The organism is Methanolobus halotolerans (assembly GCF_004745425.1).
Classification (GTDB): Archaea; Halobacteriota; Methanosarcinia; order Methanosarcinales; family Methanosarcinaceae; genus Methanolobus; species Methanolobus halotolerans.
The window spans coordinates 57,672-115,342 of sequence record NZ_PGGK01000005.1 but is presented as its reverse complement, the minus strand read 5'-3'; the positions used below and the strand labels follow the sequence as shown (position 1 = coordinate 115,342).

Annotated in this window: 49 protein-coding genes, 2 tRNA genes, 1 rRNA gene and 1 pseudogene (2 of these 53 cut by a window edge); 31 read left to right on the top strand and 22 right to left on the bottom strand. The window is 38.6% G+C overall.

Annotated elements, in window-relative coordinates; all coding sequences use genetic code 11:
• Nucleotides 1-295: the 5' portion of a helix-turn-helix transcriptional regulator gene (locus CUN85_RS06290; RefSeq protein WP_135389476.1), read on the bottom strand. It extends 32 nt beyond the left edge of the window; the window shows 295 of its 327 coding nt (coding positions 1-295); it begins with the start codon at nucleotides 293-295; its stop codon lies beyond the left edge, outside the window.
• A gap of 562 nt (nucleotides 296-857) precedes the next feature.
• On the opposite strand from CUN85_RS06290, the gene CUN85_RS06285 reads away from it, so the two are divergent.
• Nucleotides 858-1,142: a hypothetical protein gene (locus CUN85_RS06285; RefSeq protein WP_449288765.1), complete on the top strand. Its 285-nt coding sequence runs from the start codon at nucleotides 858-860 to the stop codon at nucleotides 1,140-1,142.
• Here CUN85_RS06285 and CUN85_RS06280 read toward each other — a convergent pair.
• Both CUN85_RS06280 and CUN85_RS06275 read right to left on the bottom strand, forming a co-directional pair.
• Complete coding sequence (locus CUN85_RS06280) at nucleotides 1,139-1,924, bottom strand: helix-turn-helix transcriptional regulator (RefSeq protein WP_135389474.1); 786 nt, start codon at nucleotides 1,922-1,924, stop codon at nucleotides 1,139-1,141. The two genes, CUN85_RS06285 and CUN85_RS06280, sit on opposite strands and share 4 nt — an antisense overlap.
• Nucleotides 1,925-2,539: 615 nt before the next feature.
• Nucleotides 2,540-3,325, bottom strand: coding sequence for a helix-turn-helix transcriptional regulator (locus CUN85_RS06275; RefSeq protein WP_135389473.1), 786 nt, complete (start codon nucleotides 3,323-3,325; stop codon nucleotides 2,540-2,542).
• Nucleotides 3,326-3,774: 449 nt separating this feature from the next.
• Between CUN85_RS06275 and CUN85_RS06270 the strand changes: the two genes are divergently transcribed.
• Nucleotides 3,775-4,563 (top strand): helix-turn-helix transcriptional regulator, encoded by a 789-nt coding sequence (locus CUN85_RS06270; RefSeq protein ID WP_135389472.1) that lies wholly within the window; start codon nucleotides 3,775-3,777, stop codon nucleotides 4,561-4,563.
• Nucleotides 4,564-4,611: 48 nt separating this feature from the next.
• On the opposite strand, the gene CUN85_RS06265 is transcribed toward CUN85_RS06270, so the two are convergent.
• From CUN85_RS06265 to CUN85_RS06245, 6 genes are all read right to left on the bottom strand, one after another.
• On the bottom strand, nucleotides 4,612-5,403 hold the full coding sequence (locus CUN85_RS06265) for a helix-turn-helix transcriptional regulator (protein ID WP_235856227.1): 792 nt from the start codon (nucleotides 5,401-5,403) through the stop codon (nucleotides 4,612-4,614).
• Nucleotides 5,404-6,161: 758 nt separating this feature from the next.
• A complete protein-coding gene (locus tag CUN85_RS06260) occupies nucleotides 6,162-6,950 on the bottom strand; it encodes a helix-turn-helix transcriptional regulator (protein WP_135389471.1) in 789 nt (262 codons plus the stop codon).
• A gap of 632 nt (nucleotides 6,951-7,582) precedes the next feature.
• Nucleotides 7,583-7,777: a hypothetical protein gene (locus CUN85_RS06255; RefSeq protein WP_135389470.1), complete on the bottom strand. Its 195-nt coding sequence runs from the start codon at nucleotides 7,775-7,777 to the stop codon at nucleotides 7,583-7,585.
• Nucleotides 7,778-7,790: 13 nt separating this feature from the next.
• Nucleotides 7,791-7,928: a hypothetical protein gene (locus CUN85_RS12980; RefSeq protein ID WP_167848814.1), complete on the bottom strand. Its 138-nt coding sequence runs from the start codon at nucleotides 7,926-7,928 to the stop codon at nucleotides 7,791-7,793.
• A gap of 278 nt (nucleotides 7,929-8,206) precedes the next feature.
• Nucleotides 8,207-8,995 (bottom strand): helix-turn-helix transcriptional regulator, encoded by a 789-nt coding sequence (locus CUN85_RS06250; RefSeq protein WP_135389469.1) that lies wholly within the window; start codon nucleotides 8,993-8,995, stop codon nucleotides 8,207-8,209.
• A 257-nt stretch (nucleotides 8,996-9,252) separates the two neighbouring features.
• Nucleotides 9,253-9,480: a hypothetical protein gene (locus CUN85_RS06245; protein ID WP_135389468.1), complete on the bottom strand. Its 228-nt coding sequence runs from the start codon at nucleotides 9,478-9,480 to the stop codon at nucleotides 9,253-9,255.
• A 424-nt stretch (nucleotides 9,481-9,904) separates the two neighbouring features.
• Here CUN85_RS06245 and CUN85_RS06240 point away from each other — a divergent pair, with 424 nt between their 5' ends.
• From CUN85_RS06240 to CUN85_RS06220, 5 genes are all read left to right on the top strand, one after another.
• Complete coding sequence (locus tag CUN85_RS06240; protein ID WP_167848813.1) at nucleotides 9,905-10,552, top strand: tyrosine-type recombinase/integrase; 648 nt, start codon at nucleotides 9,905-9,907, stop codon at nucleotides 10,550-10,552.
• A gap of 21 nt (nucleotides 10,553-10,573) precedes the next feature.
• Nucleotides 10,574-10,891 (top strand): hypothetical protein, encoded by a 318-nt coding sequence (locus CUN85_RS06235; protein ID WP_135389466.1) that lies wholly within the window; start codon nucleotides 10,574-10,576, stop codon nucleotides 10,889-10,891.
• A 648-nt stretch (nucleotides 10,892-11,539) separates the two neighbouring features.
• Nucleotides 11,540-11,758 carry a hypothetical protein gene (locus CUN85_RS06230; RefSeq protein ID WP_135389465.1) on the top strand — a complete coding sequence of 73 codons (219 nt, stop codon included), beginning with the start codon at nucleotides 11,540-11,542 and terminating at the stop codon, nucleotides 11,756-11,758.
• Nucleotides 11,755-12,210, top strand: a complete 456-nt coding sequence (locus CUN85_RS06225; RefSeq protein ID WP_135389464.1) for a hypothetical protein — start codon at nucleotides 11,755-11,757, stop codon at nucleotides 12,208-12,210. Before CUN85_RS06230 ends, CUN85_RS06225 begins: the two co-directional genes overlap by 4 nt.
• A 124-nt stretch (nucleotides 12,211-12,334) precedes the next feature.
• Nucleotides 12,335-14,992 (top strand): hypothetical protein, encoded by a 2,658-nt coding sequence (locus CUN85_RS06220; protein ID WP_135389463.1) that lies wholly within the window; start codon nucleotides 12,335-12,337, stop codon nucleotides 14,990-14,992.
• 403 nt (nucleotides 14,993-15,395) lie between these two features.
• Here CUN85_RS06220 and CUN85_RS06215 read toward each other — a convergent pair whose 3' ends face one another.
• Together CUN85_RS06215 and CUN85_RS06210 are read right to left on the bottom strand one after the other, a co-directional pair.
• Nucleotides 15,396-19,091, bottom strand: a complete 3,696-nt coding sequence (locus CUN85_RS06215; protein WP_135389462.1) for a GLUG motif-containing protein — start codon at nucleotides 19,089-19,091, stop codon at nucleotides 15,396-15,398.
• 548 nt (nucleotides 19,092-19,639) lie between these two features.
• Nucleotides 19,640-21,223 carry a tyrosine-type recombinase/integrase gene (locus tag CUN85_RS06210; RefSeq protein WP_167848812.1) on the bottom strand — a complete coding sequence of 528 codons (1,584 nt, stop codon included), beginning with the start codon at nucleotides 21,221-21,223 and terminating at the stop codon, nucleotides 19,640-19,642.
• 99 nt (nucleotides 21,224-21,322) lie between these two features.
• Here CUN85_RS06210 and dph5 point away from each other — a divergent pair, with 99 nt between their 5' ends.
• The 11 genes from dph5 to CUN85_RS06155 all read left to right on the top strand — a co-directional run bounded on the left by dph5 (nucleotide 21,323) and on the right by CUN85_RS06155 (nucleotide 31,925).
• Nucleotides 21,323-22,126: a diphthine synthase gene (dph5, locus tag CUN85_RS06205; RefSeq protein ID WP_135389460.1), complete on the top strand. Its 804-nt coding sequence runs from the start codon at nucleotides 21,323-21,325 to the stop codon at nucleotides 22,124-22,126.
• Between the two features lie 79 nt (nucleotides 22,127-22,205).
• The gene (locus CUN85_RS06200) at nucleotides 22,206-23,894 is read left to right on the top strand and encodes an ATP-binding protein (protein ID WP_135389459.1); all 1,689 of its coding nucleotides are present in this window, start codon (nucleotides 22,206-22,208) and stop codon (nucleotides 23,892-23,894) included.
• A gap of 20 nt (nucleotides 23,895-23,914) precedes the next feature.
• A complete protein-coding gene (locus CUN85_RS06195) occupies nucleotides 23,915-24,196 on the top strand; it encodes a DUF357 domain-containing protein (protein ID WP_135389458.1) in 282 nt (93 codons plus the stop codon).
• 44 nt (nucleotides 24,197-24,240) lie between these two features.
• Nucleotides 24,241-24,585, top strand: coding sequence for a DUF555 domain-containing protein (locus CUN85_RS06190; protein WP_135389457.1), 345 nt, complete (start codon nucleotides 24,241-24,243; stop codon nucleotides 24,583-24,585).
• 18 nt (nucleotides 24,586-24,603) lie between these two features.
• Entirely contained in the window at nucleotides 24,604-25,503 is a 900-nt protein-coding gene (locus CUN85_RS06185) for a carbohydrate kinase family protein (RefSeq protein ID WP_135389456.1), read from the top strand.
• A 204-nt stretch (nucleotides 25,504-25,707) separates the two neighbouring features.
• A complete protein-coding gene (locus CUN85_RS06180) occupies nucleotides 25,708-27,420 on the top strand; it encodes a type II/IV secretion system ATPase subunit (protein WP_135389455.1) in 1,713 nt (570 codons plus the stop codon).
• Nucleotides 27,421-29,367 carry a type II secretion system F family protein gene (locus CUN85_RS06175; protein ID WP_135389454.1) on the top strand — a complete coding sequence of 649 codons (1,947 nt, stop codon included), beginning with the start codon at nucleotides 27,421-27,423 and terminating at the stop codon, nucleotides 29,365-29,367.
• Between the two features lie 128 nt (nucleotides 29,368-29,495).
• A complete protein-coding gene (locus CUN85_RS06170) occupies nucleotides 29,496-30,389 on the top strand; it encodes a DUF7289 family protein (RefSeq protein WP_135389453.1) in 894 nt (297 codons plus the stop codon).
• 108 nt (nucleotides 30,390-30,497) lie between these two features.
• Nucleotides 30,498-31,511 (top strand): AmmeMemoRadiSam system radical SAM enzyme, encoded by a 1,014-nt coding sequence (amrS, locus tag CUN85_RS06165; RefSeq protein WP_135389452.1) that lies wholly within the window; start codon nucleotides 30,498-30,500, stop codon nucleotides 31,509-31,511.
• A 244-nt stretch (nucleotides 31,512-31,755) separates the two neighbouring features.
• Nucleotides 31,756-31,828 (top strand) — tRNA-Asn (locus CUN85_RS06160).
• 22 nt (nucleotides 31,829-31,850) lie between these two features.
• Nucleotides 31,851-31,925, top strand: a tRNA-Ile gene (locus CUN85_RS06155).
• A 407-nt stretch (nucleotides 31,926-32,332) separates the two neighbouring features.
• Here the strand turns inward: CUN85_RS06155 and CUN85_RS06150 are convergent.
• Entirely contained in the window at nucleotides 32,333-35,716 is a 3,384-nt protein-coding gene (locus tag CUN85_RS06150; protein WP_167848811.1) for a GLUG motif-containing protein, read from the bottom strand.
• Between the two features lie 285 nt (nucleotides 35,717-36,001).
• Between CUN85_RS06150 and CUN85_RS13315 the strand changes: the two are divergent.
• Nucleotides 36,002-36,130, top strand: a pseudogene (locus CUN85_RS13315) (IS5/IS1182 family transposase); the annotation flags it as partial.
• A 118-nt stretch (nucleotides 36,131-36,248) separates the two neighbouring features.
• A 5S ribosomal RNA gene (rrf, locus tag CUN85_RS06140) occupies nucleotides 36,249-36,370 on the top strand.
• 123 nt (nucleotides 36,371-36,493) lie between these two features.
• Here rrf and CUN85_RS06135 read toward each other — a convergent pair.
• A complete protein-coding gene (locus CUN85_RS06135) occupies nucleotides 36,494-37,153 on the bottom strand; it encodes a LysE family transporter (protein WP_135389450.1) in 660 nt (219 codons plus the stop codon).
• A gap of 95 nt (nucleotides 37,154-37,248) precedes the next feature.
• Nucleotides 37,249-38,301: a polysaccharide deacetylase family protein gene (locus CUN85_RS06130; RefSeq protein WP_135389449.1), complete on the bottom strand. Its 1,053-nt coding sequence runs from the start codon at nucleotides 38,299-38,301 to the stop codon at nucleotides 37,249-37,251.
• Between the two features lie 679 nt (nucleotides 38,302-38,980).
• Here CUN85_RS06130 and CUN85_RS06125 point away from each other — a divergent pair.
• The 3 genes from CUN85_RS06125 (at nucleotide 38,981) to CUN85_RS12975 (ending at nucleotide 41,623) form a co-directional block, all read left to right on the top strand.
• Nucleotides 38,981-40,018 carry a GNAT family N-acetyltransferase gene (locus tag CUN85_RS06125; protein WP_167848810.1) on the top strand — a complete coding sequence of 346 codons (1,038 nt, stop codon included), beginning with the start codon at nucleotides 38,981-38,983 and terminating at the stop codon, nucleotides 40,016-40,018.
• A gap of 201 nt (nucleotides 40,019-40,219) precedes the next feature.
• Nucleotides 40,220-41,020, top strand: coding sequence for a helix-turn-helix transcriptional regulator (locus tag CUN85_RS06120; protein WP_235856226.1), 801 nt, complete (start codon nucleotides 40,220-40,222; stop codon nucleotides 41,018-41,020).
• Nucleotides 41,021-41,473: 453 nt separating this feature from the next.
• Nucleotides 41,474-41,623 carry a hypothetical protein gene (locus CUN85_RS12975; protein ID WP_167848809.1) on the top strand — a complete coding sequence of 50 codons (150 nt, stop codon included), beginning with the start codon at nucleotides 41,474-41,476 and terminating at the stop codon, nucleotides 41,621-41,623.
• An 85-nt stretch (nucleotides 41,624-41,708) separates the two neighbouring features.
• Here the strand turns inward: CUN85_RS12975 and CUN85_RS06115 are convergent, their stop codons facing one another.
• On the bottom strand, nucleotides 41,709-42,302 hold the full coding sequence (locus CUN85_RS06115) for a GNAT family N-acetyltransferase (protein ID WP_135389447.1): 594 nt from the start codon (nucleotides 42,300-42,302) through the stop codon (nucleotides 41,709-41,711).
• Nucleotides 42,303-42,575: 273 nt separating this feature from the next.
• Here CUN85_RS06115 and CUN85_RS06110 point away from each other — a divergent pair, with 273 nt between their 5' ends.
• The gene (locus CUN85_RS06110; protein ID WP_135389446.1) at nucleotides 42,576-42,839 is read left to right on the top strand and encodes a hypothetical protein; all 264 of its coding nucleotides are present in this window, start codon (nucleotides 42,576-42,578) and stop codon (nucleotides 42,837-42,839) included.
• 84 nt (nucleotides 42,840-42,923) lie between these two features.
• Here CUN85_RS06110 and CUN85_RS06105 read toward each other — a convergent pair whose 3' ends face one another.
• The 4 genes from CUN85_RS06105 to CUN85_RS06090 all read right to left on the bottom strand — a co-directional run bounded on the left by CUN85_RS06105 (nucleotide 42,924) and on the right by CUN85_RS06090 (nucleotide 48,173).
• Complete coding sequence (locus tag CUN85_RS06105) at nucleotides 42,924-43,313, bottom strand: sensor histidine kinase (RefSeq protein WP_135389445.1); 390 nt, start codon at nucleotides 43,311-43,313, stop codon at nucleotides 42,924-42,926.
• Complete coding sequence (locus CUN85_RS06100) at nucleotides 43,285-44,886, bottom strand: PAS domain-containing protein (protein ID WP_135389444.1); 1,602 nt, start codon at nucleotides 44,884-44,886, stop codon at nucleotides 43,285-43,287. Before CUN85_RS06100 ends, CUN85_RS06105 begins: the two co-directional genes overlap by 29 nt.
• 343 nt (nucleotides 44,887-45,229) lie before the next feature.
• Entirely contained in the window at nucleotides 45,230-46,627 is a 1,398-nt protein-coding gene (locus tag CUN85_RS06095) for a PAS domain-containing sensor histidine kinase (protein WP_167848808.1), read from the bottom strand.
• Nucleotides 46,628-46,874: 247 nt separating this feature from the next.
• The gene (locus CUN85_RS06090; RefSeq protein WP_135389442.1) at nucleotides 46,875-48,173 is read right to left on the bottom strand and encodes a M1 family aminopeptidase; all 1,299 of its coding nucleotides are present in this window, start codon (nucleotides 48,171-48,173) and stop codon (nucleotides 46,875-46,877) included.
• Between the two features lie 263 nt (nucleotides 48,174-48,436).
• On the opposite strand from CUN85_RS06090, the gene CUN85_RS06085 reads away from it, so the two are divergent.
• The 3 genes from CUN85_RS06085 to CUN85_RS06075 all read left to right on the top strand — a co-directional run bounded on the left by CUN85_RS06085 (nucleotide 48,437) and on the right by CUN85_RS06075 (nucleotide 51,372).
• Nucleotides 48,437-49,738 (top strand): phenylacetate--CoA ligase family protein, encoded by a 1,302-nt coding sequence (locus CUN85_RS06085; RefSeq protein WP_135389441.1) that lies wholly within the window; start codon nucleotides 48,437-48,439, stop codon nucleotides 49,736-49,738.
• A 52-nt stretch (nucleotides 49,739-49,790) separates the two neighbouring features.
• Nucleotides 49,791-50,639 carry a methanogenesis marker 8 protein gene (locus tag CUN85_RS06080; protein ID WP_135389440.1) on the top strand — a complete coding sequence of 283 codons (849 nt, stop codon included), beginning with the start codon at nucleotides 49,791-49,793 and terminating at the stop codon, nucleotides 50,637-50,639.
• Nucleotides 50,640-50,892: 253 nt separating this feature from the next.
• Complete coding sequence (locus tag CUN85_RS06075) at nucleotides 50,893-51,372, top strand: DUF421 domain-containing protein (RefSeq protein ID WP_235856225.1); 480 nt, start codon at nucleotides 50,893-50,895, stop codon at nucleotides 51,370-51,372.
• A 342-nt stretch (nucleotides 51,373-51,714) separates the two neighbouring features.
• Here the strand turns inward: CUN85_RS06075 and CUN85_RS06070 are convergent, their stop codons facing one another.
• On the bottom strand, nucleotides 51,715-52,119 hold the full coding sequence (locus CUN85_RS06070; protein WP_135389438.1) for a PaaI family thioesterase: 405 nt from the start codon (nucleotides 52,117-52,119) through the stop codon (nucleotides 51,715-51,717).
• Between the two features lie 231 nt (nucleotides 52,120-52,350).
• Between CUN85_RS06070 and CUN85_RS06065 the strand changes: the two genes are divergently transcribed.
• Nucleotides 52,351-52,584: a transposase gene (locus tag CUN85_RS06065; RefSeq protein ID WP_135389579.1), complete on the top strand. Its 234-nt coding sequence runs from the start codon at nucleotides 52,351-52,353 to the stop codon at nucleotides 52,582-52,584.
• A gap of 190 nt (nucleotides 52,585-52,774) precedes the next feature.
• On the opposite strand, the gene CUN85_RS06060 is transcribed toward CUN85_RS06065, so the two are convergent.
• Nucleotides 52,775-53,701, bottom strand: coding sequence for a S16 family serine protease (locus CUN85_RS06060; RefSeq protein ID WP_135389437.1), 927 nt, complete (start codon nucleotides 53,699-53,701; stop codon nucleotides 52,775-52,777).
• Between the two features lie 611 nt (nucleotides 53,702-54,312).
• Between CUN85_RS06060 and CUN85_RS06055 the strand changes: the two genes are divergently transcribed.
• Both CUN85_RS06055 and eif1A read left to right on the top strand, forming a co-directional pair.
• A complete protein-coding gene (locus CUN85_RS06055; protein WP_135389436.1) occupies nucleotides 54,313-55,608 on the top strand; it encodes a DEAD/DEAH box helicase in 1,296 nt (431 codons plus the stop codon).
• Nucleotides 55,609-55,886: 278 nt separating this feature from the next.
• Nucleotides 55,887-56,225, top strand: coding sequence for a translation initiation factor eIF-1A (gene eif1A / locus CUN85_RS06050; RefSeq protein ID WP_135389435.1), 339 nt, complete (start codon nucleotides 55,887-55,889; stop codon nucleotides 56,223-56,225).
• Nucleotides 56,226-56,505: 280 nt separating this feature from the next.
• On the opposite strand, the gene CUN85_RS06045 is transcribed toward eif1A, so the two are convergent.
• Nucleotides 56,506-56,712, bottom strand: a complete 207-nt coding sequence (locus tag CUN85_RS06045; protein ID WP_205804376.1) for a TRAM domain-containing protein — start codon at nucleotides 56,710-56,712, stop codon at nucleotides 56,506-56,508.
• Between the two features lie 264 nt (nucleotides 56,713-56,976).
• Here CUN85_RS06045 and CUN85_RS06040 point away from each other — a divergent pair, with 264 nt between their 5' ends.
• Nucleotides 56,977-57,671, top strand: partial view of an ATP-binding protein gene (locus CUN85_RS06040; protein WP_135389433.1) — the beginning only. It continues 1,726 nt past the right edge of the window; 695 of the gene's 2,421 nt are visible here — the first part of the coding sequence; the start codon lies at nucleotides 56,977-56,979; its stop codon lies off the right edge, out of view.

Sequence of the window (57,671 nt, the reverse complement as noted above, 5' to 3'; positions counted from 1 at the left end):
CAAGGTTACGTGTTCCCCAGTAATCAACGTCTACATCAAAAACATTAAGAATACTTAAAACAGAAACCATATCATTAACTATCAGCTTTCCGATAGTTGTTAGTTCATAGGTATCATCAGAATCAGTAACCAGATGATGTTCCTCCAGAATCCTTATCTGAGGAAGAAGTGCTTGTCTGGTTGTATTAAGAGTTTCGAGAATAACTTTCATTTCCTTTGTTCCATCCTGTAGTAACAGCAGAACGTCCTTTCTCTTCTCTGACATGAACACAACATCAATCAATGACTTCATCATTTGTATCACTCTGCTAACAGGAAATTCTAATTTCAGACAGAACTACATTTTATGATGCAGTCTTAATATTTATAGTAAATTAAATATCGTTATCTATATATATGTATACATATATATATATATATATATATATATATATTTAGTATAAGATTAGTCTAATGGTATAATTGCAAACCAGCATTACAAATATACTAAATTCAATATATTTAACAATGATGTGGGGAAGGGTACTAGATTACAAATAATTCCTTGAGAATTTCATTGTTCTCTCCCAAAGCACTTCTCAAAGTTCAAAACGTGTCAGGACAAACTTCTGCGTTATAGCATTTTCTGGTAAAGATATGTGAATTTTGGGAGGGCTTTATGAATATGTAGCAATAATAGCATTATAATATAATGCCGCATCAAAATTTTATTTGATTAAATAAATTCATTTGAGTTATATTTTAATAAATCTTATTTTACTAAGCTAACGTGTATTTGTATTTTGCAGAGGTAAATGAGCAATACCTATGATGCAATTACATATTAGGAGGGGAAAACCATAAAACAGAAATCCTTGATGGAAGTCCTTTTCGAGTCTGAAGTAAGGACAGAATCGTTAATCCTCTTGAAAGAAGAAAACAAAGACCTGAGTACCCTGCGTACCCAATTGGGAGTACAAGCACAGACACTAAGTCCTCATCTGAAATTGCTAAAGGATTATCACTTAATCAGAAGTCACAGTGATACATATGAGTTAACGACAATAGGTAGATTACTGGCGGAGAAACTGGTATCTTTAATAGATGCACTTGATAAAGCAGAAAGCATGGAAGACCATGCAATTACTTCAGGTAGCAGCTAAATGTGAGTTACAGGAATAGAGTTTTGAATATAATATTGGAAAAACTCTTTTCCCCATTCAAGACATTCTTCACTGCTACAGAGGACGTAAGTGTTATCGTATTCACCATTCTTTTTTAGTGGTCGCATAAGTACATGGTAATCGTTAAGTACAGCAGCCATGAGGTTTAATTGTTCGGGATATACGAACAAATTGAACAACTCACTCTTCATAACCTCATCGAACAGTGCAGAGTGGTCAGTTCTTAATTTATCAATGACAGGTTGGGATAGTATCATATAAACATTGACGTTGTTTGCTATCATTTTTGAGAATAAATCAGGGAATAAAGGATGGAAAAACGTTGCAATCTTATAATGCACTGAAGAACTTGGAGATGTTTCCAGAATTTCATCATTTAATTTATATAAATCTGGAAAAGAAGGAGTTCTTATCTTACAATCCTTAAGTTGACCTATTTTACTTAATAGGTGAGGTGGAATAAAGTCAAGTTGATGAGTTCCCCAGTAATGAATATCAGTATCCAAGGTTTCTATTGTACTCATTAGGGAAAACATCTCATCAACTATAAGATTCCCTATAGTCGTCAGCTCATAGGTGTTATCATAGTGGTTAATAAGATGATGTTCTTCCAGTATGCGTATCTGTGGAAGCAAAGATGGTCTTGTTGTATCCAGCGATTTGAGAAGGGGTTCCATTTCTTGAGGACCGCCATGTAACAGCAATAATACGTTTTTTCTTTTTTCAGAAGCAAATATCACATCGAGTAATGCTCTCTTCATTTTAACACGCCCAGTATTAATGTTGTTCAAAGGAACAACCAAAGCAGAATTAGAAAAAGTTAGAAGTTATAACATATAAATCTTGTTAACAAGTATACTTGAGTAGAAGTCGCTAATGATTGATTATACCCTTTTATGGAAAAAAGTTAGGTTGAATATATATTGTCATTCACCCATTTTAGTATACAGGTTTAATTTTTAACGCCGTTAAAATATTGTTCGCAAACAAAAGATAACAGCATTACTTAGATTAAAATCCGGTTTGGTTATATGCAAAAACAACCTATTAGAAGTTGTGAGCATGGGGTTGCTCACAAGCTATTGGGAGTGGAGTTTAAGAGAGATATTGGGAAATATCTCGGACGTATAAGGAAAGAGACGCCTTAAATTATGGTGGTTTATCAGGCGTCTCATCCTGCCTTCTCAGCCATGCGGGTTGAGTGAGTGGGGGTTGAAGGGATGTGGGGACATCCCGGATTCGCAAGGAGAGAGGCACCATAAGCATGGTGGTTTATCGTGTGCCTCATTCTACCTTCTTAATGTAAGTCCAAGACTGCTTTTCTCGTATAAAACTGTCTCGTAAATTAATAATTTCTCACAGCAAGAACATTATTGTTATAGTTCTGTGATTTGTGTTGAGTTTTTAAGATAGTGTTTAAAAATATCTTCCCCCCATTGAAGTGCATCTGTACCTGAACATACCATATGGTCTATGTCGATGTCTCCATCATTTGTTAATAAGCGTAGCAGCAGAAGGTAATCGTTAAATGCAATAACTTGAAAACCCATTTCTTCGGGATATACATACAAGTTCAGAGAATGATTTTGAATAAGCCCTGCAAATATTTTATTATGTCCTGTCTGAATTATATCTAGCACATGCTTTGTGACAATTATATTCAGTTTAACGCCTTTCTGAGCCATTTCAGTAAATACCTGCGGATAATTTGGATGGAAGAATGAAGTAATTACAAAGAATGAATCTGATTCAAAGCTTGTTTTTACAGTATCTTGATTGAGTTGGTATGATTCTGGGAGAGATAGTTTTACAAGTTTACATTCTTTTAGCAATTTTAGATTTTTCAGTAATTGAGTAGGAAGGAACTCAATATTATGTGTTCCCCAATAATCTATTTCTTCATCAAAGAGTTCAACAGTATTCAGCAAAGGAATTATTTCATTAATTATTAATTCTCCAATACCTGTTAACTCATAAGCATTATCTGTTTGTTTAACAAGATAATGCTCTTCCAGAATCCTGATTTGTGGAAGCAGAGCTGCTCTTGTCGTACTTAAATGATTAAGCAGTGTTTCTATTTCTGTGGGTCCGTTCTTCAATGAAAGAAGTGCACCCTTTCTCTTTTCAGATGCGAATATAACATCAAGTAATGGTTTCTTCATATAATGCTCCTTTAGTGTATATTACCCACAATTACACTATCAGGTAGATAACAGCGTTAACTAAGCAACTTGAATAAGAACTAATATTATTTATTGCTATCGTCAGTCACTTTTAACTGATACGACCCTGAAGTTAATCCCTTTGAAAAATCAATTACTAATAAACTATAACTTAGTTAGCGAAATTAAGAACGGTTTTGGTTAAGTAATAATAAAATCTATTAAAGATTGAGGGCAGGGGTCTACTTACAAAGCTTAACACCATATACCAGTACCGAATAGCACCAAACCCTTAGCTCTCCTCGGTCGAGGCACTAAAATTGGTAACATCACTTCTTAGTGCCTCGCCATTCCTTCGTTAGTTCTAAATCAAACTTTAAAAGTAGCTGGTGCATTACTAGTTTTATAAATTAGATTGGGATTGATAGTTCAATTAAAGGGGTGAGGTTTTGGTAAAGAAACCATTACTTGATGTGATGTTTGCATCTGATAAACGAAAGAATGTGCTTAAGTTATTGAATAATGGACCTCAAAGTGCGGATGTAATTCTCGATACGTTGGGGACAAGCCGACCAGCTTTAATTCCTCAAATGAAAATATTAGAAGATAACCATTTAATCATTTCACAAAACGGCACTTATACATTAACAACCATCGGAAAACTGTTGGTTGATAATATGACACCTTTACTTAGTAGTATCGATGTTCTTGATACAAATATAGATTATTGGGGGACCCGTGAACTGGATTTTATTCCATCATCTCTACTCAAAAGATTGAGTGACCTTAAATCCTGTGCTATTTTAGAACCCAGTTTCTCTGAAATTTATGAAGTAAACATGAAGTTTCATGAAAAAACCAAAGCATCAAATTATATGAATCGTATAGCAACATTTCTTTATCCCAATTTCTTCTCCTTGTATTCCGAATATATAGAGAACGGTGTGGAAATATCTCTGATTTTCAGCAAGGAGGTAATTGATAAAATAAAAAGTGATTACACAGAAGAATTCAAGGAATTGATGCAAACAGGTAAAATCAAGATTTTTTTATCACAAGCAGAGATGCCTTTTCTATCAATTGCGTATAACGAATATAGTGTATTCCTGAGACTTTTAAAAAGGAATCTCGAATTTGACAGCAAACAGTTGATATGTTGCAGCCCATCTTCGATTGAGTGGTGTAAGGCTCTTTTTGAGTTTTACCTGAATCGGTCTATATCAGTCACCGACATATAAAAATAAACTAAATTTAGCATGAATTCCATTAAATTCCATTATATAGAGTCAGTCAAGACTAGTTATCAGTGTTGAATCCTTCAAGTAATGTTCAAACAGGTCTTTTCCCCATTTATGTACACTTTCGCTTTCACATAGTAACCTTTTATTATCATACATTCCTTGGTTTGTTAAAAGTCTCATCATGATGGCATGATGTGAGAGTGAAAAAGACAACATATCAAAAGTATCTTTGTGTTGGTATATTTCAATAGCGGTTTCCTGTATAAAGTACTTGAAATCTTCAAAATTATCTAATAGAAGTTTTTCATATAACCCTCTTGAAATAACAATTCTAATATCAACGCCCTTTGAAAGCAAATATGTTAACGTTGTTTTGTAATCAGGATATAGAAATGAAGTAACCATCCAGAGAGATTTTGTTCGATTTACTTCTTGCATAAAATACTTGTCTTCCTCAAATGCTTCATGTATTGGAGTTTCAATTGTAGTACATCCACCAAGTTCAGCAATTCTAGCAAAAAGATAGTCTGGAATGAAATCTTTATTATGTGTTCCCCAGTAGTCAATTGCATCGTCAAATACATTGATAGTTCTTAGCAAAGGAATCATATCATCAACAATTACTTCTCCAATTGTTGTTAATTCACACTTATCCTTGACGTTAGCTATCAGATAGTGCTCTTCTAATATCTTAATCTGTGGAAGCAATGCATGTCTGGTTGTTTCTAATGAATCAAGGAGATATTCCATTTCTTTAGGACCGTCATTTAATAGTAGAAGTACATTTTTTCTCTTTTCAGAAGCAAATATAACCTCGAGTAATAGTTTCTTCAACATGTTCACTCTCTAATTTTCATATGTTGGCGATAATATTTAATACTATTCAAAATAAGCACAAAAGTTTATGAGTGCAGAATTTCCTTATTCTGTATTGAGTATCTGACTTGTAATTCCTAAGCAATATCCTTAAAGTTACAATTCAATACGCATTCCATCGTCGGGGGAAAAATAAGACCCACAACTTAAACACTGGTAGATTATGTCTGTTCCCAACAGAATCTCCTTGAATGCCTCTTTACACTTTGAACAGAATTTCCGTTCCTGATTTGGCATATTACCACCCTTATGCAAATACCATTAAAGAATCCATTCTGGCTGTTCCCTTACGGGTCCAGTATCCACATATTGCACAATGCTGTATATTCTGGTAAAGGTCACGCAGACATGTTTTACACTCAGGACATTCATTTAATTGCTTCAAGTATTCCCTCCACTTGTATCAGGAATTCTTTCTCAACACGATTGCTGAGACCCCCATTCTGACTCTTCCTAGAAACTACATGTTTTTACTTAACCTAAACCGTGTTTAAATTCAAAAGCCTATCTTAAATCACAAGCTATCAAATTATTTGACAACCATACATTATCTTATTTGGAAATCAATGAGGAGTAAATGCTTCTCAAGTTATAATTAAGTTCAATAAAGAAATTCAATGGAATTATTGTTCCATATCAGTAATTCCAATTGTAATTGAAAACATAACTTAAATATAAAAATCTCATGTTCAATTAGCCAAAAAAGGGAACAAAGATGTTTAAGCTTGGGTTATTTCTATAGAATTATTTAGATAATACTCGAATAGGTCATTTCCCCACTTAAGTGCTTGGTCACTCGCACAAATAACCCTCTTATGGTCATAGTCGCCTTCCAGTGTTAACAGCCTTAGTAAGAAATTATGGTCAGTGAGTGTAAATGACATTATTTTGAAGTTTTGATTGTACACATAGATTTTAAGTTTCGGTAGTTGCAGGATGTACTCAAGGTCTTCCTTGAAATCAGATAAGATTTTTTGATAAAGCTCATTTGAAATGATTATTAATATATCGGTATCATTTGCAGCCAAATCAATCAATATTTCTTTGAAGTTTGGAAACACAAACGAAGTAATAAAAGAATACAACTTTGTATCCTTCGCTTGTTCAATGAAAATATCCTCTGCTTCATATACCTTTGACAAGGGTACTTCTATTCGAGCGCATGACCCAAATTCATTTATTCTTTTCACAAGATGTGGCGGGATAAAATCAAGGTCATGAGTTCCCCAGTACTCAATGTCTTTTTCAAAGAAATCAATCATGTCTAACAGAGGAATAACCTCATTAACAATTGCTCTTCCCATGGATGTTAGTGTATAGATATCTTCTGTTTTGATAACCAAGTAGTTATCTTCTAGCGTATTCATATGTGGTACTAAAGTTTGTATAGTTACATCCAAGTTATTTCTTATGGCTTCCCTGTCTGCAGGTCCGTCATTCAATAAAAGGAGTATGTTTTTTCTTACTTCCGAGGAACATATAGAGTTGAGGATATCTTTCTTTACCATATTATCACATCCTTAATAGGGTCTACTTTTTAGGAATAATGCAGAACATACTCTTTAGCAACAATTAAATAAAAAAGGTAAAGCAACATGGTTCTTGAAAGTTTTTACTGAACATAAAGTAGAATAAAAGGGAGAACCGGTCTTTTATAAAATATAGAATGTAGGTATAGAAAATATCAATGTTATGATTGCATCGCTTTGAAGTATGTTTGGAATCACTTTCTGCATTTGGGTACAGAAATGTGCTAAATCCAAAGTTATATTAAAATTTTATTGAAGGTTCGTTGAATTTCTATTACACCACGTACATAAGAAATTGTGCGGTGAAGACTGGGTACATTTAGGGCATCGTTTGCCAGTGTACGATGCTCATTACTTTTAACCTATTCGTAAGTACTTCAGGGTCGCATCAGTTCAAAGTGAGTGATTTTTGGGAATTCATGCCTGAACAGAAACATAGCTTCACTTTCTGTATCTGCGTGTACGGGAACTTCTCTAAACACCTTTTTCTTCTCATCTTCCAAGAATTTAATCCAGTAGCACATGATGTAGCTCCTTTCTTATCTTATTGATTTACTAGGTCACTTTTTTATGTCAACTAATCTTTATTATCGAGTATTGCCAGCATCAAGCTAGCCTTCATCCCACAGCTTATTGAACTTTCTCATTATGTTTTTGGATTCTTTGTCCCTGAACATATCCCGTCCCTTGTAAGAATCACCGGATAGAGGAGGCCTGCAAGGAGAATGGGAATAAAGTATTTCCATTCCAAGTCTTTGTTTCTTGAACCTTATCTTGTGTTCAAGACATGGCCCTGTTTCTCGCATCTAGTGACCCCCCTTATGCAAATACCATAACTGAATCAAGTCTGGCAGTTCCGACTTCGGTCCAATATCCGCATGTTTGACAGTACTGTTTATTTTCATCCGCTTCGTGCATTTGTGCATTGCATTCTGGACATTCTGTTAGCTGATTCATTTATCCACCCCACCTGTATCAGGAGTTATAATTACTCCATCTATGTTTAAGTGCCAAGAACCCCATCCTGACAGCAAACTCTATCACTACTTGTTTTTACTTAACCTAAACCGCCCTTACATTCATCAGCTTCACTATAATACTATGGTCTGGAATTTTCAAACATCATATATTGCAGAGAACTACCATTATCTGCAATGAAAGACAAGCATCAAATAATTATTTCAATTTCCTGAGAAATTCTTTAGTTTTTGCTTGTGTTGTGTATTTGCACTCCATTATAATTCTGTTATCAGTGTTGAGTTCTCCCGAAAATTCTCGAATAGTTCTTTTCCCCACTTAAGCGCACTGGAACTGGTACACGCCGTGAATCTGCTATCATTCTCGCCGGTATTGGTAAATAAACGCAAGAACAAACACTTGTCGTTTAATCCAAATGATAAGAAGTTCATATCATCGCCAGTATGAACAAATAAGTTTAGTAAGTCATTTTGAAGAAGCTTTTCAAATTCGGGATTAACCTCGTATCTCAATCGACCAAGCACATCGGGAGAGATGATGAAATGTATGTTTACGCCATTTTCAAGCAATTCTTTGAATAACTGAACATGGTTCGGGAAAAGGAACGTAGTGACCACGAATACTGATTCAGAGTTTTTTGAAGCTTCATGGAAATTAGCCTGAATGGAATGCATTTCAACAAGTGAAGGTTGTCTGGTTATACATTTCCCAAGTTCATTAATCCTTTTTAAGAGATGAGGTGGGATAAAATCAAGATTACGTGTTCCCCAGTAATCTATAGATGTGTTCAGTACATTGACCGTACTGATTAAAGGAACCATTTTCTCAACAATTTGCCGACCCATAATTGTCAGTTCATAAATGTCACTTTCATGGGTTACAATGTGGTGTTCTTCCAGTATGCGTACTTGTGGAAGTAGAGACTGCCTGTTTGTTCGGAGATGAGAAAGTATCTCTTCCATCTCTTTTGTTTCATCCTTTAAGAACAGGAGTAGATTCTTCCGTTTATCGGATGCAAATAAAACGTCCAGTAGTGGTTTCTTCATTGACTACTCCTCTAAACTTTCTCCCCAGTTAAAATAATATGTGAAAGTATTATTTAAAGTATACGAAACTTTAGTATTTTCTGCAATGAAGATGTGGAAGAAGTTAATTGGTTACTTTGTTCTTTATATGCGAGCATGGGTCGCTCACACATTTTACACCGAAATTTTCGGGATATGGGGATATCTCGGATTTCTAAGGAAAGAGGTATCTTAAAGCCGAAATGGATTGGGAGTAGGAATTATTCTCATTTGTAAGGTCAACTTTTCATCTCTATTGTTACAGTATCAAACTGGTCTTCAGCCAATAAATTATTTAACTTTCGCATTATGTTCTTAGATTTCTTGTCTCTTACCATACTTCGTTCATTACAAGAAGAGACAGATAGATAAGGTCTGCAGTGCAAATGGGAACAGGTCATTTTCATTCCAAGTACCTGTTTTTTGAGTTTTTTGAAGTTATAAATCGGATATATTTCATGTGTCATTTCGAACCCCTCATATTTCAAAATATCATTACTAAGCAAATTTTTGCTATGAATCTGATATTAATTTTGAACCATTTTAATTGTTAATCGAATGTAAGCCAAAATATATATACTCTTCTAGTTTTTTGTCAACAGTGTGGAAGAAAGTTTTAGCACCCTTGAAATAGGAAAAATCGATTTTGTGAATACAGAAGGTGAGAGCATTCAATAATTAATTATATACTGTCATAATGACAAATGAAACTAAAATAAATATATGATGCTTTAAAATAATCCTTTACAAAATTTACTATTTTGTCAACATTAGGCGTCTATAGATTCTATTTCGGCGTCCATTGTCGCCACACAACTTAACGCAAATGTATATATAGTTTACATTATTTTTACTTGTAAAGAATAATAATAAGTGATAACTATGAATTATATGGTTCCATACGAAAAAAATGCTTTACTTTTAAAAGAAGAAACTGACTACCTGACTCTATATGAGTTCAGACAACTGCTTGATGCACTTGAAACAAGATATACTAATCTTCAACGGAAATCGATTCGAAACCTCTTCATAAAAGAAAGAAACAAGCTCTTGCTGGAAATGATGTGGATAACAGCTGGGCGCATTTCAGATGTGTTGAGTATCAGAGCTGAAGATATCGATTTTAATGCAAGGACAATCAAATTCTACGTACAGAAACGTAAGAAATGGCATAGATTAAGTATCGATTCCGATATTGCATTGCGGATATCGAATTATATCCGTATATACCGAGTTACGGGATTCATTTTCAAAGGATTTGGCCAAGATAAAAACAAAGTCATTACTAGACAGTATGTTCACCAAATGTTGCAGGAATTGGCGGAAATTGCAGGAATACGACCTATTCATGCTCACCTGTTCCGCCACGGTCTTGCTACATTTTTATTATCGAAAGGAGTTCCACTGGAAGTGATTTCTTATCGTCTGGCTCACAGTAGTACAAAGGTAACAGCTGATTATTATGCGAGAATTACTCCTGATATTGAAAGAGATTTGCTAAAGTCATATGTGCCGAACTTGCTGGGCCATGAGGTTTAGCATTCGATGGGTGGTGCTTTCATGATAAAAAGCTCTCCATTATCAAAGAAAGAATTCATGGATGAAATCAACGCTCTGGTAGCTGATTCGGTTGAATCGCTGTGGAATTGTGATTCGGCTAGTTTCATTCAGGAGCTATTCTTTTTTCGGAGAAACCTTAGATTGATGAAGAATGATAAATTCATTGAGAACTTTACAGAAACCAAAAATGAATTAATCGATTTAAAAAGGAAATATAAAAAATTGAAGCGTAGTTGTAAACAGCAACGAGAGAAAGAGAAAAATGAAATAATCAGTATTTCCGATGTGGAAATTAAGTACAACTATTTGGTTCGCTAAAATTAACTTTCATAAATTTATTTCTTTAAATAATTACATAAATACTATATTATTTTCATAGGTATTCGGACTGCTATTTGTAACCGAACAACGTTTGACGTGTCAGAATGACACTTAAGACGGAAGGTTGAGAGCCGATTTCAGCGGGAGAGTGCGACAGGCTTATTCTCATTTTGGTGCATCCTTGTTATTCAATTATTACTTTGGTTAGAAAAAATGAGTAGAACCTGAGTTGAAATCAGGTACGGCAGCAAAATTAGTGGTGATGCATCCTAATGTTACTCGGATGCTGCTGTTAATATATCTATACGGAATTGATGGATATTCAGTTGAAATTATTCATCAACTTACAAAATAATTCACTGAACAATTAGAAAGAGGTCTTCTACATATATAAGTTTTTATGTTGCAATGTAATTAATTTTTATTTATATTTTTGATTACAGATTTAGTTTATTCCATAATGTTGCTGTGTTATTCAAGTTTTAACTTTATAAAACTAAAATATTGCCATGTTATTAAAAAACGCAATCAATGCAATGTTTATCACAAAAAATCATTCGTAATGTTTATATATATTGCCGGTTTAGTATATTATTATATTCTTAATTTAATAAAAAAATAAATTACTAAATTTGGTGAAAATTAATGACAGAAAACAAAACAGTAAAATCAATCTTCCTGCGTAACGAAATTATCCGTGCAATTAATAAAGAACGTGTAAATCAACCATTTTCTTCATTTGTCTGTAACTTACTTGAAGACTGGTACGCTAAAAGAAATACTTCTAGAGATATTACAGAAAACAGTCAAGATTTCATAGTTTCTCGCCTTGAAAATGCTGGAAGAAATACGAGGTTGAAATGATGAAAGCTTTAATTACTAATTCAGATTCTGCAAAAATAGAAGTGGAACTTCCAGCTGAGTCTTTCAAAAAATTGCTTGCGATTGTTCAACCATCTGACGTTAACACATTTTTTGAAAATTGTATTACTGATTTTATTGATAAATTGTATAAGGATAAACATGCCTCCAACATCGAGTTAGCCAAGGAAATGATATCAAATGAAGATGAAGATATTGAATTTGGTAAGCACTCTGAGCTTCAAATGCAGTGGGAGGAACTTATGGAGTCATTGACTGAGTATGATAGATTTGTAATCGCTGAGAAAGAAATTGAAGAAACAAATGACCTCCGTGAACAATGGCGGTCGATTTCAAGTCGTCCAACAAGCGCATATGAAGTCGAACTTCTTCACAGGAAGATGAGAAAAGTACTTGCCGAATATAGGAAAAACAATTCAAAATTTTCAAAGTAAATAACTATCAATTTGAGATGTGCGGGTGATTGGTAGAGCCGCACATCAGGAGTTAATACATGAATAATTATAAATTTAATTTAATTATATATAAATATTTCTTAACTTACGTATGGTGGTACAGATGAGTTCCACTGATGATATAAGAACACAGCTTGCACTCTATATTCTCAACTATGCAAATGGTGTCTACAAAATTCATAAAACAACACGAGCTGGTGCAACTACGTCTTTAGTATTGGCATGCCTTATTCTTGGGATTCCAGTGCTTATTTTGGAACCAACTAACAGAATAATTACTCAAACCGTTATTGCAGATGTAAAAGCAATTTCTGAAAAAAAAGATGCAATAATTATTCATGTTCCAAGCAATTTCAAATGCAAGCTCAACAAAAAAATGATAAAAGACAATCCCGATTATGGAGATTTCGATTTTCTTCCATTGCCTACGAAATGTGCAGGTGACGATGAGCATCCACCATGTGAGTATTATGAAGAGTGCCCTGTAACAGAAATCCAAAGAGCCGAAGAATTTGATGTACTCTGTATAACATATGACAAGCTGGTAGCAATCATAAAGACAGCAGAAATGTTCCCTTACTCACATTATACGGATATTTTAGAGAAAATAGATAAACAAGTTGGTGTTGTCATACTCGATGAAGTTCACGGATTGCAATATGATAAGACATCAGAAATCAATCTATTTGAAAACGACGATAAATTTGCATCTAAATTCTTGGACAAAATAAAAAAAGCAAACAAATCAGATGTAAATAAATTTGTCATTCTTGAAAATGTGATTTCAAATTATCAAGAAACAATAAATACTAATGCTATTAATGCTGCTGCTCAACAATTAAAAAATCAATTCCTATTTAGAAATCTGGAAAATGGCAATTGGTTCAATTATAAACACACTCGGAAAGCTGAAAATACAGAATTTAAAGATTTTTTCTGCCAAAAAGAAAAGTACAATCCATATAAACATGAGTTTGAAACAATAAGCATTGACCAAGATAATGTAACTATTGAATCGGTAGCTGAATTAATGGACTTAACCGCCATTCGTCATGAATATAATATCTCAATGGATGAAATCACCGCTGTTTTCAGAATCCTCAACACAGTAACAAACAAAGAACTGATAGTTAAAGCACGTAAAATCAGTGAAGAAAATAAAGATGATACATTGGATTTCAATATTGTAGCAATTAATAATGACTTCAAGAAGCATATAAGTAAATTTCTTCAAGGAATGCAATACAATAAATTAAACATATCAGGGTGCGACAAAAAAGTCACCACTACTAAAATAATATTCTTAACAACTGCAACCTTTGGTAGCTATGATTACAGCCAGTTATTCCATCCTAATACAGAAATTGAAGATATTATTTTTGGTGAAAATGGCGACCCACTGCGAACGAATAATAATCATTATTTATTCTACGATACCAAGTCATTCACATCTAGGGGTAAATATTCTGTATACAATCAGCGATATGAAATAAGGGAATCATGCATTGACATAATGAATATATTTGGTCCAGAAAAATGTATCATATTTTGCAGAAACAAAGATGAATACATTCTCTTCAAAGATTTATTCGATGAACATTACAAGGATGTAGAACAGAAACCATTTGTGACTTATTACAGGTCATCAGAATCAATTGGTGTGAAATCACACTATCGAGTAGGAATTCATATTGGACTCGCTCACATTCCATCAGATTCACATGACCTTTCATGTGATACAGTTGAAGAATCAAGAATTCTGGCTGAAGAACAGATGCATGGTGATACATGGCAAGCTGCCTCAAGACCGAAAGACCCAAGTGGCAAAGAACCTTCAATAAGTATCTTTTTGGGTGTAACGGAAAGAGATGTGAGAAACCTTAGTTCTTGGGGTGTTGGCAGAAAACCCGAAATAATACCACCCGAAAAGAAGGGCATGAAAAAGGGAGTTAATGTTCATATTGAAGGCGAAAAAATATCCGCTCCAATCATAATTGATACAAGAGATTGGGAAGAAACTCTCATAATGAGTGTGGTATGCAAATATGGCTTGTATTCCAGTCCGCAAACAATCGAATACTATGAATGCAATAATCTTATGAATAATTCAGTCAAGGATGAATTGTCAGTTAACTCAAAGGCAGATTTATTAACCAATTTCTTTTCCGATGTCAAAACTCAAGTCAAACGCAAGAATAGAACATTTTCCAAGAAAGATAAAATCCTTGATGAAAAGATAATGCACCAACATTTATCTGGTGATAAAAATGTATATTACCATTCTTCCTCAAGAATGACAGAATATATCATGTTTGAATCTGAGTCTGAAATCCATATAGGTAAGCTGAAATTATTCTTTGATACAAACAATCTACCTTATGCCATCGAAAAATTGAATAATAAATATCGTGTGTGGATTTTCAGCAGAAAGGTTAATTCATTACAGGCTCAACTGTTTGGATATAACATCCTTAAAGCTGTCAAATTTAAAACAAATGGTAAGAATATGGAATGTACCATGTATCCTAATACTGTGAAACCAAAAAAGAAAGGTTCTACAGAAGATTTAATTCAATTGCCTTTCGGTAAACATTCTCAAATATTGCATTATGGTCAGTTTATCGATGATTTTGAAATGGATATTGGAATCGTCGATATTATGGAAAATGACATCTATAATACATTCAAAGTTCAGGGTCTTGGAAAGGTTCTATCGATGTTTAGAGCAACCAACCAACAAAATGAAAAAGTTGAAGCATGAAAACTTGCTAACTTTTATCCTTTTTATATTTAAACAACACATATTCTATTGAAAAATATTTTGCCGACAACCGCTCGAAAGTACCAATATTATAATTATGGTACTTTGTGATGTTGCTCGATAAACATTTTTTATACTGTACTGACTTTCTTCAAAAAAGTTTCGGAAAAAAGTGAGCAAACCTATGTTATTGAAATATTTAAATCTCTTTGTCCGTAATATCATTAAATATAAACTTTGGTTGCAGCGTAGTTGTACAATTATCTATTAATTCAGATACGAGCCCACCTATCTTTGCTAAAAATAAATATCTCTACAATCCCCCTGTACTTCTCTTTCGACTGCTTCACTTTACTCAAATTAATGAAAAGTAAAAATAGTAAAAAAGGATTGAATTGTTACTTCAATCCTGTACTTTTCTCTTATATATTACAAATCCAATTGCCATAATAGCTACAATCAATATACCAACTATCATGTACAAATTTGATTTATTTTCATCTTCAACATTATCGATTGGTTGTTCCTCAAAGCTTGCAACGATATTGGTTTCTTCTGTCACAGTTCTTTCATCACCTGCAATGGAGAATATAGAAAATCCTGAAGTCTGTGCAAGGAAATAGAAGAACTCTTCATCTTCATCCAGTTGTTCAGTTGGTAATCTTTCCCAAACACCATTATTCAGTCTCTCCATCCGAATGGATTCCGGAATAATAGTGTTCTCTTCTACCCATTTTTTATCTACTTTGAAATAGATGAAAATATTATCGGCATTATGACTGCCAATAGTTCCAGTTCTACCAACATTAATCTCCATGAACTTATAAACCGGAGCAGTTTGTGAAGGAGTACCTTCTGGAACGTTGTTCAAAAGGTTAATTCTATTTTCAACTATTCCTTCATTGGTGTTGGAATCGAAACTTATCAGAGTTACAGGTATATCATCAGCAGTTACATGATATTCAACTTTACTTCCAACACCAACATTCTGCCTGTTACTGAAAAGTGTATCTATATTTTCAGATGGAGATTTTGAATCTGCAATATTCTGTTGCCTTGAACTACGTGAAGGCTGTGCCACATCATCATCTTCAACTATTGTATATGAATCATATAAACTTTGTAAATATGGATATCCGTCATTTACAGCTGGGTGGATGTTCCATTTGTTGATAAAATCCCAATCATTATATGTGGTTTGATTTTTCATTTCTGATGTGGTTTTGCTTTCACCACCAGCCGAGTTAGTTAGTCCAGATGTTTCAATATCCCAATATGAATTGCTTATGGTTCCACCATTATTCCAACCAATCAACCCCCCAATATTAGATTCACCAGTCACAGCACCTGTGGAATAAGAATCCATGATAGTACCTTCATTATAACCAACAAGGCCACCGGCACGTTCAATGTAACTGGTCACATCACCCATGGAATATGAATCTGTGATAGTCCCTCCCATAGCATTAATACCAACAAGGCCACCTATATGAAGAAAACCTATCACATCACCTGTGGAATATGAATTCTCAATAGTACCTTTATTTCGACCAACAAGGCCACCGGCAATAGTATTACCGGTCACATCACCCATGGAATATGAATCTATGATAGTACCTCCATTGCTATAACCAACAAGGCCACCTACATGAACACGACCGGTAATATTAATATCAACCAACCCAACATTCTTGATTGTTGCACCAGCATCAGTGCGTCCAAAGAGACCTATATTATCTTCAGTGGGTCTGTTAATAAACAATCCGGTTATCGTATAATTTTGACCATCGAAAGTACCATTGAATTTATTACTTAAATCACCAATTGGTTCCCAACCTTCACCACCATTCCAGTTCTTTGTATCTGATATATCAATATCGTTTATCAAAATATAATGTGCTGATAAATCAAAATTCATGGCTTGTAATTGGCATATTGTAGATACCTCATATGGATTGTTTTCACTACCATCACCATTTTCAAATATAGGATACGATGTGATTAAATTCTGCAAATATGGATAACCATTGTTCACAGCACAATGAATTTCCCATTTATGTGTGAAATCCCAATCTATAAAAGTAGATTGTTGTTTCATTTGTGAAGTTGTTCTAGCTACTCCACCAGCACTTTCTGATTGAGAAGATGTTTCACTATCCCAGTACGATTCGGTTATTGTTCCTGTATTCGTACCAACCAATCCACCAACATCGGTGTTACCTTCTACATCCCCCACGGAATATGAATTATCAATAGTACCACCAGCATTTGAACCAACAAGGCCACCGACCTCAGAATCACCGGTCACTTTAGCTGTGGAATATGAGTTTTCAATAGTACCCGTATTTGTAGCAACTAGTCCTCCTACATCTGAAATACCTGTAACTTCACCGATTGAATAGGAATCTGTGATAAAACCTTGTGTATTACCAACAAGTCCGCCTACCCAATTAGTTCCATTCACATTACCTGTGGAATAGGAGTTCACAATATTTCCAATGTTGTGACCTACAAGACCACCGACTCTATCGTTACCACTCACTTCACCTGTGGAATATGAATTCGTAATAATACCACTAAAAGAATTAAAACCAACAAGGCCACTGACAAACTCATCACCTGTTACCTTGCATGTGGAATATGAGTTCTCGACCTTACCATCACCCTCAATAGTCCCAACAAGGCCACCTACGTAGTTTTCTCCGGTCACTTCACCTGTGGAATGTGAATCTGTGATAATCCCCACATTATTAAAACCAACAAGGCCACCTACGTAGTTTTCTCCGGTAATATTGACATCAACCAACTCAACATTCTTGATTGTTGCACCAGTATCAGTGTATCCAAAAAGGCCTACCCCCAACATGGTTCTGTTAATGAACAGGCCAGTTATCGTATTGTTTTGACCATCGAAAGTGCCAGTGAATTTTACACTATTGTTCCCTATTGGCTGGAATCCTTTGAAAATTCCGGATTCACTATTCCAATTTTCAGTTTCAGATGCATCAATATCATTTACCAGAGTGTAATTTGAATACAAATCAATAGTCATTGCCTGTAATTGAATGACATTTGATATCTGATATGGATTATCAGAGCTACCATCCCCGCCTTCAAATATTTCGTAGGAATCGAAAAGTGATACTAAATATGGATATCCATCATTAACTGATGGATGGATTTTCCACGTATTTGTGAAGTCCCAACCAACATAGGTTCCCAAGTTTTTCATTTCTGATGTGGTTTTGCTTTCACCACCAGCCGAGTTAGTTAGTCCAGATGTTTCAATATCCCAATACGAATTATTAATAGTCCCACCACTCTGATTCTTACCAATCAACCCCCCAATATCAGATTCACCAGTCACAGCACCAGTGGAATATGAATTTTCAATAGTTCCTCCATTAGTACCAATCAATCCCCCAACACCATTACCATTGCTTTTTACATCACCCGTAGCATATGAATTTTTAATGGTCTTTCCATTGAAGCCAACCAAGCCACCAACATGAGAACCAATATCAAATCTACCAGTCACATCACATGTGGAATATGAGTTTTCAATAGTTGAATCTCCCGAACCCCATTGTTCGCCAACCAATCCACCTACATACTGTTCACCTGTTATATATCCTGTGGAATATGAATTTTCAATAGCTCCCCACCATTTCTCACCAATTAATCCACCCACCGGTGCATTACCCGATATATTTACATTTTCCAATCCAATGTTTTTTATAAGTGCGTTGTTTGTCCCACCAAACATACCTACTGGCTCACTTGTATCTGGTCTATTGATATATAATCCGGTTATCGTATAGTTTTGACCATCTAAAGAACCTGTAAAAGGACTACTACCGTTACCTATCGGTTCAAAGTTTCCAAATCCTGTCATATCTATATCTTGTGTTAAGACGTAATCCCTGTTTAAATATTGAGTCATATTTTGTAATTCTTCTGGCGTAGATATCTCAATAAAAGTAGGTACTGCAGAAGCAGTTGATATGAGAAGAGTTAATGAGAAAAGAATTAAAGAATATTTAACATACGATACATACAATGGTTTTTTGTTTATAAATTGATTTGTATTAAGCCACATATATTTTATGTTAATATTCTAATGCTATTTATATATATATATATAGAAATTCAAACAAAAATCAAATTTAATAACAATCCAAAATGTACTGCCAGCTATTGAACGATGTTACAGATTTTGCTTTGATGATAGCGATTCTTATAGGTTTTCTGCAGAGCCATTTTCAATGCCTATTAATTACAAATTTTCAATCCCTAAAAGTATCCGAAACTGACATTCACATAGACAGCCAGACAGACACTTTTCCGGCTAGCCAATGAATGATATGAATAATGGATTTTCCTTTGCGATTCGGGCGGATTTCGGTCTTTTCGGGTGGGTTTTGGGGATAGTTAAGGGTGGGATAGAGATGTATGAATGATTTTTGAATTTATATCATTGATTTTTGAAATATGAATGTAATTAATAAAATCATTGAAATTATTATAGAAGTTTAGATTGATGATTTCAGTGAAATTATCATAATTCGATTGAATTAAATGGAAAGAAAAAGAAGGATAGATGAAATAATACATCTATCTATTTTATGGGTGAAAATAGGGTTGACTTCAGGATGTGTGGAGTGATTCGTCTTCATCTTCCTCAACCAATCTGAAAACACCTTTGTACTTGCTGTTATTAATAAAGTCATCAATATTTTTTCTTTCTTCAGTTTTTTGCTGCTGATATAATTCTTGTTGTTCTTCCAATGTTAAATCTGAATCTGCATCAATTGATTCAAGTTTATTTTCAAGTTTATGTTTTTTGAGACTATTTTCCATGCAGATAGTGGCATCTTTTCCACTGTATTTTTTTGCATTTTTCAATCCATTATAATGTTCAAGTTCAACATCTGCATCATCCTCAAATTTTTCAAGTTTTTCAATTTCATTTCGCAAATTGTCACGGGCTTCCAACTTCTCCATTCTTTTTAGCACATTTTCATACTTCTGTTCCATTATATCCATTTCAGTTTCAACTGGAATTTTACCATCAAGTGCAAAACCACATGCAAAACAAAACCCTGTTGCTTCTGGTGGGTTTTCTATCTTACATCTTGGACATATTACGGGTTTCAATGGTGATTCATCACGTATATCTTCATCCGTAATTAGACCCATCTGTTTAAGTTGTGCATTATCTGCATCTATTTCACTGATTTTTATGTATCTGGAAAATGCAGTCGAATTAGGTTGCCAACCACCCAAATTCTTTACGACAAGTTCAGGTAATTCTCTTGCAACTTTTGATGCTTTGGTATGTCTGAACAGGTGAGGGAATATACGCTTGGTAATTCCTGCTTTTTCTGCTGCATTCTTTAGAATCACACTACATTGACTTCTTCCAAGTCTTTTTCCCTGATTAGATAAGAAAAGTGGTCTGTTGGAATTGAAATCTATCCTAAGTTGTTTTAAATATGTAACAGATAAATCCAGTCTTACACGTCTACCAAATGTCTTTGATGTTTCATCACGTATTTTGATGTAGAAACCATATTTATCTTGTTTAATATCGTTTTCATTTAGTGATAGTACTTCATTTCTTCGACCCATTGAATCATATAACATCGATATTAAAAGCTGATTCCTAAGATTTGGTTCTCTTACTTTTTTACCAGTTTCATCAAGTCCACTTTCAGCATGTAGCATTGCAAGTATTTCTTCATCTGTTAGTAAATCATCCTGTTTAATGGAATCATCAACTTTTACAAATTCAAAGAAATCAACTAATTCTGGATAATCCTTCTTTTTTATTTTCCTTCTATCTTCTTTTGATTTTCCAAAGTTGTTATCAAATATTAAGAAGAATGTTTGAATCACTGATTTGTAATTGTTTTGTGCACCATCAGAAATTTCTTCAAATACATCACCTTTCTTTTTAAGTAGAAAATCATCTGATTCAATATAATCTTCCATATCATCATATGTCATATCGCCAAAATCTTTTGATACAATATTTGAAAGTTTTTCCAACACCCTTATTTTATCAGAAATAGTTTTGAAAGAAAATTTCTTTCTCAACATGTATTTTACATAATTGTGAAGAACTTCCCTATTATTTTGATTATCAATTTTTTCAATTAATTTATCAATCTTTTCTTGATTAATTTTTTTAAGTTCTTCATTCGTTGGTTCATCTTCCCATGTCGCCATATATATCCCCATTATATTATTTTTTTATATAATAATATTCTCTTGTTGAAAGAACCAACTTGCGAAAACTTTAACATATAAAGAACCGTTTTTCCGACCATGCTCACTTTCATAGGACTGGGTCTTTTTGATGAAAAAGATATCTCTGTTAAGGGACTTGAGGCCGTGCAGAATGCAGATATGGTCTTCGCGGAATTCTATACCTCAGTACTCATGGGTACTACTATTGAGAGGCTTGAAGAGCTCTACGGTAAGAAGGTCCGTATACTCTCAAGGGAAGATGTGGAACAGTATCCCGGGTGGATAGATCATGCAAAGGAGAAGAATATTGTTTTCCTCACCGGTGGCGATACTATGGTTTCCACGACCCATGTGGACCTTCGCCTGAGGGCACAGGATGCGGGCATCGGAACGGAACTCATCCACGGAGCCTCAATTTCATCAGCTGTCTGTGGCCTGTCCGGTCTCCAGAACTATCGTTTTGGAAAAGCATCCACCATTCCACATCCTTATACTAGCAGCAGGGGCAGGACCATAGTATCGGAAACTCCTTATGATACTATCAAAATGAACATGGAAAAGGATATGCACACCCTTATCTTCCTGGATATCGATAAGAAAAAAGGCTATATGACAGTAAACCAGGCACTGGAACTTCTCCTTGAAGTTGAAGGCCGAAGGGCCGAAGGAATAATGGATAATACTATTGCTGTGGGCATAGCACGGGCAGGTTCACCGGAACCCAGTGTCAAAGCAGGCTATGTAAACAAACTAAAGGAACATGATTTCGGCGGGCCGCTGCACATAGTTGTCATTCCGGCAGCACTGCATTTCATCGAGGCCGAAGCGCTTGTCAAACTTGCAGGGGCACCACCTGAAATTATGTATTCCACAGAAGATTGAAAAAATTATGATTTGCAGGGGAAATATAATAATACAACCCAAACATATAACCAGAAACCAGGAATTTGAGGGATGAAAAATGGTTCGAGGTTCAGTAGGCGTAATCTTTGGAGAAACAGGTACTCTTGAGTTCAAAATGCTTGTGTCTGACAGCACTGCCGTATATAGGGGTGCATATATCAAGGCATGGCATGAAACCGACGGGTGGGTACTTGCACAGGTAATTAATATCACAAGATCGAGTGAATCTTTCACGATCGAAGAGGCAAAGGCAGGTCAGCGAAAGGACAAAAGTGATGACCGTATAGTAGCGGAGGTGATTGTGATCGGGACCCGGGACAAAGAGGGTATGCTCAGGTCACCAACGATACCTTTCAGTCCGGGGGACCTGATATATATAGCAGATGAAGGGTTGATCCGTTCAGTGTTAGGCCTGCTGGGACAGGACATGAACATAGGCCTGCTTGAAGGAACAGGTATAAAGGTCCAGCTGAGTGTGAACAGCCTTGTGCAGAAGCACTGCAGCATACTTGCCAAGACCGGTAGTGGAAAATCCTATACTGCTGCGGTGATACTTGAAGAACTGATGGACAGGGATATACCTCTTCTGATCATCGATCCCCACAGCGAATATACCTCGCTCAAAATGCAGGGGCCGGATGACCCTGAAGCCTTTAAGAAGTACGGTGTCACACCAAAGTCTTATGCGGACAGGGTAACAGTCTACACTCCTGCTAACAAGGCTATAAACCCGGATGCTGACGAAACATTCCGCTTGAACGGTATGAACCTGACTGTAAAGGATCTGACCTCCATATTCCCTGATAATTTCTCTACGACCCATACAGGAATACTCTACGAGGCCATACAGAGCCTGAGAGCCGAAATGGAGACATATACAATTGATGATATCATATTTGCTGTCGGCAATGATAAGAGCAAGGCAAAGTGGTCAGTTATCAGCATGCTTGAGAACATAAGGGACACGGACATACTGTCACCGAACCCTACGCCGATAGAGGCGCTTGTACGCAAGGGAAAGGTTGCGATACTCGATTTCAAGGGCGTACCTCCTGATATGCAGAGTATGATAGTCGCACAACTCTGTTTGAACCTTTTCGAGGCAAGGAAACTGGACCGGGTACCGCCAGGAATGCTGGTGATCGAGGAAGCGCACAACTATGCACCGGAGAAAGGATTCAGCAAGACGGTGAGTACGGACATTCTCAGGACCATAGCATCCGAAGGCAGGAAATTCGGACTGGGCATGATGGTCATATCCCAGCGTCCCGCAAGAATTGACAAAAATGTACTTTCCCAGTGCGGCACCCAGATAATCATGAAGGTTACAAACCCCAATGACTTAAAAGCTATAAGCAAAGGACTCGAGGGTGTCAACTCCTATGTGGAGGATGAACTCATGCGACTGCCAGCGGGCGTTGCCATGCTTGTGAGCAATGATATCGAGAGGCCCATACTTGTCGATATAAGAATACGGAGATCCAAGCACGGTGGTGAATCTGTCAATGTGCTCATGGCCGCACAGACCCAGAGTCTGCCACCTCCACCACCTGTGGCCAATGCACCACCTTTGCCGGAGGAAACACCGGTATTGAGGAAAACAGCACCACCTCTGCCATCTGCTGCAGAACCTGCAACAATAGAAGAGAATCGGGTTAGTGCACCGCCTCCTAAAAGAAAACCATCCCGTCCTCCGAAAAATGATGGTGGAAAACTGTTCACCAGGATATTCGGGGGCGGAAAGTAGAACTTAGGTCGGATGTTGATATGGCTGCAGATCTGAATGAAAAGGTTAAAAGATATGAGGGACTACTAAGGGCAGCGTTGCAAAAAGCCGGGTTCGCTCCTATCGAACAATCGCATATGTATAAGGTGGCCCAGGATTATCGTAGCATGGCAAGTTCGTATTACAATGACGGCCTGCATTTCATGGAGACTGACGATCCTGTGAATGCACTTGTATGTTTCAGTTATGGCCATGCCTGGCTTGATGCCGGTGCACGGCTTGGCCTGTTCGATGTTGATGACGATGTGCTATTTACCATTTGAATAATAAATTGAGTTGAAGAAGAAATTATACCGGAGTAAAAGAGATGCCTAATTATCATGTTACACTTGAAGCCGCCTGGTTGGTAAGGGATGTAAAGACTGCCGATGATGCAATCGGTGTTGCTATATCAGAGGCAGGTAAACGCCTTAACCCTAAACTCGATTACGTTGAAGTGGATATTGGAACTACTTTCTGCCCTTCCTGTAAAGAGCCTTTCTCCAGCGTTTTCCTTGCAGCCAATACAGCCATAGTAGGACTTGTTCTTGAGATGAAGGTTTTTGATGCAGAAAGCGAAGAACATGCCGCAAGGATATCCAAATCCGTAATTGGAAGGGCTCTCAGGGACGTACCTCTGGATGTTATAGATGTACAACCCTTCGATGAATAATCGTGAATGAGATGTATTATGGACAAAGTTATCTCGGTTGTCGGTCACGCTGCCATAGATCTTCTTTTTGATGTTGAGAACATAGCCGTACACAACGAGTCCCATCCAATAATTGAATACAATGAGTATTATGGCGGGGGAGCTGCAAATATCGCGATCGCGATTGCAAGGCTTGGCGGCAGATGCCAGTTAATATCTGCAGTCGGCGGAGACTTTGCATCCTCGGGATATGAGTCAGAACTGGAAAAACACGGTGTGGACCTATCGCTGCTTCACAGATTCGAGAATGAGAAGAGCACCAGGGCCTTTGTATTCACTGACAGGGAACACAATCAGAGCACTTACTTTGACTGGGGGGCATCAGTACACCTGCAGGAGCTTGACCCTCCAGTTGTGGACTTTGTGCACCTTGCAACCTCCGACTCGACCTACAATGCAAAGATAGCGAAAAAGGCCGGTTTTGTTTCCTTTGACCCCGGACAGGATCTTGTGACATACTCTCAGGAGAATCTCGAGAGCATACTTGAGAACACCAATATGCTGTTCACGAACAGGCATGAGATCCAGCGTGTCTGTGACATGACCGGCAAATGCTTTGACGACATTCTGGAAATGATCGGGACAGTTATTGTAACATACGATGTAAAAGGCAGCATCATACATCATAACGGAGAGGCAATCTCGATTCCCGTGGTATCTGTGAAGGCAATGGACCCCACAGGTGCGGGGGATGCATACAGGGCAGGTTTCCTGCTTGCATACACCCGCAACTACCCTCTCGGGATCTGCGGCAGGATCGGTGCCACTGTTGCTTCCTTTGCAGTGCAGAGTATTGGGTGCCAGACAGATCTTCCTGGCTGGGAAGAGATGGAGAAAAGATACGAAGAGAATTTCGGTGAACTTGTGTCTCCGGCCTGAGGACAATACCAGAACCTTTTCTTTTTTAGGATGCTTTGACATTTATTATATTCTGTCTTATTATATTCTGTCATTTTATTGTTATGAAAACTTATTATCAACCAAGAATCCATCGGTTCACCTGGCATATTTCTTATAACCTGAAAACTATAGTTTGATAAAAAACAAAGAGTTTTTATATATTATCTTATATAATAATCTTCAATGAGTCAGGAGTCAGATCGATCCGGATTGAACTTGATACTGCCGGAAGCGGAACATTATGGTATCTTAAAAGAAAAGGACACTAAAAAAACCAGATCTATCCTATCCTTTCACAGGCATATCTGGGAGCGTATGTCCACATTTGGGAAACCAGAAACTGAACTTCCTGCTTATGACCCGCAACTCCATGGTCCATTAGTAAAGTTCGAACTGCCTTCGGGCTACAGAGAAATTGAACGGTATTGGGTCAATGAACCTTACTCTTTCGTGTGCATCCTTGAAAAAAGCAGCATATTCAGCTATCATGTGATTGAGCCTGCACTCACACTTTACGAGCGGGACATACTGGAAAGGATATACGATGATCTGCGGGATATCTTAAGCCTTGGAGGCATATCTTCCAGAAAGAATAAGGAACATGTTCTTGTCCGGCAGACTTTATCCCTTCTCAGCAGGTACCATGCGAAACTGGAATACAGTTCGATCTACAGGATATTATACTACCTCAGACGCAACTTCCTTGGCAGTGACAGGATTCACTCGCTGATGCTTGACCCAAATATCGAGGACATATCCTGTGACGGGGTTGATATCCCCTTATTCCTGTACCACAACGAATATCGGAACATCAAGACAAACATCTCTTTCGGGGAGGAGGAACTCAACTCTCTGGTGATAAAGCTCTGCCAGAAAAGCGGTAAACATATATCTATTAGTGAACCCATGGTGGACGCAACACTTCCCGACGGCTCCAGGCTTCAGGCAACCTTGGGTAAAGAGATCACTACCAGGGGTAGCTCGTTCACCATCCGGAAATTCAGGGGAGACCCTATCACCGCCATCGACCTTATCAATTATAACACATGTAGCGTGGAAATGGTCGCTTATTTCTGGCTTGCAATCGAGAACGGTAACTGTGCCATCTTTGCCGGGGGAACTGCATCGGGTAAGACTTCCATGCTCAACGCGGTCTCTCTTTTCATCCCGCCATTATCAAAAGTCGTATCCATTGAGGATACGCGTGAACTTACATTGCACCATGATAACTGGATAGCAGGAGTTACCAGGAAATCCCTGAGTGCGGGCAGCACCGGGGAGGTCACCATGTACGACCTCCTGCGATCTGCACTTCGGCAACGGCCGGAATATATTCTCGTGGGTGAGATCCGTGGGGAAGAGGCCCTGACACTTTTCCAGGCAATCTCTACCGGTCATGCAACTTATTCTACCATGCATGCGGGGGACGTACAGACCGTAGTGAACAGGCTGGACAGCCCCCCACTGAACGTACCCCATGTTATGCTTCAATCACTTGACATCCTGAGCATACAGACACAGACATTTGTCAAGGACAAACGTGTGAGAAGAACACACAGTATCGTTGAGTTCACAGGCATAGATGCAAAGACCGGACATATCCGTATCAATGAACTGTATCGCTGGGACGCTTTAACTGATACTTTTAAACGCAGCGGTGATTCCTATGCTATAAACAAGATTATACAGGCACGCGGATGGGACCGGGAAAAACTTGACTCGGAACTCAGAACAAGGGAGCGTATACTTGAGTACATGTGGAATAAGGGCATGAGGGACTATGTCAGCTTGTCCCTTGTGGTCCAGGCCTATGCAGTCAATCCCGAACTGGTACTGCAGGCGATTGATAACCATACTCTTGAGGAGATTATCGCACAGGATTCTGAAGGTGTGTAAGTGAATATCATTGATTCTGTTGCGCATCTGATCTTCGGTAAATATATCAGGGACCGTATAGGTCGATTCCAGAGCACGAGGAACATCCTGAGAAAGGCCAATATGGGTATGCTTGTGGAACAGTACATATCACAGGCATGTTTGATGTCCCTGGCCGCAGGTCTTCTTGCAGCACTTGCCGGCACTTCCATTGGCTTGTACTTCTTCGGGGATATGACACTGTACAGTATAGGGCCATGGGTTATTCCTTTGTGGATCAACTCTGGTTTCGCAAATCTTTTTGTATTACTGTTATGCACTACATTCTTCGTTGTTGCTGCATCGCTTACCTATTATGTTTTCATGTCTATACCGGAAGTGCAGGCAAATGTCAGGAGTTCGCTGATAAACCAGTCCCTCCCTCATACGACTGCTTATCTTTACGCTTTGAGCAGGGGAGGGGGCCTGAACCTTCTGGATATAATGAGGTCGATCACGGGGAATTATCACATATATGGTGCAGCTGCAGAAGAGATCGGCTATATTGTCAAGGACATGGACTATTACGGGACAGACCTGCTGAGCGCCCTTGAAAAGGCCAGCCTGAGGACACCATCCCAGAAATTCAAGGACTTTATCGAAGGTCTTAACTCCATTGTCGCCAGCGGGGGGGACATCACAGCTTACCTCAAGTCAAAGAATGACCAGTACCGCCTAAGTGCTACAAAGGAGCAGAAGATATTCTTTGAAACTCTGGGGGTGCTTGCTGAAGTATATATCTCGGCCTTTGTGGCCGGCCCGTTGTTCCTTATAACAATACTTGCTGTGCTGGGGCTGGTGAATTCCGGATCTATAACTATACTGAACTTGATCATATATCTGATCATACCGATTAGTACAGCTGTTTTTGTAATTCTGCTGAGTTCGATAACAGGAGAAAATGCAAACCTGCAGAATATCTATGTCCGGGAAAAGAAACTTGATGTCTTTTCCCATGTACGGATCAGGGCAGGGCCTGAGAACGAGGAAGAGTTGCGAAGGAAGATGAGGTTCTACGAGAAATTTATAAGCATTCGCAACAAACTTTTTCACCCGTTCCGCTTCCTGAAGAGCAGCCCGTCATATGTGTTCGCAATAAGCCTGCCGGTTGCATCCCTGTATCTAATGTTTACCATCAGGGATTATCTGGACAGCTTCAATATCACAGCTTTTAAGACTATAAATACCGGGACACTTGCGGTTATCGATGATCATGTCTTCATAGCATTGATGATACTTTTCGTTCCTTTTGTGATATTTGATGAGATCAGAAATCACAGGGTAAAGCAGATCGAATCACACATCCCTGAATTCCTGAAGAACCTTGCCAGCATAAATGAGGCCGGGATAATGCTCGTAGATGCCATCGAAATGAGCACTAAACTGAAGATTGGAGTACTGCATGCCGAAGTCAAGAGACTTGTTAACGACCTGTCCTGGGGTACTAAGGTCGATGATGCTTTAAAGAAATTTGAGTATCGCATCAGAACAGAGATGACCAGGCGTATTATTACTCTTATTATCAAAGCGAACGAGGCCACCAGTGATATAAAAAGCGTTCTTACAATTGCAGCCCACGATGCTGAAGTCCAGAAACAGCTTAAAAAAGAACGTAATGCAGAGATGTTCGTGTATGTTTTCATTATTTACATCGCGTTCATGGTGTTCCTCTTCATAGTATACATCCTGGCAGCCTATTTCCTGCCTGCTATGCCTTCAGGGACCGATAATATACAGGCAGGTATGCCACTTATATCCAACTTCGATCTTGAGGCATATACCATGCTTTTCTTCCACGCTGCAATGATACAGGGATTCTGCTCAGGCATAGTTGCAGGGAAGATGGGAAGCGGGAAAGTCCATTCAGGAATCAAGCACTCGTTGCTGATGATGTCTCTTGCCTATATTATATTTACAGTATTCATCTGAAAGTGTATCTGAGAGAAAAAGCATGATCAGACATGAAAATATATTCACGAAAAAAATCGAAATTTCATCTCACATTAATGCAGCACGGGAGAATAGTTGTTTCAGTCCGGCTATAAAGGAGAAATAATATGCCGGGAAGAATACTCAAAAAGTCCGAGTCTGCAGTTTCTTCGGTTGTAGCCGCAGTGCTGCTTCTTGGTATAATGGTCTCTGTTATTACAGTAATTAATGTTAGCTATATACCTGAATGGAGAACCGGAGCTGAACAGGCACATATGGATGAGGTGTTCTTTGATATGTCAAATCTGAAGTCGCACATCGATATACTCTCTGCGACCGTTAGTGGCCAGCCAGCGGGTTCGATATCCACCAATGTCCCCATAAGGGCCGGAGGCGGAAGCATTCCTGTAGTCAGCCCGGGCAAGTCCGGCGGAATGCTGAGTATCAACATGAATGAATTTTCCATGAGAATAACTGCAAGTGATTCAGTTGTCAATAATAGCAGCGGAGCTTTCCTGGAAGATCTGGGATCGATAACATATCGCTCAGATAACAGCAATTTTGTTGACCAGGAATACGGTTACGAGAACGGCGCACTAATATTAGCCCAGGGTGAGCTTTCCCTGATGAGGCAGTCACCTTCTATAGGGATTAGAAAAACCGATAATAGCACTAACATCACTCTGGATGTCAACGCTATCCGGATTCGGGGGCCTGTGCGAAGCATCAGCAGTAATTCCATTGAGGAAGTATATATCACATACGATTCCTCAAATACCCTTTATGATAACGAGAATCTTTTTTCAGAGCTTACTCTGAATATCGAGACCGAGTACCCCCGGGCATGGGAAATGTTCTTTGAAGGGGCTGTAGCAGATGCCGGACTGGAGGCAGGTGAGTATGTACTCACCTCCAATGCATCGGCTGTGGTGATCACAATAAAAGGGGCTTCTGGGGAGGACGTAAAGGCAAATATCAGGAAGAACGTTTTTGATGTACATTTGAACGTCTTTGAGAATTGAACTTCCTCTTAGTTCCTTTACCTTATCCTGGCTTTCATTCTCACAGTCGTATCTGTCTTCCAATACTCCCATATATGATACAGTCAATCTTTGTTATGGGGACACATTGTGATCAAAGAAGTGATGCTTTACGACAAGCTGGGCGAGAAGAAGGTCCATTGTAAGATATGCAGCCATAGGTGCAGAATCTCTCCGGGAAAGAGAGGGTTCTGCAGGGTAAGGGAGAACAGGGACGGTACACTCTATGCTCTGAATTACAATGTCGTTTCAAGTGAAGCGCTCGATCCTGTGGAGAAAAAGCCGCTCTTTCATTTCTATCCGGGCTCTCCGGTCTATTCTCTGGGAAGTATTGGCTGCAACTTTAAGTGTAAGCATTGCCAGAACTGGACAATCTCTCAGGTGGAGATAGATACATCAAATGCCGTGGAGATCAGCCCGGAGATGGCGGTGTCAAGGGCACTGGAGCTGGGAGCAAGGTCTATTGCCTGGACATACAATGAGCCGACCATCTGGTATGAATATACCTACGACTGTGCAAAGCTTGCAAAGGAGGCAGGACTTGCGACCATCTATGTCACTAACGGATACATAACTCCTGAGGCGTTCAGGACGATATCGCCCTATCTGGATGCTTTCAGGGTTGATTTCAAGGCGTTCAATGATGATTTCTATAAGAGGATAGCAAGCGCGAAACTCCAGCCCGTACTTGATGCAACGTTACTGGCAAAGGAGTTGGGCATGCATATTGAGATAGTCAACCTGGTCATCCCCACAATGAACGATGATCCGGGGGAGCTCAGAGAAATGTGTGAATGGATAGTACAAAATATCGGTGCGGATACGCCAATCCATTTCACACGCTTCCATCCTTATTATCAGCTGACAGACGTGCCTTCAACGCCCCTGAAGACACTGGAGATGGCATACGATATCGCCAGAGAGGAAGGCATGCGTTACGTATATCTGGGAAATGTGATGGGGACTGATAAAGAGAGCACATTCTGCCCTGGCTGCGGCGAACTACTGATAAAGAGGGGCGCATTTGATACTCTGGAATGCAGGATTACTGAAGATCAGAAATGCCCTGGCTGTGGAGAGCCGATCAATGTGGTCAATGGCTGATATGCCTGGCATATAAAGCTCAAATAATTAACTGGAAGATGTAACAGGCAGTAATTACATAATAGATTCTTAAATTCAACTCACCCCTATCTTTCCACTGGAACATATATTTTAAAAGATATATGATGCTCATCATAATGATGGTCGAAAGCCAGTCTTTAATCTCAAGCAAATGTAAAAGCAATCAAAAGGTTTAAAAGCAATAAGTGCATTAAGAAGATTCGCGCATTGGCGCCACGAAAGAGCCGCAATAACTCAGTTGGTAGAGTGTCTGGCTGTTAACCAGAATGTCACAGGTTCGAGCCCTGTTTGCGGCGCTCAAATTATCCTTTTCCTGATGGGCCTGTAGCTTAGCCAGGTTAGAGCGCTCGGCTCATAACCGAGCGGCCACCGGTTCGAATCCGGTTAGGCCCACTTAAAAATTTCATATAATTTTTTCTAAAGGCGGTTTTGAAGCTTTGTTCGCAGAAAAAAGTCACATACGTTTCGCCCATTTTTCGGACAACTCAAAGGAGTGACTTTAAGCTAAGTTTTCGTTAATGCTGATAAATATTATGTCAACAGTTCATATTAATTTTTTTGATAACGATTACTCAAGAATAAATGATCATCTGTATGTACAGTGAGAACGTAAGCATTCAATCTGTAATTGTACGCTGGAGTTTAAACGGTGATCTTCTTTAGTGTGAAGGACGAAGGTAGCAACCCCTTCATTATTCATGAGACTGTTTGACATAAGGACTTTTCATATTTTCCATTAGTAAATGCAAAAATGACGTTTTTCTGAAAAGTAAAAAGAACTCTGGCAAATACCAGAGTTTTCAATTTTCTTTCTTCCTAAAGGCAAGCACAAGTATTGCAAACAATACCAATACTCCTATTCCAATGAACAAAACCTGACCATTGTCTCCCTCATCTGATATTGGAACATCGCCAATAGTCTGTTCGGATGAATCGGATGTGGTATCTTCTTGCACAATATCTTCATCACTTTCTGATCCAAGAGTTACAACAGTTTTATCATCCATGTCTTCTTTCGTACTCTGAGACCTGTTTTGAAGCATCTGTAACTTGAGATAGGCGGGAATTCCGTCATCAGACCTGGTACCTGAATCGTATTCATAGTCTGCAGTCACTGCAAAGGGTGAGAATCCAGGGATATCCCTGACAATGAAATAGGAATAGGCAAAATCATTTCTGATGAGTTCAGGTTCATAGGATTGCCAGCCAGAAGTGCCCTTATGTTTCAGATAGACAGTATCGATGATCAAAGACCCACCACCAACATTATTCAGGACTTTGAATTCAATACTTCTGTTCTTACTTCCATCATTCACAAGGCTCTCGTTATTGAAACTGATGTCCAGATATTGATACACTGAATTTTTAGAGAAATCAATATCAGATTCATTGAGTGCCGAAGTATTCAGTACTTCGATCTTGATCTGAATACCATCGGTTTCATTGCTTGTATTGAATGACACGAAATCGATACTACATTCAATTCCGGTTTTCTCGGAAATCTGGTTGCTGGTATTGAAACGTACATATGATTCATTACCAGATGTATTAACTTCCGGAGTTGTATTGATAATCTGATCGATATCATCTGCATCTTCGGTGGATGAATTTGTTACAGTCCACTCCCAGGTGAATACATCAGTTCTGTCAATACTCTCATTGCTTACATGTGCGGAGATATTGTACACATCCATGAAGAAATCTTCCTGAGCAATGTACTGGCTGGTATTCACATTACAATAAGAAAGGTGGACAGAGTCATCGGTATTGTTGTTGTATAGTGTAACTCCGGATCCGTTCAACGGCGTACCATCAATGAACCATTCATAGCTGGAATACAATGTACTGTTGATACTGAAATTCATATCATCTCCATATTTTGATAAAAGCGCACCTTCATTTGGAGATACTGTATATGCTGGTTCATCTACAGCCCTGACATTGAGTTCTTTGCTGGAAGTTCCATTACTATTCTCAACGGTCAGATATACAGTGAAGTTGCCTGAACCAAATACATGTGAAGGGTTCTGGTCGGTGGAAGTACTGCCATCACCAAAGTCCCAGTTCCATGTTTGAACAAGACCTGATGAATGATCGGTAAATTCCACACTCAAAGGTGTATTACCTCTTGTTAAACTGGCCGAGAAGTCGGCGACCGGCAGAATTGATACGTCAATCACAACATCATCAGTACTGTTAATGTTCCCTGCAGCATCAACAAAAGTACAATTATAGGTTATTGAACTGACAAGTGTACCGGAATCACTTGCTGGAATGGAGATGTTATGTGTATAGTTTCCAGAATTTTCTTCCATCCGGTATTCTTCACCATCTACAGTGATGTTGTACGTTTCAACTCCGATGTTATCGGTAGCATTGAGTTTGATTGTGATGTTGTCTCCTGTGTTGGCTTCGGAAGGGGCAATTATTTGATTGATACTTGGGCTTGTGGTATCCAGTACAATCTCTCTTGTCGTCATTTCAACAACGTTACCAGCTTTATCAGATACAGTAGCGTTAAGTTGATATTTACCTTCTTCCAGATCCTCGAAGACTACAGAATGTGGACTTATTGAAGATACATTGGAACCTACAAGACCACTAGCATTGTATACAGCAATCGTTGAACTGTTCAGGTTTTCATCACTGAAAGAAATGTTACAAATGACAAAGTCCTGACTTAAATTCCCTTCATCCGTATCATCATTGACAGAGAGTGTGGGATTTGTGTTATCAATATGTATGTTAATCGTCTGGAATCCTGATAGACCATCTGCCGTTTCATTTTCATATGATTCCCAGGTTATGTTGTAAATTCCGTCTACCAGGAATGTACTGTCAAAAGGAACTGAATAATTGTCCTGCGGAAGATCAGTATAACTGGCAATATTACCCGTAGTATTATTCAGATAGACACTGGAGATATATGAATCACCGTTTGGATCGGTCACCGATGCATTCACAAAGAATATATCTGAAATATAGGAACTGGCTTCAGGTTTGGTTATAGATACATTTGGCGGGAAATTCGTCAGACTCAAAAGAGCCGGATATCCATCATTTATACCTCCATGGATGCCCCATACATCTGTGAAATCCCAGCTAAGATAAGTTGTGTGGGAATTATAAGGATGGGTCATGTTTTCTGTAGTTCTTCCATCTCCTTCATCGGAAGATGCTTGTCCTGATGTGTCAATGTCCCAATAACTTTGATCCACCACAGAACCATCAGAATTGTTACCAACAAGACCACCTACATAATTACTACCACTCACAGTACCTGTCGAATAACTTTGATTCACAGAACCATCATTATTTTTACCAACAAGACCACCTACATCTGTACTACCATTCACAGTACCTGTGGAATAACTTTGATATATATAATTATTATTTTCACCAACAAGCCCGCCGACATCATCATTACCAGCCACAGTGCCTGTGGAATAACTCGTGTTTATGGAACCACCATAATTGGTACCAACAAGACCACCGACATCAGAACTGCCAGTCACACTACCAGTCGAATAACTTTGAGTCACAACGCCAGAACCTTCATTCCAACCAACAAGACCACCTACATCACTATCACCGTCTACATTACATGTTGAATAACCTTGATTTATAGATGCATCCCAGTTTTCACCAACAAGACCACCGACATTATCAGTGCCAGTCACATTTCCTGTGGAATAACTCGTGTTTATGGTGCCATCACGATTAGTACCAACAAGGCCACCTACATAATTAGTACCAGTCACATTACCCATTGAATAACTCTTGTTTATGGAGCCACCACTATTGTAACCAACAAGACCACCTACATGATAATCACCACCAGTCACATTAGTCTTTTCAAGACTTACATTCGTAATGAAACTACCAGCAGTATATCCAAATAAACCGACATACCGCTCACCTGATCTATTTATTGTCAGATTCGATATAATGAATTCATTTCCATCAAAGGTACCAGTGAATTTATTTGAACTATCGCCAATCGGATCAAATCCATCACCAGTATTCCAATTAACAGTATCAGAAGCATCTATATCATTGATTAGAGTATAGTTAGCAGATAGGTCTAAACTCATGTTCTGAAGTTCGGCCACATTTGATATCTGATATGGATCCGCTTCTGTTCCGCTTCCCCCTCCAGAAAATGCAGAAGCAGGTGCAATCATGAGTAGAATACACAGAAAAGAGAGAATTAGAGAATATTTCGTGATTGGTACTTTACATGAGAAATCGGTGAATATATGGTTAGGGTTAGTAGAAAACATAAAAAGAATAATATATTAAATGTATTTAGTATTTCGTGACTTTTAGGAAGTGTATTTTTGGATGCGACACCTATAAAAGTATAAGATAGGCTCTGTAGAAAACCTATTTCCTATATAATTTAGGCCGTAATCGTTTAAAAAGGATAAAACCCCAAAGTGTTACTTGCAACGGAAAACACAAAGGGGATGATTAGTGTTTTGTCTAATAAGTACTTAAAGTTTGTTGATGCAGCGCTAGCTGCATCAGGAAATTCACATTTGGGGATATACAGTTGTAAGTATCCCAAAAGGAAATATACACAGCACCAGCTAATGGCACCTGGTATCTATTCGTGGAACTGTACCTGACCATAAGGTAAACTATTTATTCCATGATCTCCTTTGTGCACTTCTAATTCGAAGAATTTAGTCTCATTTAATAGTTGTAAATGAGTCTGGCGGCCATAGCGGCAGGGCAATTCCTGTACCCATCCCGAACACAGAAGATAAGCCTGCCCGCGTTCCATACTGTACTGAAGTGCGAGAGCCTTCGGGAACTACGGATCGCTGCTGGCTCACTTACTAATACTACTTATTACTGCTTTTTACGATTGTTATATGCATGCTTAACAAACGTGATCTTCTTGCTTGCGCTGATAAAATAGAAAAAAGGAATCCAACATAATGCTTTTAATCACTTCATATCATTGCAGCAGCGTTATTGTGATTTATAATGAAGAAGAACCCTATGGATGTGAGAATGATTCCGCATGTGTAGAGTAGTCTGCGGTGTGTATTGCGCGATAAAAAGTCATTACTTCTGGAAAATGAGGCAGATACAGCTATAAGGAACCCGATATCTGCAAACCAGTGACCGATGACAAAAGCAAGAACTGCAGATATACCTGCCATGTATTGCTGCATGATAATGGCACTTCCGGCTGTTAGCCACCAGAACAGGAAAGTGGGATTTAATGCTGATGTAAGAATGCCTGCTGATACGGGGCCGCCGGATATATCAATTTTGCCAGCCGAAGCAGGTATGTCTATTGTAAATGCTTCCTGTGCTTTCCTGATAATTATTATCCCAAAGAGCATCATCGCCAGGCCGCCTACTATGGCAATGTGGGACAGCATGTCCTCCATTATAAAAGTTGATGCTCCCATTATGATAAGCAGGATCAGAGCGCTTTCTACAATAGAGTGACCGCCAAAAACATACAATCCTGTTCTCCACCCATTTTTAAGGGATAATCCTATAGTTGCAAACATCATAGGACCAGGCACAATTGCAGCGGAAACGCCAATAGTGAATCCTAAAAAGAAAGCTGTGGCAAGGTTAAATGGATCTGTCACCATGGGGTCATTGTCTATATATAAAAGCTATTATATAAAGCAAAATCATTATAAGGAAATGTAGTAGACTGCAGATATTTTCTTAAAACTTCTCATCCTCATGGATAATCGATATCTGCACTGCTCCACCATTTATAAACATCCTCACAATTGGTGATCCATGCATTTTTTTGGTTACAATAATCAAGTATTTTCACATAGAGTTTTTTCCATTCCTTCAGGTGAGGTGAGCTGTAGATATTATTATGCCATAACAGCGTTATTATGCCATTATACTTCTCTCCGGTATCTATTATCTGCTTTGATAGCTCCCATGCCTGTCTGAAAGAGCCTGCACATTCAAAAAGCGCAACATCCATGATATTCAGGGGTATTTCTAGGATATCCAGTGTCTTTCCCGTGACTGGCTCATATGGCCAGAAAGGATGACATATGCCATTCCTGAAGCCTACGACATTGTTGTAGCCTAATGTAGTATCGTATTTGAAACCTGCTTTTGAGAGCATTTCCCATGAATTATTTATCTTCAGCCGTAAATAATGGTTCCTGAAACCTATGACAGACTTCCCTAGAACGTTCTCCAGTTTTTGCTTCTCCTGAATCATACTGTCATAGTTATCAAAGGAATAATAGCCGCCATGTAGTCCCACTTCCCAGCCTCTGTCAACAATGTCTCCCATATAAGTTCCGACATCTTCTATGTTGTATCTGAATCTCCTGGGATCTTTTTCTGCAGTCAGGAAGTAAAAAGATGACTTTGCACCAAAGGCCTCTTCAATATCCATGATTTGCTTGAAATTAAGGTATGGAGACCGTTCTTTACCATTAATCCTCCATAAACTGTGCTTTTTTAACTCTTTCAGGTCTGCATCTTTGACCGAATGGTACATCGATAGCAGTGTATGATGGAAAGGCGGATATATATCATCAATATCATGGGTAAGGCATACGCCGAACTTCTTCTCATCGGGTAAAGCTACTTTCAGGCCGTTTTCAACAAGTTTTCTGGAAACATCTGGTAAAAGGATGTCCTTCATATCATGTCTTTTAAGGTCGCAATAACTGTCCACGCATGAATGCTGGCCGAATTCATCACCTTTGGAAGTGAATCTGTTCCACTGTTCTGAACTGCGTTTTATTGATTCATACATATATTATACCCAAAATATGGTTTTATGTTCCAGCGATAAGCAGACTCCTTTTTAGTGTATATTTTATTTATATATTCCACTTCTGGGAATCTTCCTTATGCTTGAGATTGACCTTTAATGAACTCTTAAAGTCTGTATCAGATCATGTATTTCTTCAAGCCGGCAAATTTATGAAGTGTATAACAAGATAGGATGCATAAATGAAAAAGGTGCCTGTTATGACAATGTTCACAACTGTGTCAATATTTTCGCTACAAGCTAGTTTAGTATTAGCATCCATAGGCAATTTTTGTCAGATTTATATCCTGTATCAGTCAGATTCTATTACAATTTCTGTTCTAAAGATATGAATACCTTTCCATCTTCTAAGGTTCTTTATTCATGAATGTAGTTTTATCCTGTCCAGGAATCACATACTTTTTGTATGGGCGGGTAAATGTAAAACTATAATAAGCATCATTTAACGCTGTTTACTCAAAAGATTATTAAGTGAGGAATTGAATAGGGAGTTGTAGTGTGAAAATATCGGATATCTGATTGCGGATACGCCGAAGTATTAATCAAGCTCTATCCGCAAGAAGTCCGTGTTTTGTTGGCCTTTGGGGAGGCTTAAAGCACGGAGCAGAGTTTCTTTAAAGTATTTAAAATCTATCTTTTGAGAGGAGTTATGGGAAACGTGATGCAAGTATTAACTATGAATGATGCACAGATGTGGGATGATTTCGTAGATGAGAGCCCTTATGGAACCATATTTCATAAATGGGGCTTCTTGAAAACAATTGAAAAACATACGGGGCACGAGTTTCTTCCATATACTCTGTACGAAGAAGATACGTTAGTGTGTATATTCCCTGCTTTTATAAAGACTAATTATGGAGTTAACGTTATACTTTCTCCTCCTCCGCGCACAGGTGTACCTTACATGGGGCTGGTGCTGAGTTCCGAATATGATGATCTTACACAAAGTGGTAAAGAAGTCCGCCTGAGGGAGATCATAAAACTGGCCACAGAAAAATTCGAGGGCTTCTCTCCGATATATATATCAACCCAATTAATTCCTGCTTTTAGTGATATCAGGGAGTTCAAGTGGAACGGCTATTCAGTAGAACCGCTGTTCACGTATTATATTCCTACTGACATCCCGTCTGATGAAATACTAAAAGGTTTCAGCCGCTCAACAAAGCGTTTGGTAAAAGGGATAAAGAATAACAAATACGACATGAAAATGATTGAAAGTACGGACTTAACGCTTTTTTGTGACCTGCTATCAAAAAGGTATGAAGAACAGGATATTAAGGTGCCTATTGTAGGTATTGAATATCTTGAAGACCTCATGAAACTATACCCTGAGAATATCAGGCTATATTATGTATATGACGAGAATGGTAACGTAATAGGATCAAATGTTATCACTATGTATAAGCAAAAAATAGTTTCATGGCTGGGTACCCCAAAACCGGATGTAAATCTGCCGGTAAATGAATTCATCTTCTGGGAACTGATCAAGATATCCAGAGATAAAAATAGTATGTTTGAGATTGGTGGCGCTGACACTCGACATCTTTGTTCTTTTAAATCACGTTTCAATCCACTCCTCGAAACAAATTACAGGGTCTTCAGGCGCAAAAATCTGGGAGTTGTGGCAGAGTGGGTCTATCTCAATATATATAAAAAAAGGAGTTCCCGCATACGAAGACAAACTTCGGATTGGACATAATAGTTTTGAGATAACTACTCTGATATCAGGAGTTATGAGTGAAATGGCTTGATTGATAAATAGTAAATATGTGTAAAGAATAGGATTCTAACCATAAATTAGATAAGTAGTCTTTCCAAATTAGCATGAATTTAACATTTATAGATTATTACACACTATCTATTATATTTTCCGATGTAGTTCACGACAGGATGTGAGATATTGGTTAAGAAAGCATTACTTGACGTTATGTTTGCCTCCGCTAAAAGGAAGCATACACTCTTACTGTTAAAGGATGGTCCCAGGGAGATTGAAAGTCTTCTCCATTCTCTTGAAACTACCAGACAGGCATTACTCCCGCAATTGAAAATACTGGAAGAATCGTATCTTATAGGCAAAGAGGATGATGCTTACCGGCTGTCAACTATTGGGGAGATGATCGTTGAGAAGATGACACCCTTGATTGAGACGCTGGATGTGTTGGATACTAATATCGTCTATTGGGGAGAGCACAACCTCAATTTTGTTCCCCCTCATCTGTTAAAGAGATTAAAGGAATTACGTTCCTGTAAAATTATAACTCCTCCCCTTACAGAATTATATGAGATTAACAAAGATTTCTTTAAACAGTGTAAGATATCAAAATCTATAACTCTTACATTCACATTTCTATATCCGAACTTTCCGGAGATATTCAATGAATGGATCGACAACGGGGTTCATGTAACTTTTATTGCCAGCAAGGAACTCTTTGAAAGAATAAAGCTAAACTATGCAGATGAGTTTAGATCATATCTTAATAGCGGGTTATTTGATATATTTGTTTATGATCATACCACACATTTTACCACACATTTCGTTTCTTTCGGATATAATGACCACTGCGCCTTTTTCAGGTTATTATCGAAAAAAGGGGAGTATGACAATAAACAACTGATGTGCTGCAGTTCCAGTGCGGTAGAATGGAATAAAGAGTTGTGTGAATATTATCGGAACAGATCTACTCATATCACCGAAATTTAAGAGATTATTAAAAAATGCACTATGATTCCTGGCTGAGAATAAGCAAATTTCAAGATTATGTTAGGCGAACTTTCTGTATGCATCAGGTACTCTATTAAAGATATCTGTGACTGACTATAAAGTCCGGGTCTGTTTTTCAATATTTTCCCATGATATTTTAAAACCCTGATTGAAATTGTTACTTTATTAAAATATAGTCAGTTAATTAAAGATAACATCTTTTGTAGGATTAAGAACAGTTCTGGTTAAATAAAGGCAAGTTCTATTAGTTTGCGAGTAGGGGTTATTCGCAAAGTATGGGAGTGTAGTTACGAAGTATACAATATTTCGCATCTGCAAAGGGGAGAGGCAGCGAACATGACAGTTCTTCAGATGCCTCATTATGTCTCCTGACTTCCAAGTGTTATAATCAATCCATATACAGGGGAGAATAACATCAGGTCATTAGACACCATGGAAAAAAGAAGTGACTACGAATATGATAGGTCAGGTATAGTTAGAGATTATGACGATGATGCTGACTATAAGCCCATTCTTCAGGGAGTGGTCAACACTCGCTGCAATTATGACGGTGCCAAGATCGAAGGGAGTCTGGAAGAATGAATGAAATTGTAATCTTATAATAAATTTTACTTTTTCAAATATAATTTTTACCAATTAAGCAGGTTTTTCGGTAAGTTTTTTTGATTTATGTACTAAAGCGATCAAATCTGATCTCCATCTTATAGCACTTTTTTCCCGGGCCACATATATTCGGCAATTCTTCAGTTATCATGAATCCTACTTTTTCGTACAGGTTAATAGCAGCTTCATTATCCGTTGCAACGTACAGTATAATATGATCAATTGAGTTCAATCGCATTTCAAGTATGCTTTTTTGTAAAAGCTTGATTCCTATGCCCTGTCTCCTGCATCTGTTGTCAACTGTAAATGAATAAAGTGTGGCTGCTTTCTTAAGTCCGGAGAACGACAATGAAGGCTTAATATAATAAAGACAATAGCCTTTGGCCTCATTGTTGTCTGTATATACATACGTTGTCTTTTTAAAAAACAGGGCATATTTTGTAAATCGCTTTTCGTTTATCTCTGAAAAATTCTCGTTATACAGTCTCAGCATGCCCTTAAGCATTTCATCACTTACGTTAGTAACATGATTGTCTGATACTGTGGCCCAGTTCTGTGTTACAAGGCTTCCCATTATGAGTTTGGAAGCAGTAACTGACTGTCTTTTGCCTACATGGATTTTCCAGATGAATCCTCTTATAAGTGCTGCTACTGTCATATCTTATCAGGTTTTATTAAATTAAATTGTGAGTTCAGATATTGTTGACACTTGCCCGAGTTAACGCTGTTAATAGTTACATGTGTCATTTTATATTAAATTACTTGCGATAACATTGTTAAATACAAATGTTTATCTCCCGCCGGAAATCAAAGCATAATCAATAACTGTTGAACTATATTGAGACAACGAGTTTTTAAGCGAAGAAGTATATACCTATAAAATGGCCTGGGATAAATACACCAGACCTGTTAGAAAAAACGGAGAATTAGAATGAGTAAATTTTCAATTGGCACAGAAGGCATCGTTATTACAGACATCAATGGCGACGCGATCTTTGTTCCTAAAAATTATATTTCGATTTTAAAAATGGAACTTGAAGGTATCGATTCCGACAACCCCTTTGGTACTATGTCAGCATTCGGATTCATAAATATGAGTTTTACTGAGTCCGGAGTTCATATTGCTGACGACAAGGAGGGGGTATTCTTATCAAAACAAGATGCGGATAAGCTTATTGAGGTATTGAAGGATTAAACTGGCAATGGAGATTGCTATATCTACTTAACGGCAGCGGTAAACTTACTGCTGTCGCTTGTTTTGTAGAACAACTTTTGCAATTCAGCAATTGTCTTCTATATTGACTGGTATCATGAATCTGAAAATGCTGCCTTCTCCGACTTTACTCTCAACCCTGATATTCCCGCCGTGCATCTCAACGAATTTTTTGACAAGAGCAAGACCCAACCCGGTTCCTGCATATTCGCGAGTCAGGTAAGGATTTAGTTGTTTGAATGGCTGGAATAGTTTATCCATATCATTCTTTGGAATCCCGATTCCTGTGTCAGTTATACTTATCTGGACAAAACTACCGGAAATCTTTGCTTCGATTGTCACATGACCATTTTCAGGTGTGAACTTGATGGCATTGCTTATAAGGTTGTAGAGGATCTGTTTGAATTTGGTTATGTCTGCATCTATATTACCAAGTTGCGGATCTATTATTAACATCCAGAAAGATGTTCTTCTTTATTGCAAGTGGGTGTATTATTGTCTTAATCTGGTCGATAGCACTGGATACATGGAATTGCTCATACTCAAGATCCATCCTACCGGCCTCAACCTTTGAGAGATCAAGGATATCATTAATAAGATCCAGAAGATGTTTACCTCCTTTTGCTATATGCTGTACATAAGTTGTCTGTTTTTCGTCCAGGTTCCCGAATGTATTATCAAGTAAAATGTCCGAAAAACCTATTATGGAATTCAACGGAGTCCTTAGCTCATGACTCATGGTGGCCAGGAACTCACCTTTAATCTGGTTGGCAGTTTCAGCAACCATCTTGGCATTCAGCAGTTCCTCTTCAGCCTGTTTACGCTCAGTGATATCACGACATACGCAAAATGAAAGTTTCCTGTCTCCGAATGAGGCTGCGTTTGCACTGATCTCAACATCAAGTAGACTACCATCCTTGCGGCGTTGGCGTGTTTCGTGAAGTATTCCTTTATTGTCAGCAAACCGGAGCATTTCAAGCATGTGCTCGCGGGTATAATGACTTTCCCAGTCCCACATATGCAATGTCTGCATTTCCTCGTGAGAATAACCAAGCATATCAGCATATCTGGGGTTAGCTTCGAAAACCTTCCCGTCCTGGTCGATAATTACTATTCCGTCCCTGGATTGCTCCATCAGTATCCGCCGTCTGATGGCTTCTTCAGCCAATATCTCTTCGGATTGTTTCTTCTCAGTAATGTCCTGGATAGTACCTATGACTGCATTTCTTTCAGCATAATATTCCGCTACAGCATGTATGGTACGGATTTTACCATCATTCTGTCTGATTATCCTGAATTGTATATCATAAGGCAGCCGGTTTTCTACAAGGTCCCGAAGTGCCCTGTCCATTATAAGGCGGTATTCAGGCAATGGTACTTCCTGTATATTCCGTATTGTAAGCTCTTCATCCTCAAGGCCATATATTCTTCTTGCTTCTTCAGAAGCACTCACTTTACCGGAATTGAAGTCAAACTCCCAGCTTCCGATATGTCCGACTTTTTGTGCTGTACGCAGCTGCATCTCTTTTCTTCGCAATTCTTCTTCTGCCAGCTTGCGTTCAGTGATATCATGAACGATGTAGTAAAGCAATGATTGAGAATCATGCATTATGGGACCACTATAGACTTCGACATATCTGACCTCATCATTTGCAAGGCGATGCCTGGCGAAAAAGTATTTCCTTTTTTCATCGGCAGCTTTTTGCATTTCAGCTTTTTTCTCTTGATCTGACAATTCACATATATCGCCGATCTTCTTGCATGTCATCTCTCTCATCGTCCAGCCATAATAGTTGCAGGCTGCTGTGTTAGCATCAACGATATGGGAATTTCCAGGATTGACAAGCAGTATGACTGCATTGTTGTCCTTAAAAAAAGATACATACATGTCATCACTTGTCGGGAAAACGCTTGTATTCTCCTTGTCAGGGGTTTCAAGGTCATGTGAATGACTGCTTAAAGACGTGTAGTCTCCAGAATATGATAATATATTTTCATTTCTGTCTAATCGGGAATTCTCTTTTTTCATGGAACCTCATAAGCAGGTATCTGAAGAAATACTGGTAATCTGTATTTTCTTCTTGACATTTAAGTAAGATTTTGCGATTATCATAATAATTTTTATAAAAATTCTGGATTTATATATGGTTTTTAGTATACTTTTACTCGATAGCAAAAGAATTAATATGTTACATATATTTAAATGTGTTCTTGTTCAACACATGTCATGTAATTCATACATTCCAGAATTGCTACAATTTATATACATCGCAATTATAAAAAATAATTATTTATATCTATATATATGAACAATTAATTGATCTGGCTGGATTAATATTGTATAGTATGCTGGTAAATGTGTCCTGTTGACCTTATGCCTTTCTTACGGTAACCCAGAATACACTTCCCTGTCCATCCAGGTTATCTTCTACTCCATAATTTCCGTCATGTAATTCGATTATCCTTTTCACGATGGCCAGACCAAGACCGCTACCTTTGATGCCTTTCTTGTCCGCTCGCATAAAACGGTCGAATATGCGGGCTTTATCAATGTCAGAGATTCCATGGCCGCAATCTTTGACGGTAATTTTCCAGTGATCGTTCTCATCCAGGAAATCAACGTTTATATTGCTATCTTCAGGGCTGTACTTGATCGCATTGGATAGTAGATTCAGAAACACCTCTCCAATTATCGGATTGACTTTCGCAGGACAGCTCAGATCCCGCCTTATCACAATTTGCTGCCTTTTCGAATCGGCTTCGGTTTTAAGATTCTCTCCGGCTATCTGGAAAACCGGGACAAGATCGATCTTTTCGAACTGGACCTGTTCAACTTTTTGTAACTTGCTCAGTTTTGTGGCCGACTCCAGCAGTTCGATCAGCCGATTGATATTCTCATATATTTTTCGCAGGGCAGGATCTTTTTCTTCACTGCAGGGTTCGCAAATAAGTTCTTCTGTAAATCCTTTGATTATTCCGGCAGGTGTCAGCAGGTCATGACGAATAATATCAATGAAAAGTTCCTTGAGTTCACCGGAGCTTTTTAGCTCTTCAGTATATGTTTTAACTCTGTCTTCATGTTCTTTGGTTTTTGAGATGTCCCTGACAACGAGGAGTATTGCTTCTTCTTCATTGTAATCCACACAGCAGGAATCAATCGTTGCGGTAATCCTCCCATCCGTACATAAGCATTCCGTCTCTTGGTTAAATGCGCCATGATTGAGAGTATGTTCAATAATTGTATCCACCTCCTTGGAACCGATATAACCTGTATCTGCCAATTTAAACTGTGATATCTGGCTACATCCGAAATTCAGGCAATTCATGGATGCTCTGTTGCAGTCAAGGATATTTCCCTCCTGGTCAAGAACGAAAATATGGTCATGTAAATTGTCAAAGATATTCCTGATATTTTTCTCCGAAACATTGAGATGTTCTAGCATCTGCTCCTTTGCAAGGAATTTACCAATAAACTGTGATATCCTATCGAGCAATACACTGCTATCTCTGGAAGGAAACGATTGCATGTCCCATTTTTCTATGTCTGTTTGTACATTGTTGAAATATATCTCAATTATCCCTGTTTTTTGACCGCCGACTACGATATCATGTGCTATTTTCTTTCCCTTTCCTTCAAAACAGGACGATCTGAATGTTTGGGTTTTCCAGACTATTCTTGAAGACACTTTGCCATAAGCGCAGAAAAGGACAGGTATCTCATCAACCGCTTTTTCCAGAATTCGGTTCGCAGGGCTGGAGGCATGAAGCATTTCCGGCAAGCCAAATAGTGTATAATTGTATGTGTCTTTTTTTTGTTTGCAATGTATTTCCATAATCCCTTCACTCCCACAAGTTAAAATCCAGTCCCCGGTGGCTCCGATCACTCCCTCCCACAGTTGTGATGAGCCTTTGAAAAGAGAATATGCCCGATCGGCATATTCTCTGCGCTTTGCAATATATCTTCAATACTTTATTATTTGTATTCAGGATATATTTTTTAAATTTATTAGTTATTTATTAATATATGTAGTTTTTGATTTGATCCTGATAATTCTCTGAAGATGAATTGATTATACTGATGAACATGTCCTCATCGACCTGGTTCTTTGATTTCAAAAATTCCCGGTTTGATTTTTTCATGGCTTCAATACCAAGGTCTTCGTAAAGGGTGTAGGTCAGTGCAAAAGCCTTTTTATAAGTAAAATCAACTTCTTCCTGAGTCATTGAATTAAGCTTATCAGGTGTGCTCCATTCTGATAAAGGGACCTCATATTGTACTTTTAAGCTCTCATATTTTTCCAGGAAGCGTACTTTCCTTTTTTCAGCTTTTTCAGGTGTGGTCTGGTTCAGGGCGATATATGTGTAAAGGTCAGCATATCCTTCGTCCATCCAGAGCTGATTAAAGTTACAGGCACGGGTCCAGTAATGTGCGAGCTCATGAATGAGGATTTCATTACTTGATGTGTGTAGCATCCAGATACCTTTGCTACCTTCATTGTATCCTCCATAGCCCCCTGTCTCTGTAATATTGGCTTGTGTTATCGTTATGTTGTAAGACACTGGATATGGTATTCCCCAGTTTACTTCAAGTATTGGAAGGAACTCAGTTGTGGTGTCCATCATTTCCCGGGCCCATTCTTCTTCTCCTTCCCAGTATCTGATCCTGACGCCGACTTCTTCTTGCTGCAGCTGGACGGTATCTTCAAGTATGGAATAATCAGTTGATCTTGCCGACTTTACAAGGCATGGGCCGGACCATGCCAGTCCTTTTTCAAATTTATAAATGTTTGAGTATTTTTTTCTTTCCAGTGAATAATCCTCTCTTGCGAGATGAGTATCAAAATCAGATGGGATCTCCAGACTCACTGCTGTGTTATCTCCATATTCGCTCATGTAAAAAACCGCAGTGTTCTTATTGATATTCAGATCGTACTCAAGATAGAATGTATAACTTTCTTCGTGCCATACTTTCCGGTTGAAATTGAATACATAGAAACCTTCCGTGTCCTGGCGGAACGTTAAACTGTCATCATCATCGTATGAACTGATGTTCCTGGCATTCTCCGGAAGGTAGTAATTGTAATTTGAATAGTAGCCTCTCCAGTAATTGGTACTTGGGTTGTTGTTCAAAAAGATTATCTGCTTTGTGACATGAACGATCTCTTTTTCGGGTATGGTTTTATAGTGCACATTTATATCTGTAACTGTGTTATCATCTACACTGGTAGTATTGCTGCCTGCCATCACAAATTGTGTACATACCAGGCTGATGATTACCAAAAGCAAAAAGCATTTACCCATTAACTTTTTTTTCATTTCGCTCACACACTTATGAGGAAATGATTTACTGAACAGTGTTTAATATATTATGGCATAATATAATAAAAAATGTTCATGATCTGGTTTTCTATGTACACGCGATGCTCTATTATGTATATAATCCTAAATATATGAATAAATATATCGGAAACATGTTCAATTTGATGCATTTTGATTTTGACCGGCGTGATGTCCATTGATTTAAAGAGTAAATCATTTAAACAGGAAGTTCTATGTTGGATGATTGCGGAGATTTTCTCATGAAATACTGGCAGCCGAAATACGAGACAATGAAAAAAGATGAACTGACAGCATTGCAATCAAAACGTTTGAAAAAGACGGCTGCATCAGTTTATAGCAATGTGCCCTTTTACCGGGAGAAGTTCAAGCAGCTTGGTATCAGACCCGGGGACATCAGATCGGCTGCTGATATCAGCAAGCTGCCAACTACCAGGAAAACGGATCTTCGTGACAATTATCCATTCGGACTTTTTGCTGTCCCCCGCAAAGATATTGTGCGTATACATGCATCTTCAGGCACAAGTGGGAAAGCTACGGTTGTAGGATATACCAGACAGGATATTGAGACGTGGTCTGATCTAATGGCCCGCAACCTTACAATGGTAGGGCTAGGTGAGGATGATGTTTTCCAGAATGCTGTGAACTATGGTTTGTTCACAGGTGGTCTTGGTTTCCATTACGGTGTCGAGAGGATTGGTGCTGTGGCAGTGCCAAGCGGCACTGGTAATACGGCCCGTCAACTGGAAATGATGATGGATTTTGGTGTTACAGCTCTGCACTGCACTCCTTCCTATGCACTTTATCTTGCCGAGACCGCACAGGAGATGGATGTCGTGGACAAACTTTCACTGAAGGTCGGATGCTTCGGTGCAGAACCATGGTCTTCAAATACCCGCAAACAACTGGAAAGCGCTCTTAATATCAAGGCGTATGACTCTTACGGACTTTCGGAACTCATGGGACCCGGCGTGGCCTTTGAGTGTGAACACCAAGACGGCCTGCATCTGTGGAGCGACCATTTCCTTGTAGAGGTGCTTGATGAGGAAGGAGAGCAGGTTGCCGAAGGTGAGAAAGGAGAACTTGTACTGACCTCTCTTACAAAAGAGGCCCTTCCTATCATAAGATACCGGACAGGGGACATTACACGGCTTCTTGAAAGTGAATGTTGCTGTGGACGGACGACAACGCGCATATCCAGACTGCTCGGAAGGGCGGACGACATGCTTATTGTAAGAGGCATCAATGTGTTTCCCTCTCAGGTCGAAAATGTCATCGCAAGAATACCTGAGATCACGGAGCATTTCCAGGTGGTGCTCGACAGGAATCAGAAAATGCTGGATGAGCTGACAGTAAAGGTCGAACTCGAAGAAAATGCATTTACAGGCGAACTTAAAGATCTGGCTGCAGTAAAAAGGCATGTTGAGAACGAGTTGAAAGCCGTTCTGAACATCAGGACAAATGTCGAACTCGTGGAAAAGGGAACTCTTCCCAGAACCGAGGGCAAGTCAAAAAAGGTCATAGACAAAAGAAATGCACTTTAAACTTATACTACTTATGTTAACTTTGACGTTATACTAATCAACTGGTGATCAAATGCCGCACATAATGGAAATAATGGGACGAACAAGAGTAGTTGTTGAGCATGGAAAGGTTATCGAAGTGGGCGAACCGCAGATACGATGGTGCCCCATTTTTGAAAAAGCAAGAGGTATCAAAGAGATCACCAAAGAAGAGGTCCGGAAGAATATGGAGTTCCGCATCAGGGATTTCGGACTTTTCACCGCGGAGCGCAAGCTTGAGATGGATGTCTTTGTCGGTTTCGGGGCATCGGAGGTTATGATGACCGGCCTGGACAGGAGTATTATCGACACAACTGTAACTGTATGTGATGGTGCGGGAACTGTCATTACCAATAATCCCACCCTTGTTCAGGGTATGGGGGCGCGTATATCCGGGCTTGTCGAGACTGAACCGATCGATGCGGTAATAAACGGAATCACTGAGAGGGGAGGTATTGTGCTTGATCCTTCCGGCGCCACAATAGACGCTGTTGCAGGTGTTAAAAAAGCTGCACACCTGGGATATAAGAAGATAGCGGTATCGGTTGTTTTCCCTGAAACTGCTAAACAATTGCGTGAGTTTGAAAAGGAAATGGGGCTTGAACTTATTCTCATAGGAGCACATGTCACGGGCATTGACAGGACATTTGCAGAAGGACTTGTAAAACATGTTGATATTATCACAGGCTGTGCTTCAAAGAATATCAGGGAAATTATCAGGCCGCTTGCCCAGGTAGGCACTGCAGTACCACTGTTTGCTATTACTCAGAAAGGAAAGGAGTTGCTCCTTGAAAGGGCAAAGGATGTTGAATCGCCAATCCTTATAAATACGATGCCTCTTCCTGCATTGCCTGAACATAAACAGCCCCGGGAACTGATCTGATCTTTCAATGAGATCCGACCATTTCATTGATATTTTGAATGAATATTTTTTGTGATTAATGAGGGCATCGTGTGAGCCTCTTACGATATGCTCATACACAGACTAAAAAGCAGATTATTTTATAGTATCAGGTATAACATGTTTTGGGGATCAAAAGTAGTCTGCATGAAGTTAACAGGGAATAATAAGACGGGGGTTAGTAGTTATTGATCTTTTCTTCAGTAGCTGGGAGAAAATATTAAGGATAGTTGTATTGGGTGTATGTGGGTATATTGTACTTGTGCTGCTATTAAGAACAACAGGTCAGCGTACGCTTTCAAAGCTAAACGCTTTCGATTTTGTAATTACAGTTGCCCTTGGATCTACTTTCGGGACACTTCTTCTATCCAGTGATACTCAACTAATAGATGGTATAATGGCTTTTGGGGTACTTGTGGGACTGCAGTTTTCAGTAAGCTGGCTGACTGTAAGATCCGATACTGTAAAGAGGGTGGTCAAAAACGAACCTAAGTTAGTTTACTATAAGGGCAATTATCTGATAGGCAATATGAAAAAGGTCCGGATAGTCAAAGAAGAAATAGAACAGTCCATAAGAAGTACCGGGCATTCAAGTGTCAGGGATGTAGATGCTGTTGTTCTGGAAACTGATGGAGGTCTTTCTATAATCAGTAAGGGAAGTAATGAAAGCATTGAAGTCCTGAATATTGAAAAACCAAAAAAAAGTTCAAAATAGATATAATAAAGAAGAATAAGGAAATAAGGAAGTTCTGATCAACGCTTCCCCATTTTTTTAAATACCTTTGATGCCAGTACACTAGCTATAGCCATCGCAATCATCTTCTTGATACTCATATTTTCTTTGCACCCCCCCAACTCTGACTGATAATTACATTTTTTCATAAAGCTTTTAGATACAGATAAGCTTCTATAAGAATATATAGATTACAGAACTTATAAAAGTAAAGGTAACATTGTTACGTAACAATGTTTTTTTCAGAAAACAGACTTTTGCCGTATACATATACTCTTATATATATTGCAAATCGATTAAATTTATTATTATAGTCTGAATGCTTTATTCCAAAAGTTCAAGTGCATATTTCTTCCTGTAGGCCATTCCGTTAAATATTGCGATAGTATCTCCTTTTTCATTGGTGACGTTAACAACGTAAGTGGAGATCTTCGGATTGATAGAAGTTTCCTTTGCTTCTGCTATCAAATGGCCCTCACCAACAGCTTTTACAAAGGAGATATCACAATTGATTGCAACGGCAACAGTGCCATGTGAATTGGATGCCGCCGCAAAGGCCATGTCCGCAAGCGTGAATATCGCACCTCCATGCACAGTCCCAAGAACATTGAGATGTCTTTTTTCAATCTCCATTTTAACCTTTGCGTAGCCTCCGGATACTTCAGTCAGGCTCATTCCTGAATTCTTTGCAAAATTCTCCTGTTGGAAATACTTTATTATTTTATCCATGTTTGACCTCTTTCTTAAAGAAACCTATGATGAGATTAGTTTTTACTTATTTATTTTAGTAATTTGTTCTTAACAATAATACAGGTTATGGATAATCGGGAATGATATTTCCAATTATAGTTAAACACGTAGTTAATTATACATGACATAATTATCTTCTATTATGAGGGGAGGGGGGGTAAATATTGAGCACAGGCTAACTCTGGAGCAGCTTGATGATCTTATTAAAAAATAAAAGAATTCCAGATTGCAACTGGAGGAATAGTTATCATAATCGATAACTTTAGAGCTCACCATGCAAAGAAAACAGTTGCAAAAGCTCAAGAACCAGGAATTGAGTTATCGTTCTTACCACCTTATTCATCAAATCTGAATCCGATAGAATCTATATGGAAAAGTGTTAAAAGAGTAATTCAGTCACATTCATCAAGTCTAAAGAACCTTAAGAGAAATAATAAAAAATGAATTCACAAAATTATCAAAATCCCTAACATTCGCAAAGGCCTGGTTTGAAAAATTCAAACCATATATAGGAAGTGTAATTGGTTGAGTTCAGGACTATAGTTAAAATTGCTGGTATACAGCTATGGAGGGAATTCCAGATTTGTCTGTATAATTCAAATAAGGATTTCATAGAGCCTTTCTTTCTATTTTATTATCCTTCCCGGATAAATGCATAATCCAGCACATCTTCTATAGTTCCAACATATTCCACATCGATACCGACCTCTTCTTCAATATAGGATTCTGTATCAACTGTTTCTGAATTCTCACTACTGATCACAATGTCTCCTATCCTTTGCTCACTTGTATCATCAATGGAAATCATCTGATTCACTTCCGGAACAAGGAGTAGTTTCTTGCCAGCGTCCTTTGCAGCCTGTGCTTTTTCAACCAGTCCTCCTATGGAGCCTATATTACCGTCATCATCGATAGTACCGGTTACAGTGACCTCAGGATCAAGTGTCTCACCCTCAATTGCTGCTATCATTATTAAGGTCATTAATGCACCTGCACTGGGACCATCGACACCAGGTATCTCCTGGTCGGCTTTTATGCTGAATATAGTGTCACTACTGGCAGGGCTTGTGTTCGTTATATCATGAGATACAAAAGCAGCTGTATTGGCTGCATCCTGGAATACTACACCCATCAAAGGCTCTGTCTGTACCAGCACTCTGCCCTTTCCCGGTATAATTTCAACAGAAACATCTATCATAGTACCTTCCTCTGTGACAACTCTCCTGTAGAAAGGTCCTTCACCCACAACTTCTATCTGCTGGATCACCGCAGGTGCCTGCAATGTAGCAGCACCCTGTATGCCTGTAGGACAAGTGCCTGAATCTGATTCAAGTTGATAGATACGTTCCCTGTAGAAATCAAGCTGTGCAGTACAGGACTGTAAGGACTGATCATTGTCCCTGATCTGTGTTCTTAAAGCATCGTTTATTTGCTGAAGTGATTCTATCTCTTCCTTCATCTGCCGGACTTCAGAGTATTCAACAGGCTGAGCAGATACCCAAAGGTAGCCATTGAGCGCCATAGAGGCTATCAATAGTAATACAATTACCCGATTCCCCATCAAACTTAATATGTACGCTCTCGTATTTACCGTTTCTCAATCTTGGCGGAAGGTGACAACGTTAAAATCCTGATATAGCACCACAAAGATATTATCCAGTAATTTAGATTTGATTTCATGGACAAATCAATGATCTTTGAGATAGTACAAAGGCAACATGGATGCCGAGTCTGTGATAAGATTCTCCAGAAAGGAAATGGAAGTTTTCAGTGAACATTCGGATGAGTATGGGTTTTAGAAAAAGGTGCAGGAATAAGCTGATTATGAGTTCTGCCCTGCCTCAGGCCCGCTTTATTGAAAAGGGATGTGACAGTTGTTCCGGGATGAGCAGTAAATATGAGGAAACGTCTCCGGATGTTTAATTTTATTTTACTTCTATGGGTTATGGGGGTAAATCACATTGTTCAAAAAACCATTTTCACCGATAGGCTTAATTCATTTGTTGCAGTATGAATAGCATTGAACTTTCTTGCTTTGTTAAACAAAGCAACTTGGGCATTGATAATTTGAGATTTGCATATTCACCGGAATACAAGGTCAACGATATATTCTTATCGTCCGTTTGTACTTTTCAATATCACCAAACAAACTATTAAAAGGAATTTATAACAATGGAACCAATAACTTTCAAAGATCTTCAACTGTCAAAAAGCATGGAAAAAGGAATTGAAGATCTGGGTTTTGAAGAACCTACTCCTATTCAGTCTCAGTCCATCCCTTATATTATGGAAGGCAGGGATGTTATCGGCCAGGCTCAGACAGGAACTGGCAAGACCGCAGCATTCGGCATACCTGCTCTGGAGATGATCGAGCAGGATCTTGGGAGAGTGCAGGTACTTGTGCTCTGTCCTACAAGGGAACTCGCAAATCAGGTTGCTGACGAGTTGAACAAACTTGCCCGGTATAAGGATATCAAAATCCTGCCTGTATATGGAGGACAAAGTATTGACAGGCAGATACGGGCTCTGCGAAAGGGTGCTCAGGTAGTCATCGGGACTCCGGGCAGAATCCTGGACCATATCGAACGCCGGACACTGGATATCGGGCATGTATCAATGGTCGTACTGGATGAAGCTGATGAGATGCTGGATATGGGTTTCAGGGAAGATATCGAACTGATCCTCAATAATGTTCCTACAACAAGGCAGACAATTCTCTTTTCAGCGACGATGCCCGGTCCTATAATGAAATTGACCAAGCGGTACCAAAGGGATCCTCAGCTTGTAAAGACAGTTCACAAGAAACTCACAGTACCCAATGTAGAACAGTCCTACTTCGAGGTCAAGCCTCATGCAAAACCCGAGATACTTTTCAGGCTGATAGATATCTATGATGTGAAATCCTCACTCGTTTTCTGTAATACTAAAAGAGGCGTGGATCAACTGGTCGAAAAGCTGAAGTCAAGAGGATACTTGGCTGACGGTCTGCACGGAGATATGAAACAGCAGCAAAGAGAAAGGGTAATGGCCAACTTTAGAAAAGGGGATATAGAAACCCTTGTTGCAACAGATGTAGCTGCCCGGGGTATAGACGTGGAGAACATAGAAGTTGTGTTCAATTATGATGTGCCCCAGGATGAAGAATCATACGTACACCGTATCGGAAGGACTGGAAGAGCAGGAAAACAAGGACTTGCCTTCACATTTGTTTCAGGCAAAGAATTGTACAAGCTTAAGAGTATACAGAGATATACAAAAGTGAATATCACTCGAAAAAAGGTACCTTCCAGAAGTGATGCCGAGGACTTCAAAGCAAACTTGCTTTCTCAGAAAGTAAAAGATACTATCGATCAGGGGCACCTCGGAAAATATGCTCACTGGGTCGAAACGTTGCTTGAAGAGGATTATAACTCTATTGATATAGCAGCAGGTCTTGTAAAACTCATGCTGTCTGAAGATAATAAGTGATATTCTGAATTTCACAGACACTGCCGGATATTTGTCCGGCATATGCCTGCTCAGTTCAATTTATATAGGTTGAGCTTTATATGTATGCACAGAAATAGTCTGTATATCAGTATTAGAACTCATCCTTGTTTTTTAATAATTGCAGGCATTTGCTTTATTTGAATCCGGATATTTTCTACATTGATACACTTTAACATGTATATCAACTCCATAGAATGTCCTTTTAAATAAAAAGAAAAATATATGACAAATAATTTGATACAAATCGAGGAATTAATCTGGCGAACTATAACAGCAGGAAAAGGCAGAGTAACGCAGGCAGTAAATCTACTGGTGCACCTGAAGTGGTGCGCGTAAGAGTCCCACGCAAAGACAAGAGCGAAGTTCTTGCAACAGTTTCAATGCTTCTGGGAGCAAACAGGGTTAGGTTGCAGTGCATGGATGGCGTTGTTCGTATGGGCAGGATCCCTGGCTCAAAAAAGAAGAGAATGTGGGTTCACGAAGGGGATATTGTGATAGCTACTCCGTGGTCATTCCAGGATGAAAAAGCTGACGTGATCTGGAAATACACAAGGCCACAGGCAAACTGGCTCCAGAACAAGGGCTATCTGAAGTAATGAGCTAAACCTCATTTTACTTCCAACTCATTTTACGTTTTAATTACTATTCTAATTACTATTCTAATTACTATTCTTGGATTCCAAAATCTTGGAATTGTTAAAAATAGTTCTTAAGCACCTCTAACATGTTAAAATGACTTCAGGTCTTTTTAAGATAGATGATCCGGGTTTTATCCAAAACTTCTATCGTAATCCCTTTAATATTGCGACCTGACACAGAAAAGAAAAATAAGGATTAAAGGACTTTGTACTTCAAAATTGTATTTTGAGCGTGCAATCATTCTGCAAGCTGGCCAAAAGCAAACTTACGCATTACTTTAGTTACTTCGATTGTAACTTCATCGCCGACCTGTGTGCCTGGGACAAAGATTACAAATCCGTTTACTCTTGCAATTCCATCTCCTTCTCTGACAATGTCTTCGATTGTCACGTCGTATTTCTCACCGGCTTCGACCGGAGCAGTAGATTCATTTCTGTTGAACAAATATTTCACATCCATCTTGGTGTAAGCTTAAAGAGATCTAACTAAGCTTGAAAACATAACGGTAAAGAAAATGTACCTGGTGAATACAATCAATGCCATACGTTTAACAAAACAGCTATAACCTTAAGCAATTTTACTAAGTTTTGCCACATATATAATGATTGTGGCACAAAACCAAAAAGCAACACTGATATATATCAGTTGAACGATTTGCTTTCCAGGCTATTATTGATATGCTGACATCCTTTTGGAATGTGTTGTTGAATGCAAAAGTTAACCGGTCCCATAAAAAACAATCCTGAAAAAATGTATGTGGAAAAGACAAACTACAGTGATATGATATATGATCTGCCTATAGGTGTTATACGCATTGACACAAGCGGTCAGATACTTTTCCTGAATAAAACACTGTTAGATATGCTTGATTTGCCTTCTGAGGGAGTTGCACAGTCTTTTAATGTGTTGAGTTTTGAACCTTTGCAAAAGGCAGGTATCTCATATCTTGTAAAAGATAGCATCCTGAATGATAAAGAGATAACAGCCGAGCTCCCATATACAACAACACGGGGAAAAGAACTCTATTTGAGAATAAGAACCAGACCTGAAAAGGATAAAGATGGACGCATAAAAGGGTGCTTTGGTACCGTTGACGATATCTCCGGGAGAAAACAGACTGAAACTATCCTGGAGCATCGCATGGAAATAGAATCCCTTATAGTCGATATCTCTGCAGATTTTATAGGGCATGGGTCAGATGAAATGGACCGGACGATAAGCACGGCCCTGCAGTCCATATCAGAATCATTGGGTGCTGAAAGTGCCTGTATGTTCGAGTTATCTGGTAACGGGCATTTTGCGATCACTCATGAATGGCATACTATCAGCACAGAACAAGGTGGATTTGCAGCCCGGAACCTGCGAATGAAAGATATGGAGTGGCTTGTCGATAGATTAGAAAA

Excerpts from the sequence above, each read along its gene's own strand:
- CUN85_RS06285 (WP_449288765.1), top strand. The coding sequence starts at position 858 with ATGGAAGTCCTTTTCGAGTCTGAAGTAAGGACAGAATCGTTAATCCTC.
- CUN85_RS06280 (WP_135389474.1), bottom strand. The coding sequence starts at position 1,924 with ATGAAGAGAGCATTACTCGATGTGATATTTGCTTCTGAAAAAAGAAAA.
- CUN85_RS06275 (WP_135389473.1), bottom strand. The coding sequence starts at position 3,325 with ATGAAGAAACCATTACTTGATGTTATATTCGCATCTGAAAAGAGAAAG.
- CUN85_RS06265 (WP_235856227.1), bottom strand. The coding sequence starts at position 5,403 with ATGTTGAAGAAACTATTACTCGAGGTTATATTTGCTTCTGAAAAGAGA.
- CUN85_RS06260 (WP_135389471.1), bottom strand. The coding sequence starts at position 6,950 with ATGGTAAAGAAAGATATCCTCAACTCTATATGTTCCTCGGAAGTAAGA.
- CUN85_RS06255 (WP_135389470.1), bottom strand. The coding sequence starts at position 7,777 with ATGCGAGAAACAGGGCCATGTCTTGAACACAAGATAAGGTTCAAGAAA.
- CUN85_RS12980 (WP_167848814.1), bottom strand. The coding sequence starts at position 7,928 with ATGAATCAGCTAACAGAATGTCCAGAATGCAATGCACAAATGCACGAA.
- CUN85_RS06250 (WP_135389469.1), bottom strand. The coding sequence starts at position 8,995 with ATGAAGAAACCACTACTGGACGTTTTATTTGCATCCGATAAACGGAAG.
- CUN85_RS06245 (WP_135389468.1), bottom strand. The coding sequence starts at position 9,480 with ATGACACATGAAATATATCCGATTTATAACTTCAAAAAACTCAAAAAA.
- CUN85_RS06240 (WP_167848813.1), top strand. The coding sequence starts at position 9,905 with ATGGTTCCATACGAAAAAAATGCTTTACTTTTAAAAGAAGAAACTGAC.
- CUN85_RS06235 (WP_135389466.1), top strand. The coding sequence starts at position 10,574 with ATGATAAAAAGCTCTCCATTATCAAAGAAAGAATTCATGGATGAAATC.
- CUN85_RS06230 (WP_135389465.1), top strand. The coding sequence starts at position 11,540 with ATGACAGAAAACAAAACAGTAAAATCAATCTTCCTGCGTAACGAAATT.
- CUN85_RS06225 (WP_135389464.1), top strand. The coding sequence starts at position 11,755 with ATGATGAAAGCTTTAATTACTAATTCAGATTCTGCAAAAATAGAAGTG.
- CUN85_RS06220 (WP_135389463.1), top strand. The coding sequence starts at position 12,335 with ATGAGTTCCACTGATGATATAAGAACACAGCTTGCACTCTATATTCTC.
- CUN85_RS06215 (WP_135389462.1), bottom strand. The coding sequence starts at position 19,091 with ATGTGGCTTAATACAAATCAATTTATAAACAAAAAACCATTGTATGTA.
- CUN85_RS06210 (WP_167848812.1), bottom strand. The coding sequence starts at position 21,223 with ATGGCGACATGGGAAGATGAACCAACGAATGAAGAACTTAAAAAAATT.
- dph5 (WP_135389460.1), top strand. The coding sequence starts at position 21,323 with ATGCTCACTTTCATAGGACTGGGTCTTTTTGATGAAAAAGATATCTCT.
- CUN85_RS06200 (WP_135389459.1), top strand. The coding sequence starts at position 22,206 with ATGGTTCGAGGTTCAGTAGGCGTAATCTTTGGAGAAACAGGTACTCTT.
- CUN85_RS06195 (WP_135389458.1), top strand. The coding sequence starts at position 23,915 with ATGGCTGCAGATCTGAATGAAAAGGTTAAAAGATATGAGGGACTACTA.
- CUN85_RS06190 (WP_135389457.1), top strand. The coding sequence starts at position 24,241 with ATGCCTAATTATCATGTTACACTTGAAGCCGCCTGGTTGGTAAGGGAT.
- CUN85_RS06185 (WP_135389456.1), top strand. The coding sequence starts at position 24,604 with ATGGACAAAGTTATCTCGGTTGTCGGTCACGCTGCCATAGATCTTCTT.
- CUN85_RS06180 (WP_135389455.1), top strand. The coding sequence starts at position 25,708 with ATGAGTCAGGAGTCAGATCGATCCGGATTGAACTTGATACTGCCGGAA.
- CUN85_RS06170 (WP_135389453.1), top strand. The coding sequence starts at position 29,496 with ATGCCGGGAAGAATACTCAAAAAGTCCGAGTCTGCAGTTTCTTCGGTT.
- CUN85_RS06150 (WP_167848811.1), bottom strand. The coding sequence starts at position 35,716 with ATGATTGCACCTGCTTCTGCATTTTCTGGAGGGGGAAGCGGAACAGAA.
- CUN85_RS06135 (WP_135389450.1), bottom strand. The coding sequence starts at position 37,153 with ATGGTGACAGATCCATTTAACCTTGCCACAGCTTTCTTTTTAGGATTC.
- CUN85_RS06130 (WP_135389449.1), bottom strand. The coding sequence starts at position 38,301 with ATGTATGAATCAATAAAACGCAGTTCAGAACAGTGGAACAGATTCACT.
- CUN85_RS06125 (WP_167848810.1), top strand. The coding sequence starts at position 38,981 with ATGCAAGTATTAACTATGAATGATGCACAGATGTGGGATGATTTCGTA.
- CUN85_RS12975 (WP_167848809.1), top strand. The coding sequence starts at position 41,474 with ATGGAAAAAAGAAGTGACTACGAATATGATAGGTCAGGTATAGTTAGA.
- CUN85_RS06115 (WP_135389447.1), bottom strand. The coding sequence starts at position 42,302 with ATGACAGTAGCAGCACTTATAAGAGGATTCATCTGGAAAATCCATGTA.
- CUN85_RS06110 (WP_135389446.1), top strand. The coding sequence starts at position 42,576 with ATGAGTAAATTTTCAATTGGCACAGAAGGCATCGTTATTACAGACATC.
- CUN85_RS06105 (WP_135389445.1), bottom strand. The coding sequence starts at position 43,313 with ATGTTAATAATAGATCCGCAACTTGGTAATATAGATGCAGACATAACC.
- CUN85_RS06100 (WP_135389444.1), bottom strand. The coding sequence starts at position 44,886 with ATGAAAAAAGAGAATTCCCGATTAGACAGAAATGAAAATATATTATCA.
- CUN85_RS06095 (WP_167848808.1), bottom strand. The coding sequence starts at position 46,627 with ATGCTTCATGCCTCCAGCCCTGCGAACCGAATTCTGGAAAAAGCGGTT.
- CUN85_RS06090 (WP_135389442.1), bottom strand. The coding sequence starts at position 48,173 with ATGAAAAAAAAGTTAATGGGTAAATGCTTTTTGCTTTTGGTAATCATC.
- CUN85_RS06085 (WP_135389441.1), top strand. The coding sequence starts at position 48,437 with ATGAAATACTGGCAGCCGAAATACGAGACAATGAAAAAAGATGAACTG.
- CUN85_RS06080 (WP_135389440.1), top strand. The coding sequence starts at position 49,791 with ATGCCGCACATAATGGAAATAATGGGACGAACAAGAGTAGTTGTTGAG.
- CUN85_RS06070 (WP_135389438.1), bottom strand. The coding sequence starts at position 52,119 with ATGGATAAAATAATAAAGTATTTCCAACAGGAGAATTTTGCAAAGAAT.
- CUN85_RS06060 (WP_135389437.1), bottom strand. The coding sequence starts at position 53,701 with ATGGGGAATCGGGTAATTGTATTACTATTGATAGCCTCTATGGCGCTC.
- CUN85_RS06055 (WP_135389436.1), top strand. The coding sequence starts at position 54,313 with ATGGAACCAATAACTTTCAAAGATCTTCAACTGTCAAAAAGCATGGAA.